The organism is Pseudomonas sp. Root569 (genome assembly GCF_001427465.1).
GTDB lineage: Bacteria > Pseudomonadota > Gammaproteobacteria > Pseudomonadales > Pseudomonadaceae > Aquipseudomonas > Aquipseudomonas synxantha.
This window is the reverse complement of record NZ_LMGQ01000027.1, coordinates 172264-229934: the sequence shown is the minus strand read 5'-3', so window position 1 is coordinate 229934 and position 57671 is coordinate 172264. Positions and strand designations below refer to the sequence as shown.

Annotated in this window: 52 protein-coding genes, 1 tRNA gene and 1 pseudogene (2 of these 54 only partly in view); 29 read left to right on the top strand and 25 right to left on the bottom strand. The window is 59.7% G+C overall.

The genetic code is table 11. The annotated features are described in order from the left end of the window. Positions 1 to 106 carry the 3' end of a TrkH family potassium uptake protein gene (locus ASD70_RS24585; RefSeq protein WP_046069272.1) on the top strand. Its footprint begins 1349 nt before the window's first position, so 106 of the gene's 1455 nt are visible here — the last part of the coding sequence; its start codon lies beyond the left edge, outside the window; it ends in the stop codon at positions 104 to 106. Here ASD70_RS24585 and ASD70_RS24580 read toward each other — a convergent pair. After that, on the bottom strand, positions 63 to 1121 hold the full coding sequence (locus ASD70_RS24580) for an AraC family transcriptional regulator (protein ID WP_046069273.1): 1059 nt from the start codon (positions 1119 to 1121) through the stop codon (positions 63 to 65). The genes ASD70_RS24585 and ASD70_RS24580 overlap by 44 nt on opposite strands. Before the next feature lie 162 nt (positions 1122 to 1283). Here ASD70_RS24580 and ASD70_RS24575 point away from each other — a divergent pair, with 162 nt between their 5' ends. From ASD70_RS24575 to ASD70_RS24565, 4 genes are all read left to right on the top strand, one after another. After that, positions 1284 to 1595: a DUF962 domain-containing protein gene (locus ASD70_RS24575; RefSeq protein WP_056847646.1), complete on the top strand. Its 312-nt coding sequence runs from the start codon at positions 1284 to 1286 to the stop codon at positions 1593 to 1595. A 160-nt stretch (positions 1596 to 1755) separates the two neighbouring features. Then, entirely contained in the window at positions 1756 to 1884 is a 129-nt protein-coding gene (locus tag ASD70_RS29755; RefSeq protein WP_255320444.1) for a hypothetical protein, read from the top strand. Positions 1885 to 1958: 74 nt separating this feature from the next. Beyond that, the gene (locus ASD70_RS24570; RefSeq protein WP_056847645.1) at positions 1959 to 2141 is read left to right on the top strand and encodes a hypothetical protein; all 183 of its coding nucleotides are present in this window, start codon (positions 1959 to 1961) and stop codon (positions 2139 to 2141) included. 103 nt (positions 2142 to 2244) lie between these two features. Next, on the top strand, positions 2245 to 3441 hold the full coding sequence (locus tag ASD70_RS24565; RefSeq protein ID WP_056847644.1) for an MFS transporter: 1197 nt from the start codon (positions 2245 to 2247) through the stop codon (positions 3439 to 3441). On the opposite strand, the gene arfB is transcribed toward ASD70_RS24565, so the two are convergent. Both arfB and ASD70_RS24555 read right to left on the bottom strand, forming a co-directional pair. After that, entirely contained in the window at positions 3438 to 3851 is a 414-nt protein-coding gene (gene arfB, locus ASD70_RS24560) for an alternative ribosome rescue aminoacyl-tRNA hydrolase ArfB (RefSeq protein WP_043049058.1), read from the bottom strand. The two genes, ASD70_RS24565 and arfB, sit on opposite strands and share 4 nt — an antisense overlap. 110 nt (positions 3852 to 3961) lie before the next feature. Then, the gene (locus ASD70_RS24555) at positions 3962 to 5383 is read right to left on the bottom strand and encodes an amino acid permease (RefSeq protein ID WP_056847643.1); all 1422 of its coding nucleotides are present in this window, start codon (positions 5381 to 5383) and stop codon (positions 3962 to 3964) included. 647 nt (positions 5384 to 6030) lie between these two features. Between ASD70_RS24555 and ASD70_RS29170 the strand changes: the two genes are divergently transcribed. Both ASD70_RS29170 and ASD70_RS24540 read left to right on the top strand, forming a co-directional pair. Next, positions 6031 to 6168 (top strand): hypothetical protein, encoded by a 138-nt coding sequence (locus tag ASD70_RS29170; protein WP_003237751.1) that lies wholly within the window; start codon positions 6031 to 6033, stop codon positions 6166 to 6168. Between the two features lie 72 nt (positions 6169 to 6240). Beyond that, positions 6241 to 7200 (top strand): hypothetical protein, encoded by a 960-nt coding sequence (locus tag ASD70_RS24540; protein WP_056847641.1) that lies wholly within the window; start codon positions 6241 to 6243, stop codon positions 7198 to 7200. A gap of 195 nt (positions 7201 to 7395) precedes the next feature. Here the strand turns inward: ASD70_RS24540 and rluB are convergent, their stop codons facing one another. The 6 genes from rluB to ASD70_RS24510 all read right to left on the bottom strand — a co-directional run bounded on the left by rluB (position 7396) and on the right by ASD70_RS24510 (position 12280). Next, positions 7396 to 8616 (bottom strand): 23S rRNA pseudouridine(2605) synthase RluB, encoded by a 1221-nt coding sequence (gene rluB, locus ASD70_RS24535; RefSeq protein ID WP_046069280.1) that lies wholly within the window; start codon positions 8614 to 8616, stop codon positions 7396 to 7398. 144 nt (positions 8617 to 8760) lie between these two features. Beyond that, positions 8761 to 8952, bottom strand: a complete 192-nt coding sequence (locus tag ASD70_RS24530) for a DUF1289 domain-containing protein (protein ID WP_046069281.1) — start codon at positions 8950 to 8952, stop codon at positions 8761 to 8763. Between the two features lie 75 nt (positions 8953 to 9027). Continuing rightward, the gene (gene scpB / locus ASD70_RS24525; RefSeq protein ID WP_056847640.1) at positions 9028 to 9942 is read right to left on the bottom strand and encodes an SMC-Scp complex subunit ScpB; all 915 of its coding nucleotides are present in this window, start codon (positions 9940 to 9942) and stop codon (positions 9028 to 9030) included. Positions 9943 to 9954: 12 nt separating this feature from the next. Beyond that, complete coding sequence (locus tag ASD70_RS24520) at positions 9955 to 10653, bottom strand: segregation and condensation protein A (RefSeq protein ID WP_172833438.1); 699 nt, start codon at positions 10651 to 10653, stop codon at positions 9955 to 9957. Between the two features lie 120 nt (positions 10654 to 10773). Further along, positions 10774 to 11403: an L-threonylcarbamoyladenylate synthase gene (locus ASD70_RS24515; protein ID WP_034115727.1), complete on the bottom strand. Its 630-nt coding sequence runs from the start codon at positions 11401 to 11403 to the stop codon at positions 10774 to 10776. 13 nt (positions 11404 to 11416) lie between these two features. Continuing rightward, positions 11417 to 12280: a PHP domain-containing protein gene (locus ASD70_RS24510; protein WP_046069283.1), complete on the bottom strand. Its 864-nt coding sequence runs from the start codon at positions 12278 to 12280 to the stop codon at positions 11417 to 11419. Positions 12281 to 12367: 87 nt separating this feature from the next. Here ASD70_RS24510 and ASD70_RS24505 point away from each other — a divergent pair, with 87 nt between their 5' ends. The 7 genes from ASD70_RS24505 to ASD70_RS24475 all read left to right on the top strand — a co-directional run bounded on the left by ASD70_RS24505 (position 12368) and on the right by ASD70_RS24475 (position 17831). Continuing rightward, positions 12368 to 12964 carry a septation protein A gene (locus ASD70_RS24505; RefSeq protein WP_005790819.1) on the top strand — a complete coding sequence of 199 codons (597 nt, stop codon included), beginning with the start codon at positions 12368 to 12370 and terminating at the stop codon, positions 12962 to 12964. A gap of 1 nt (position 12965) precedes the next feature. After that, positions 12966 to 13265: a YciI family protein gene (locus tag ASD70_RS24500; RefSeq protein ID WP_046069284.1), complete on the top strand. Its 300-nt coding sequence runs from the start codon at positions 12966 to 12968 to the stop codon at positions 13263 to 13265. A 106-nt stretch (positions 13266 to 13371) separates the two neighbouring features. Continuing rightward, positions 13372 to 13779 (top strand): hypothetical protein, encoded by a 408-nt coding sequence (locus ASD70_RS24495; protein ID WP_056847639.1) that lies wholly within the window; start codon positions 13372 to 13374, stop codon positions 13777 to 13779. Positions 13780 to 13786: 7 nt separating this feature from the next. Beyond that, complete coding sequence (locus tag ASD70_RS24490) at positions 13787 to 14464, top strand: response regulator transcription factor (protein WP_046069286.1); 678 nt, start codon at positions 13787 to 13789, stop codon at positions 14462 to 14464. Between the two features lie 103 nt (positions 14465 to 14567). After that, positions 14568 to 15029: an LTXXQ domain protein gene (locus ASD70_RS24485; RefSeq protein ID WP_046069287.1), complete on the top strand. Its 462-nt coding sequence runs from the start codon at positions 14568 to 14570 to the stop codon at positions 15027 to 15029. Positions 15030 to 15097: 68 nt separating this feature from the next. Beyond that, on the top strand, positions 15098 to 16441 hold the full coding sequence (locus ASD70_RS24480) for a sensor histidine kinase (RefSeq protein WP_046069288.1): 1344 nt from the start codon (positions 15098 to 15100) through the stop codon (positions 16439 to 16441). Between the two features lie 40 nt (positions 16442 to 16481). Further along, the gene (locus tag ASD70_RS24475) at positions 16482 to 17831 is read left to right on the top strand and encodes a CoA transferase (RefSeq protein WP_056847638.1); all 1350 of its coding nucleotides are present in this window, start codon (positions 16482 to 16484) and stop codon (positions 17829 to 17831) included. Positions 17832 to 17935: 104 nt separating this feature from the next. Here ASD70_RS24475 and ASD70_RS24470 read toward each other — a convergent pair whose 3' ends face one another. Both ASD70_RS24470 and arcD (ASD70_RS24465) read right to left on the bottom strand, forming a co-directional pair. Then, a complete protein-coding gene (locus ASD70_RS24470; protein WP_056847637.1) occupies positions 17936 to 18787 on the bottom strand; it encodes a DNA-3-methyladenine glycosylase family protein in 852 nt (283 codons plus the stop codon). Further along, positions 18784 to 20211, bottom strand: a complete 1428-nt coding sequence (arcD, locus tag ASD70_RS24465; RefSeq protein WP_056847636.1) for an arginine-ornithine antiporter — start codon at positions 20209 to 20211, stop codon at positions 18784 to 18786. Before arcD (ASD70_RS24465) ends, ASD70_RS24470 begins: the two co-directional genes overlap by 4 nt. Before the next feature lie 406 nt (positions 20212 to 20617). On the opposite strand from arcD (ASD70_RS24465), the gene arcD (ASD70_RS24460) reads away from it, so the two are divergent. The 11 genes from arcD (ASD70_RS24460) to ASD70_RS24410 all read left to right on the top strand — a co-directional run bounded on the left by arcD (ASD70_RS24460) (position 20618) and on the right by ASD70_RS24410 (position 33442). Beyond that, complete coding sequence (arcD, locus tag ASD70_RS24460; RefSeq protein WP_056847635.1) at positions 20618 to 22045, top strand: arginine-ornithine antiporter; 1428 nt, start codon at positions 20618 to 20620, stop codon at positions 22043 to 22045. Between the two features lie 25 nt (positions 22046 to 22070). Next, entirely contained in the window at positions 22071 to 23327 is a 1257-nt protein-coding gene (arcA, locus tag ASD70_RS24455) for an arginine deiminase (RefSeq protein WP_046069291.1), read from the top strand. A gap of 12 nt (positions 23328 to 23339) precedes the next feature. Next, entirely contained in the window at positions 23340 to 24350 is a 1011-nt protein-coding gene (locus ASD70_RS24450; RefSeq protein WP_027605559.1) for an ornithine carbamoyltransferase, read from the top strand. An 86-nt stretch (positions 24351 to 24436) separates the two neighbouring features. Then, positions 24437 to 25366: a carbamate kinase gene (arcC, locus tag ASD70_RS24445; protein ID WP_046069292.1), complete on the top strand. Its 930-nt coding sequence runs from the start codon at positions 24437 to 24439 to the stop codon at positions 25364 to 25366. An 18-nt stretch (positions 25367 to 25384) separates the two neighbouring features. Next, positions 25385 to 25747: a DUF5064 family protein gene (locus ASD70_RS24440; protein ID WP_056847634.1), complete on the top strand. Its 363-nt coding sequence runs from the start codon at positions 25385 to 25387 to the stop codon at positions 25745 to 25747. Between the two features lie 209 nt (positions 25748 to 25956). Beyond that, positions 25957 to 27465 (top strand): sigma-54-dependent transcriptional regulator, encoded by a 1509-nt coding sequence (locus ASD70_RS24435; RefSeq protein ID WP_046069294.1) that lies wholly within the window; start codon positions 25957 to 25959, stop codon positions 27463 to 27465. A gap of 314 nt (positions 27466 to 27779) precedes the next feature. Beyond that, on the top strand, positions 27780 to 28163 hold the full coding sequence (gene gcvH, locus ASD70_RS24430; protein WP_046069295.1) for a glycine cleavage system protein GcvH: 384 nt from the start codon (positions 27780 to 27782) through the stop codon (positions 28161 to 28163). A 10-nt stretch (positions 28164 to 28173) separates the two neighbouring features. Beyond that, entirely contained in the window at positions 28174 to 31011 is a 2838-nt protein-coding gene (gene gcvP, locus ASD70_RS24425) for an aminomethyl-transferring glycine dehydrogenase (protein WP_056847633.1), read from the top strand. A gap of 115 nt (positions 31012 to 31126) precedes the next feature. Then, a complete protein-coding gene (gene gcvT, locus ASD70_RS24420; protein ID WP_056847632.1) occupies positions 31127 to 32251 on the top strand; it encodes a glycine cleavage system aminomethyltransferase GcvT in 1125 nt (374 codons plus the stop codon). A gap of 391 nt (positions 32252 to 32642) precedes the next feature. Continuing rightward, entirely contained in the window at positions 32643 to 32858 is a 216-nt protein-coding gene (locus ASD70_RS24415; protein WP_056847631.1) for a cold-shock protein, read from the top strand. 95 nt (positions 32859 to 32953) lie between these two features. Further along, on the top strand, positions 32954 to 33442 hold the full coding sequence (locus tag ASD70_RS24410; RefSeq protein WP_046069299.1) for an RDD family protein: 489 nt from the start codon (positions 32954 to 32956) through the stop codon (positions 33440 to 33442). A 136-nt stretch (positions 33443 to 33578) separates the two neighbouring features. Here ASD70_RS24410 and nadA read toward each other — a convergent pair whose 3' ends face one another. Further along, positions 33579 to 34637 carry a quinolinate synthase NadA gene (nadA, locus tag ASD70_RS24405; protein ID WP_056847630.1) on the bottom strand — a complete coding sequence of 353 codons (1059 nt, stop codon included), beginning with the start codon at positions 34635 to 34637 and terminating at the stop codon, positions 33579 to 33581. A 492-nt stretch (positions 34638 to 35129) separates the two neighbouring features. Between nadA and ASD70_RS24400 the strand changes: the two genes are divergently transcribed. Both ASD70_RS24400 and ASD70_RS24395 read left to right on the top strand, forming a co-directional pair. After that, positions 35130 to 36845, top strand: a complete 1716-nt coding sequence (locus tag ASD70_RS24400) for a ShlB/FhaC/HecB family hemolysin secretion/activation protein (protein ID WP_056847629.1) — start codon at positions 35130 to 35132, stop codon at positions 36843 to 36845. Positions 36846 to 36953: 108 nt separating this feature from the next. Continuing rightward, complete coding sequence (locus ASD70_RS24395; protein ID WP_056847628.1) at positions 36954 to 41909, top strand: hemagglutinin repeat-containing protein; 4956 nt, start codon at positions 36954 to 36956, stop codon at positions 41907 to 41909. A 137-nt stretch (positions 41910 to 42046) separates the two neighbouring features. Here the strand turns inward: ASD70_RS24395 and ASD70_RS24390 are convergent, their stop codons facing one another. The 4 genes from ASD70_RS24390 to ASD70_RS24375 all read right to left on the bottom strand — a co-directional run bounded on the left by ASD70_RS24390 (position 42047) and on the right by ASD70_RS24375 (position 47214). Continuing rightward, complete coding sequence (locus ASD70_RS24390) at positions 42047 to 43591, bottom strand: MDR family MFS transporter (RefSeq protein ID WP_056847627.1); 1545 nt, start codon at positions 43589 to 43591, stop codon at positions 42047 to 42049. Continuing rightward, a complete protein-coding gene (locus ASD70_RS24385) occupies positions 43584 to 44735 on the bottom strand; it encodes an HlyD family secretion protein (protein WP_056847626.1) in 1152 nt (383 codons plus the stop codon). The genes ASD70_RS24390 and ASD70_RS24385 overlap by 8 nt, the downstream gene beginning before the upstream one ends. Next, complete coding sequence (locus ASD70_RS24380; RefSeq protein WP_046069305.1) at positions 44732 to 46213, bottom strand: efflux transporter outer membrane subunit; 1482 nt, start codon at positions 46211 to 46213, stop codon at positions 44732 to 44734. The genes ASD70_RS24385 and ASD70_RS24380 overlap by 4 nt, the downstream gene beginning before the upstream one ends. Before the next feature lie 260 nt (positions 46214 to 46473). Then, positions 46474 to 47214 (bottom strand): AraC family transcriptional regulator, encoded by a 741-nt coding sequence (locus tag ASD70_RS24375; protein ID WP_056847625.1) that lies wholly within the window; start codon positions 47212 to 47214, stop codon positions 46474 to 46476. Between the two features lie 331 nt (positions 47215 to 47545). Between ASD70_RS24375 and ASD70_RS24370 the strand changes: the two genes are divergently transcribed. Together ASD70_RS24370 and ASD70_RS24365 are read left to right on the top strand one after the other, a co-directional pair. After that, on the top strand, positions 47546 to 48934 hold the full coding sequence (locus tag ASD70_RS24370; RefSeq protein ID WP_056847624.1) for a lipid II-degrading bacteriocin: 1389 nt from the start codon (positions 47546 to 47548) through the stop codon (positions 48932 to 48934). Positions 48935 to 49014: 80 nt separating this feature from the next. Then, entirely contained in the window at positions 49015 to 49569 is a 555-nt protein-coding gene (locus tag ASD70_RS24365; RefSeq protein ID WP_056847623.1) for a hypothetical protein, read from the top strand. 110 nt (positions 49570 to 49679) lie between these two features. Here the strand turns inward: ASD70_RS24365 and ASD70_RS24360 are convergent, their stop codons facing one another. The 9 genes and pseudogenes from ASD70_RS24360 to ybgF all read right to left on the bottom strand — a co-directional run. Beyond that, positions 49680 to 50558 carry a PoNe immunity protein domain-containing protein gene (locus ASD70_RS24360; protein WP_056847622.1) on the bottom strand — a complete coding sequence of 293 codons (879 nt, stop codon included), beginning with the start codon at positions 50556 to 50558 and terminating at the stop codon, positions 49680 to 49682. Between the two features lie 92 nt (positions 50559 to 50650). Continuing rightward, complete coding sequence (locus ASD70_RS24355; RefSeq protein ID WP_056847621.1) at positions 50651 to 51250, bottom strand: hypothetical protein; 600 nt, start codon at positions 51248 to 51250, stop codon at positions 50651 to 50653. 13 nt (positions 51251 to 51263) lie between these two features. Continuing rightward, on the bottom strand, positions 51264 to 51848 hold the full coding sequence (locus ASD70_RS24350) for a papain-like cysteine protease family protein (RefSeq protein WP_005790869.1): 585 nt from the start codon (positions 51846 to 51848) through the stop codon (positions 51264 to 51266). Positions 51849 to 52136: 288 nt separating this feature from the next. Next, positions 52137 to 53738 (bottom strand): annotated as a pseudogene (locus ASD70_RS24345) (autotransporter outer membrane beta-barrel domain-containing protein); the annotation flags it as partial. A 117-nt stretch (positions 53739 to 53855) separates the two neighbouring features. Then, positions 53856 to 54353 (bottom strand): GNAT family N-acetyltransferase, encoded by a 498-nt coding sequence (locus ASD70_RS24340; protein WP_046069311.1) that lies wholly within the window; start codon positions 54351 to 54353, stop codon positions 53856 to 53858. 73 nt (positions 54354 to 54426) lie between these two features. Further along, the gene (locus ASD70_RS24335; protein ID WP_162252762.1) at positions 54427 to 55554 is read right to left on the bottom strand and encodes a DUF418 domain-containing protein; all 1128 of its coding nucleotides are present in this window, start codon (positions 55552 to 55554) and stop codon (positions 54427 to 54429) included. 322 nt (positions 55555 to 55876) lie between these two features. Continuing rightward, positions 55877 to 55952, bottom strand: a tRNA-Lys gene (locus ASD70_RS24330). 123 nt (positions 55953 to 56075) lie between these two features. After that, positions 56076 to 56723: a 7-carboxy-7-deazaguanine synthase QueE gene (queE, locus tag ASD70_RS24325; RefSeq protein ID WP_046069313.1), complete on the bottom strand. Its 648-nt coding sequence runs from the start codon at positions 56721 to 56723 to the stop codon at positions 56076 to 56078. Positions 56724 to 56888: 165 nt separating this feature from the next. After that, positions 56889 to 57671, bottom strand: partial view of a tol-pal system protein YbgF gene (gene ybgF / locus ASD70_RS24320; RefSeq protein WP_046069314.1) — the 3' portion only. 48 nt of this gene lie beyond the right edge of the window; the window shows 783 of its 831 coding nt (coding positions 49–831); its start codon lies beyond the right edge, outside the window; it ends in the stop codon at positions 56889 to 56891.

Below are 57671 nucleotides of genomic sequence, written 5' to 3'. Positions count from 1 at the left end.
CCTGCCGGATGCGGCCAAGTGGATCCTGTCACTGGGCATGCTGCTGGGCCGACTGGAGATTATTACCGTGTTTGTGCTGTGCATTCCGGCGTTCTGGCGTCACTGACCGCCGACATTGCCAGCAACCGCGCCCGGTATTCGCCGGGGGTGGCATCAAACCAGCGACGAAACGCACGGAAAAAGTTGCTCGGGTCGGCAAAACCCAGCAGGTAGGCAATTTCCAGCAAGGTCATGTTCGGCTGCGCCAGGTATTGCTCGGCCAGTTCGCGACGGGTGTCATCGAGCAAAGTCTGGAAGCTGGTGCCCTCTTCCTGCAGACGCCGCTGCAAGGTGCGCTGGGACAGGTGCAACGTCTGGGCCACCGCTTCGCGCTTGGGTTCACCCTGGGGCAGCAAACGGCACAACACCTGCCGTGCCTTGTGGGTCACGCGACTTTCAGAAAAACGCGCCAGGTATTCACCGGCAAAACGGTCATGCAGCAGTGCCATGGCTTCGTTGGCTGTGGGCAACGGCGCCTCCATGTCGGCTTGCTCGAAGATCAGCGCGTCATAGGGTGCATTGAATTGCAAAGGCGCATGAAAGGCCTGTTTGTACGGCGCCAGGTCCGCGGGTTGATCGCCCTGCAGCAGCACGTTGCGCGGTTGCAGGGTGCGTCCGGTAAGCCAGCCGCACAAGGCCAGGGCGCTGGCCAACGAGGCTTCGGCGCTTTGTCGGGTCGGCGGCAGGTGATCGCCATGCACCGTCAGAATCAACGCATAGCCTTCAGCTAAAAGTCGGAAGCTCAAGTCAGCGCTTTCGGCGATGATGCGCTGGTAGCGCACCAGTCGCATAAAGCCTTGGGCCAGGGTGTTGCTGGACATCAAGGCATAACCGGCGACATGAAACGAGGCAGGACGCACCACCTTGCCCATGTTCAGGCCAATCGCGGGGTTGCCGGACAACTCCACCGCCCGCTGCCACAGGCGAGTCATGGCATCCTGAGGGAAACGCGCGTCGGGGTCATTCAGCGCCGCATAATCCAGGCCCAGCTGCCTGAACAAGGCACGGCAATCCAGGCCGTCCATTTCCAGTGCCTTGACTATCCCCATCGCCCAGCTTGCAGAAGTTGTTCGTTCGCTCATGGCGTCTTCTTATTGGAAAGCAGGCTCAAACGGCAGCCAGGAAGCCAAGGATACTAAAATGGCATCTATTGTCACTGGCCGTTACCTCCAATGACTCTAGACTCAAATAAGCTCCCCGCCGAACATCTGTTGGGCGGTATAACAACCCGAGGGCCGGCAGTCGTGGAAAACGTCAAGAAATTCAACAGTTTTGCCGAGTTCTACCCGTATTACCTGAGCGAGCATGGCAACAGCACCTGTCGGCGCCTGCACTTTATCGGCACTACCTTGGTGATCGGCTTTTTCGCGTATGCCATTGGCAGGGGCTCACTGGTTCTTTTGCTGGCCTTGCCCGTCGCCGGCTACACCTTTGCCTGGGTCGGCCACTTTTTCTTCGAAAAGAACCGCCCGGCGACCTTCCAGCATCCCCTCTACAGCTTGTTGGGGGATTTTGTGATGTACCGCGACATGATCCTGGGCAAAGTGCCGTTCTAAGGGTGTGACCTCATGTCACTTGCGTTTGAACCATGAAAAAATGTGAATTCGCCGAGATAAAAGTCTTTTTGTCATTTACGGTGCTGTATCCTGCCAAGGCTTTTTGAGAGCGCGGAATCACCTGCGATTGAAAAAACAGACCTTGCGAGGAGCGACGACGATGCACGAGATACCTAATCTCCCCTTCCCAAGCCTGCACCCAACTGAGCAGCCAACACCGCAGCAGGCCAGCGACAAGCAGCCTGAGGCCAAAGAAGCAAAACCAGTCGACCGCGAAAGCCAGGACTGACGCCGTACCAGACCGTGTGGAAAGCGCACCTTTGAGCGCTTTCCACACTGCCTGAATCACCCGAGACCTTCATCATGACCACTACCCTTCCCGATACCCCGGACGCCGCCTTGCTCGACGCTGCCTTGCAGATGGTCGAAGTCTGGAACCGCCTCAGTGCAGACAAGCAGGCCGCATTGCTCAAGCGCTTCGGCACCCAGGAAAACGCCCTGGCGGCCCTGGTAACAACTCAACTGTTGGCCCCTGCCCAGGCTTGATGTGTTGTTGATCTGACGTTTTACATTTTTCCCGCCCTGCCCGGCCTGCGCGCCGGTATCATTAGCAGCCTATCTTTGCCTGCTGCGACAGTGGACCTCTCCCATGCCAGATTCCCAGCGACCCATGGCGGTCACGCTGCAAGTTGTCTCCATCGTGCTGTTTACCTTTATCGGCTACCTGAATATCGGCATTCCCCTGGCCGTCTTGCCGGGCTACGTCCATAGCCAGTTGGGCTATGGCGCGGTGATCGCCGGGCTGGTGATCAGCGTGCAATACCTGGCCACCCTATTGAGCCGCCCCTATGCCGGCAAGATTATCGACAACCTGGGCAGCAAGCGCGCCGTGCTGATCGGCCTGGTGGGATGCGGATTGAGCGGGGTGTTCATGCTGCTGGCAGCGTGGTTTTCCAGCCTGCCGGCGCTCAGCCTGGGCAGCCTGCTGATCGGTCGACTGGTGCTGGGCAGCGCTGAAAGCCTGGTGGGCTCGGGCGCGATTGGCTGGGGCATCGGCCGCGTCGGAGCGGCGAATACGGCCAAGGTCATCTCCTGGAACGGCATCGCCAGCTACGGCGCGCTGGCGGTCGGCGCACCGCTGGGGGTGCTGATGGTCAGCCATTTCGGACTGTGGAGCATGGGCGTCAGCATCATTATGCTGGCGGTAGTGGGTGTGCTGCTGGCCTGGAAAAAGCAAGCGGCGCCAATTGTGCCTGGCGTCCGCTTGCCGTTCATGAATGTGCTGGGCCGGGTACTGCCCCATGGTTGCGCGCTGGCGTTGGGCTCAATCGGCTTTGGCACCATCGCCACCTTTATCACCCTGTACTACAGCACCCAGCACTGGGACAACGCGGTGTGGGCCTTGAGCCTGTTCGGCGCCAGCTTTATCGGCGCACGCTTGTTGTTCGGCAACTTGATCAACCGCATTGGCGGCTTTCGGGTCGCGATTGCCTGCCTGTCGGTGGAAGTGCTCGGCCTTCTGCTGCTGTGGCTGGCGCCAGATGCCCAACTGGCGTTGGCAGGTGCGGCGTTGAGTGGCTTCGGCTTTTCCCTGGTTTTCCCGGCACTGGGGGTGGAGGCGGTCAACCTGGTGCCGGCCTCCAGCCGTGGCTCGGCGGTGGGCGCCTATTCGCTGTTTATCGACTTGTCACTGGGCATCACCGGGCCGCTGGCTGGCGCCGTGGCCGCAGGTTTTGGCTTTGCGTCGATCTTCCTGTTCGCCGCCCTCGCCGCTGCAGCGGGCTTGCTGCTGAGCCTCTACCTGTACCGCCAGGCGCCCAAGGCCCGCGAGACACGCGACGCCTAGAAGTCGACCTTGCCGCGCCCGGCCTTGATGCTGCCGCGCTTGGTCTTGGACTCCAGACGGCGTTTCTTCGAGCCCAGGGTGGGCTTGGTCGGACGACGCTTTTTCTCGACCTTGGTGGCGCTCTGGATCAACTCCACCAAGCGCTCCAGCGCATCGGCGCGGTTCTGTTCCTGGGTACGGTATTGCTGGGCCTTGAGCACCAGCACGCCTTCGCTGGTAATACGGCTGTCGCGCAACGCCAGCAGTCGCTCCTTGTAGAACGCCGGCAACGACGACGCGGGAATATCAAAGCGTAGGTGCACCGCACTCGAGACCTTATTGACGTTCTGTCCGCCGGCACCTTGGGCGCGAATGGCGGTCAGCTCGATCTCGGCATCGGGCAAGTGTAGGTTGTTGGAAATCACCAGCATGAGCAACAAGGTCCTCCAGAAGGAGTCCCAGGATACGCGAATGCATCTTGCCCATCCTCTCAAACAACAAACCCGGCGCTAGGCCGGGTCTGCTCAACAGCATTGGAAGATCACTTCACCGCAGGAGCGGCCATATCCAAGGGTTGTTGCACCCTTCGCTTGTTCTTGACCCAGTAGCAAACGCCCATGAACGCCACCCAGACCGGGATCGCGTACACCGACATCTGGATCCCCGGGATCATCAGCATGACCACCAGGATAAACACCACGAATGCCAGGCACACATAGTTGCCGTACGGGTACCATAGCGCCTTGAACAGCGGCACCTGGCCGGTGCGGTTCATGTGCTGGCGGAACTTGAAGTGCGAGAAGCTGATCATCGCCCAGTTGATCACCAACGTGGCCACCACCAGGGACATCAGCAGTTCCAGCGCGTCATGGGGCATCAGGTAGTTCATCAGCACCGCCACCAGGGTGATCGCCGCCGAGGCCAGGATCGAACGCACCGGCACGCCGCGCTTGTCGATTTTCGCCAGGGCCTTGGGCGCATCGCCCTGCTCAGCCATGCCCAGCAGCATGCGGCTGTTGCAGTAGGTGCCGCTGTTGTACACCGACAACGCTGCAGTCAGAACCACGAAGTTGAGGATATGCGCGGCGGTGTTGCTGCCCAACATCGAGAACACCTGCACGAATGGGCTCCCGCTGTAGGCATCGCCGGACGCATTGAGGGTCGCCAGCAGGCTGTCCCATGGTGTGAGCGACAACAGCACCACCAAGGCGCCGATGTAGAAAATCAGGATGCGATAGATCACCTGATTGATCGCCTTGGGGATCACGGTACGAGGCTGGTCGGCTTCGGCCGCGGTAAAGCCGAGCATTTCCAGGCCGCCGAAGGAGAACATGATGATCGCCATGGCCATCACCAAACCGCCGACACCATGGGGGAAGAAGCCGCCGTGGTCCCACAGGTTGCTGACCGAGGCCTGCGGGCCGCCGCTGCCGCTGACCAGCAGGTAGCTGCCCAGGGCGATCATGCCGACGATGGCCACCACCTTGATGATCGCGAACCAGAACTCGGCTTCACCAAAGACTTTGACGTTGGCCAGGTTGATCGCATTGATCAGCACGAAGAAGGCCGCCGCAGACACCCAGGTCGGAATCTCTGGCCACCAGTAGTGCACGTACTTGCCCACGGCCGTCAGCTCCGACATACCCACCAGGATGTACAGGATCCAGCAGTTCCAGCCCGACAAAAAGCCGGCGAAGCCGCCCCAATACTTGTGGGCAAAATGGCTGAAGGAACCGGCGACCGGCTCTTCGACGATCATTTCGCCGAGTTGGCGCATGATCAGGAAGGCGATAAAGCCGCAGATGGCATAGCCCAGGATCATTGACGGGCCGGCGGACTTGAGCACCCCGGCCGAGCCCAGGAACAGGCCGGTGCCGATGGCGCCCCCGAGGGCGATCAACTGGATATGCCGGTTTTTCAGGCCGCGTTTCAGCTCGCCTGAAGAAGAATGGGGTCCACTCATGAAAAGGGTCTCACGCAAGGTTTGAAGATGTTGAATGCAGGTTGCTGTCTTGAATTACCGACTCAAGCAGCGCCGCTCAAACCCCAGCGCAGGCACCAGGAGTACAGCGTCTTTCTAACGGTCATGCGTCACCTGTTTGTTTTTATCTGTGACGAAATCGAACCCGTCCGGCTCGTGGCCGGGCGGAGTGATCAGGGCGAACAAACCCTGGGTCTTGGCCTTTTGCGTGGGTACGCAAGGGGGGTCACAGTAAAACGCGGCGCATTGTACACCGCTCGACGGCTTCGGGCCGAGCCTGCAAAGCGCACGCGACAAACTGGCAGATATTTCTTACGCGTTCGGCACACGCTGAAATAGCAGGGCAAACTCGTAAACTTATCGTTACATCATGGAAAACCTACGTTACAGCCGGCTTTTACCGTCATCCACCAGAAAATTGTCGGTGAGAATTTTCCGCAGAATCGGTTCAGCCAATTCACTGTTTTGCTTGAATAAAAAAATCCGCAAAAAAACAGAAGAAAAAATCCAAATGAGACCGTGTCAATAAATTTTTTGCATTCTGAAACACACTCTTCTAGGTTCTTTGCACTTGCCCGCAAAGCCCGCGGGCAAGCCGTTCTCAAACAACGTCCTCTAGGAGATACACCATGCAAGCACTGGAAAAAGACCTGGAAACCGAACTGCAACTCGACGATTGGTTTGAAGCGCCGACCCATGAGGCCGCCGTTGAAATGATGCAAGCCGATGCCGTTGTGCCTTTCGGCACCGCGATGTGGCCTTTCTAATACCCGGCAGGCATTCGGCAGGTGCTGTGCACGGCACCTGCCCCCTTACCCAGGCACAGAAGGACACACGTCATGGACAAGGCCCGCGCCGTCGAACACTTTCTCTACTACCTCGCACACCACCCGGCCCTCAGCGGCCTGCATCGTCCCACCGTGCTGCTGGGCCATACCGAGCGCTACGACGCCATCGCCCAGGCAATCACCCACGGTAGCGCCGCGCGCTTCAACTTCCAGCTGCAACGCCTGGACCTGGCGCCCAGCGACACTCTGGTCAAGGCCATCGAAGCCTGCGACCTGTACCTGTTTCTCTACGACTCCTCGACCCTGCCCAATCCACGTGCTGAAGGCCCTGATTTTATCCGCGCCCTGCACGGCGTGATGGCCGAGCACTGGAAGAAATCCCTGCTATTCAAGGATTACGGCGATTACTTCTACGACACATTCAGCGTCGAGCCGCAGCGCATCGCCGACCTTAACGCCACGCTGATCCGACGGATGTCCCAGGCCAATGTACTGAGCTTCACCGACAAGCACGGCTCGCGCCTGGAAGCGCCGATGAGCAGCATCAAGAAGTGGACCAATATCAACGGCGTCGGCAACCACGACCTGGCCCCCGGCGAAATCGCCACCCACAGCGAAGCCATCAATGGCCAGGTGCGGTTTGTCGGCACCTTCCTCAGCACTATTCCGTTTGCACGCAAATACGGCGTGCTGCAATCACCGCTGGAACTATGGATCGAGAACTCGACCATCTGCAGCGTAGCCAGCGAGGTGCCGGGGCTGGCGGATGATTTCAACAAATACCTGAATGCCAACCCGTCCAACCGTCGCGTGGAGGAGTTGGGCATTGGCACCAATGAAGGGGTCAAGGATCTGTATGCGCGCAACGCCGGGTTCGAGGAGCGCCATTGCGGGTTGCACCTAGGCCTGGGCGGCGGGCAGAAAGGCAGCCATCACCTGGATTTGATCTTTGCCAGTGGGGTGTTGGCCTTGGACGATAAACCGGTTTTCGATGGAACGTTTGCCTTCTGAACACAAGACTCAAAAACACCGCAGACCAAATGTGGGAGGGGGCTTGCTCCCGATAGCGGTATATCAGCCTAAGTATCTGTTACTGACACACTGCTATCAGGAGCAAGCCCCCTCCCACAGTTGATTGCATTTCAAATTCAGATCGAAAAAAAACGCCAACCCTAGGGTTGGCGTTTTTGTGCAGCGCTTAGCGCATCACTGCGGCTTCTTGCGACCAAAACCCGGACGCTGGCCGGAACCGGCCGGGGCGCCGCGGCGCTTGCCCGATGGCTCATCGGCTACCAGTTTCGGGCCAGGGCGCTTGTTCGCCGCTGGCTTGGCTGGACGCTTGGTACTGGCGCTGTCGGCCGGGCGATCCGCTTCACCACGGTTGCTGCGACCACCGCTTGGCGCTTCGCCACGAGCAGGACGTGGTGTGCGGGGCGCACGCTCACCTTCCTGACGGGACGGTGCGGTAGGGCGACGCTCACCTTCGATCTGCGGCTCACGGGAGATACGACCGCCAGTGGCCGGGGCATTCAGCGCCGGGCGCAGGGTACGGGCCACGCGCTCGGTACGCGCTACCGGGCGCGAGGATTTGCGCTGCATACGCTCAAGCTTGTCCTTGCTCTTGGCATTCATCTGCGGCATCGCGACCGGCGTCAGGCCGACTTCGGCACTGAGGATGTCGACTTCGTACTGGCTCATTTCGCGCCAGCGGCCCATCGGCAGGTCGGAGTTCAGGAACACCGGGCCGAAACGCACGCGTTTCAAGCGGCTGACCACCAGCCCCTGGGATTCCCACAGGCGACGCACTTCACGGTTACGGCCTTCCATCACCACGCAGTGGTACCAATGGTTGAAACCTTCACCGCCTGGGGCCTGCTTGATATCGGTGAACTTGGCCGGGCCGTCTTCCAGCACCACGCCGGCCTTGAGGCGTTCGATCATCTCGTCATCGACTTCACCACGTACACGCACGGCGTATTCACGGTCCATCTCGTAGGACGGGTGCATCAGGCGGTTGGCCAGTTCGCCGTCAGTGGTGAACATCAGCAAGCCGGTGGTGTTGATGTCCAGGCGGCCGATGTTGATCCAGCGGCCTTCCTTGGGCTTGGGCATCTTGTCGAACACGGTCGGACGGCCTTCCGGGTCGTCACGGGTGCAGATTTCGCCATCGGGCTTGTTGTACATGATCACGCGGCGCACCGATTCGGCAGCCTCTTCACGCTTGATCACCTTGCCATCGATGGTGATTGCATCGTGCAGGTCGACACGCTGGCCGAGGGTGGCCTCGACGCCGTTGACCTTGATGCGCTTCTGGGTGATCCAGGCTTCGACGTCGCGGCGCGAGCCCACGCCGATGCGCGCCAGCACTTTTTGCAGCTTTTCGCCTGCTGGGCCGATTTCCTGGTCTTTCTGGTCTTGGTCATTCATCGTAAGCACCTCCCGGTGGGTCGATTCAGGCGTGGCCTGAAGGGTATTGAAAGCGGGGCCTTGGGCGAATAGGTCGCCAAGGGGTCGCGAATCATACGCGCATGGCGCGTGTTGCGCATCACAGACTAGTCGATAAAGCCCAAGTCATTTGCTTTTCCGCCGACCGGTGGCGCCAAGGGCCAGCAAGCGTAGCTCGGCTTCGGCGAGAACCGTGCGCTTGTCGACTTTGTCGAGTTTCTTCCAGGCGCGGATTTCACGCTTGCTGCGTCCGCAGCCGACGCAGACGTCGTCGGTGAACTTGCAGATGCTGATGCACGGGTCTTTGGTTGAACTCATGTTTTCTCCCAGACCATCCAGACAATGGAGATCCAATGTGGGAGGGGGCTTGCTCCCTCCCACACTAAATCAGCATCAGTCTTCGAATTGGCGGCGTTCGTTTTCGATGGCCTCTGCCAGCGCCCGGGCTTCGTCTTCTTCGTCGCTCAGCGGCGGCTGTTCGAGGGCCGCGACGGCGGCCAGCAGTTTTTCCCGGGCTTCGGCGATGCCTAGCGTGTCTTCTTCGACTTCAGGCTCAACTTCAACGTTCACCTGGGTTTCAGGTTCAGCCGCGCCGTCACGCAACAGGTCATCAAAGTCGGTCTTGATCCCCTGTTCCATATCGTCCAGCTCCAACAACAGCGTGTGGAAACTGGTCTCGTCCTTTGGCTCCTCCGGCTCGGCACTGGCGTCGGCCAGTTCCTGCAGGCTGGCCGGCACCGGCGCGTCGTCGAAGTCGAGCACCGGCTCGGCTTCCATTTCGCGCAGTTCGGCCAGGGGCGGCAGGTCGTCGAGGTTTTTCAGGTTGAAGTGGTCGAGGAACACCTTGGTGGTGGCGAACATCGCCGGTTTACCCGGCACATCACGGTAGCCGACGATGCGGATCCACTCGCGCTCCAGCAGGGTCTTGACGATATGGCTGTTGACCGCCACGCCACGCACGTCTTCGATTTCGCCGCGGGTGATCGGCTGGCGATAGGCGATCAGCGCCATGGTCTCCAACATTGCCCGGGAATAACGCTGGGGGCGCTCTTCCCACAAACGGCCCACCCACGGCGAAAATTGCTCGCGGATCTGCAGGCGATAACCCGACGCCACTTCGCGCAGTTCAAAGGCACGGCCGTCGCAGGACTTGCGCAGGATCTCCAGGGCTTTCTTGAAGACCGGCGGCTCCGGGCGTTCGGCTTCTTCAAAGAGTTCGAACAGGCGCTCCAGGGATTGCGGTTTGCCCGAGGCCAGGAGAAAGGCCTCCAGCAAGGGTGCCAGTTCGCGGGGTTCAGTCAGATTCATCGATTCAGCTCGTTATTCGGCTCGCGCCCGCACGTGGATAGCCGCAAAAGGCTCATTCTGGACCAGCTCCACCAAGGACTCCTTGACCAGTTCGAGGATGGCCATAAAGGTCACCACCACCCCCAGTCGGCCTTCTTCGGCAGTGAACAGCTCGACAAACGGCACAAACCCACCGCCCTTGAGACGTTCCAGTACATCGCTCATACGCTCGCGAGTGGACAGGGCTTCACGGCTGACCTGATGGCTTTCGAACATATCGCCACGGCGCAACACCTCGGCCATGGACATCAGCAGTTCTTCCAGGCTCACATCCGGCAGCAATTTACGCGCACGCGCTTCGGGCGCATCGAGTTTGGGCACCACCACATCGCGGCCCACACGGCTCAGGTTGTCGATGCCTTCGGCAGCGGCCTTGAAGCGCTCGTATTCCTGCAGGCGGCGGATCAGCTCGGCGCGCGGGTCATCCTCTTCGGCTTCCACCGTTTCCGAGCGCGGCAGCAGCATGCGCGACTTGATCTCGGCGAGCATGGCGGCCATCACCAGGTACTCGGCAGCCAACTCCAGGCGCACCGACTGCATCAGCTCGACATAACCCATGTACTGGCGGGTGATTTCCGCCACCGGGATGTCGAGGATATTGATGTTCTGCTTGCGGATCAGGTACAGCAGCAAGTCCAGCGGGCCTTCGAAGGCTTCGAGGAACACCTCCAGGGCATCCGGCGGGATATACAGGTCCAGGGGCATTTCCATGACCGCCTGGCCATACACCATGGCAAACGGCAGTTCCTGCTGGGCGCCGGCCTGGGGGTCAGCGGTTTCCACGGCCGACACTCAGGCCTCGACCATGAACGGGGTCGGGTCGCCGCAACCCACGCGCACCACCTCCGGTTCGCCATCGGCGAGGTTGATCACCGTGGAAGCCTTGTTGCCGCCATAACCGCCGTCGATGATCAGGTCGACATGTTTTTCCAGCAGGCGGCGCATTTCGTAAGGGTCATACAGCGGCTCGGTTTCACCCGGCAGAATCAACGACACGCTCATCAGCGGTTCACCCAGCTCGGCCAACAAAGCCAGGGCTATCGGATGCTCCGGCACACGCAGGCCGATGGTGCGTTTCTTCGGGTGCAGCAACAACCGCGGCACTTCGCGGGTGGCGTTGAGAATAAAGGTGTAGGGCCCCGGCGTGTGGGCCTTGAGCAGGCGAAAGGTGCCGGTATCGACCTTGGCAAACAGCCCCAGTTGGGACAAGTCGCTGCAGATCAGCGCAAAGTTGTGCTTGTCATCCAGTTGACGCAGGCGCCTTACGCGTTCGACCGCGCCCTTGTCGCCGATCTGGCAACCAATGGCATAGGACGAATCAGTCGGGTAGATCACCACGCCACCAGCGCGGATGATCTCTACGGCCTGCTTGATCAGGCGCGCTTGCGGGTTTTCCGGATGAATCTGGAAGAATTGACTCACGTGTTCTACCTGTTCAGACGGTGGCAATAATGGGGTCATGCTTGAATCGCCCCCACAACAGCGGCAGATCTTCCGGGACTTGGCGATACTCGCCAATCTCGGACCAGCCGCCTGGGCCATGGAAATCACTGCCGGCACTGACCAGCAGACCAAATTCGCGGGCAAGAATCGCCAGGCTGCCAACCTGTTCGGCAGGTTGATGCCCGTTGACCACTTCGATCGCGTGGCCGCCCGCTCCAATATAGTCGCTGATCAGCTTGCGACGCTTGCTGCGGGTGAAATCGTAATGCCAGGGATGCGCCAGGCTGACCCAGGCCCCGGAGGCCCGCAGGGTCTCGACGGTGTCTTCAAGGGTCGGCCAATGCAGCTTCACATCGCCCAACTTGCCGGCGCCCAGCCATTTGCGAAAGGCCTCGGCGCGATCCTTGACATAGCCTTCACGCACCATCCAGTCGGCAAAGTGCGGACGGGCCGGTGCGTTGCCACTGTCACCCAGCTCCTGCTGGATGGCGCGGGCACCGTCCAGGGCACCGGGCATGCCTTTAAGGCTGAGCTTGCGGCTTATTTCTTCGGACCGCAGCCAGCGGCCATCGTGCAATTGGGCGATGGCGGCCACCAGGGGTGGGGCGTTCTGGTCGAAGCCGTAGCCGAGCACATGGATGGTGGCACCGCCCCAGGTGCACGACAACTCCACGCCGTTGACCAACTGCATGCCCAGGGAATGGGCGGCGTCACGGGCTTCATCGAGGCCCTCGAGGGTGTCATGGTCGGTCAACGACAGGACTCGCACGCCTTTTTCAAACGCCCGCGCAACCAGTACCGCGGGCGCCAGGGCGCCGTCGGAGGCCGTGCTGTGGCAGTGCAAATCAACATTCACGTGGGTATGTAACCTCAAGTCAGCTGGCGCTATCGCAACCAAGGATGTTTGTTATTATGCCGCCACATCCAGCTTCTGGCTCTTACTGTGAAACAATTCATCGACTTCATCCCGCTGTTGCTGTTTTTCATCGTTACCAAACTCGACCCCAGGGTCATCGAAATCGCCGGTCACGAGCTGTCGTTCGGCGGCATCTACAGCGCCACCGCGGTACTGATCATCAGCTCCATCGTAGTCTACGGCGCCATCTTCATCTCCCAGCGCAAGCTGGAAAAAAGCCAATGGCTCACGCTCATCGCCTGCCTGGTCTTCGGCGGCCTGACCCTGGCGTTCCACAGCGAAACCTTCCTTAAATGGAAAGCCCCGGTGGTCAACTGGCTGTTCGCGCTGGTGTTTATCGGCAGTCACTTTATCGGTGACCGCCTGCTGATCAAGCGCATCATGGGCCATGCGCTGACTTTGCCGGAACCGGTATGGGTGCGCCTGAACGTGGCCTGGATCGTGTTTTTCCTGTTCTGCGGTGCCGCCAACCTGTTCGTGGCATTCACCTTCCAGGACTACTGGGTCGACTTCAAAGTGTTCGGCAGCCTCGGCATGACCGTATTGTTCCTGATCGGCCAGGGTATCTACCTGTCGCGTCACCTGCATGACACCGCCCCTACCACGCCCAAAACCGAGGACTGACATGCTCTACGCCATCATCGCCACTGACGTTGCCAACTCGCTGGAAAAACGCCTGAGCGTGCGCCCGGCCCATGTCGAGCGCCTCAAACAACTGCAGGCCGAAGGCCGGATCGTACTGGCTGGGCCACATCCTGCGGTAGACAGCAATGACCCGGGCGAAGCCGGTTTCACCGGTAGCTTGATCGTCGCCGAGTTCGCCTCCCTGGCCGACGCCCAGGCCTGGGCCAAGGCTGATCCTTATGTCGCGGCCGGCGTGTACGCCGAAGTCGTGATCAAGCCGTTCAAGCAAGTCCTGCCTTGAGCCCGGCGGCGCCGAAGCAAATCGGTTCGGCGCACTGCCAATGGCTCATTATTCCCGGTGACCTGCCGACAACGTTCTGAATATTCGTGTGGAATCAGGAGTTCCGATGCGCTTACGTCAGTTGTGTCTGTTGGCAGTGTTAACGATCGGGGCTACGGCCCACGCTGAAGAGCCCTCGTACAGCGGCGGTTCCGCGCCCTTGTCCTTGAGTGCCGACGCCCAGGTCACCGAGTTGCAGCAACGTTTGAAAGAAAGCGAACGCCAGCGTGAAGCACTGGGCAAGCAACTGCAAAGCGCAGACGCTGCCCGCGAAAGCGTCCAACTGAATCGTTTGCGCCAAGAGAACCAACGCCTGGCCCAGCAACTCAAAGAGATACAGGGCGGCGCCTTGACCCGCTGGCTGACCGAACAGCAGCAGTGGTTCGTCATCGGCGCGGCCGTCGCGCTGATCGCCCTATTGTGTGGGATCTTCGCCAGCGGTGGGCACCGTCGCCGTCGACAATGGCTAAATTGAGTGAGTCATGAGCGAGCTGTTACTGATAGATGATGACCAAGAGCTTTGTGAGCTGCTGACCAGTTGGTTGAGCCAGGAAGGCTTCCAGGTGCGCGCCTGCCACGACGGCTTGAGCGCCCGCAGAGCCTTGGCCGAAGCCGCCCCGGCGGCGGTGGTGCTCGATGTGATGCTACCCGACGGCAGCGGCCTGGAGCTGCTCAAGCAATTGCGCAACGACCACCCGGAGTTGCCGGTGCTGATGCTCTCGGCCCGGGGCGAACCCTTGGACCGCATCCTCGGCCTGGAGCTGGGAGCCGACGACTACCTGGCCAAGCCCTGCGATCCCCGCGAATTGACGGCGCGCCTGCGCGCGGTATTGCGCCGCAGCCACCCGGCCGCGGTGTCGACCCAACTGGAACTGGGCGACCTGTGCTTCAGCCCGGTGCGCGGCGTGGTCAGTATCGATGAGCAGGAATTCACCCTCACTGTTTCCGAAAGTCGCCTGCTCGAAGCCCTGTTGCGCCAACCCGGCGAGCCTTTGGACAAACAGGAACTGGCGCAGATCGCCCTGGGCCGCAAGCTGACCCTCTACGATCGCAGCCTGGACATGCACGTCAGCAACCTGCGCAAGAAAATCGGCCCGCACCCGGATGGTCGGCCACGGATCGTCGCGTTGCGCAGTCGCGGGTACTACTACAGCCTCTAGAGGCAGCCTTACCAAATCTTTACCCTCTCCTGACGGCGGCTGACCTTGATCTCCCTAATCTACTCACATCCGGACTCACCGGAATAGAGACAGGAGAATCACCATGCGCAAGACCCTTATCGCTTTGATGCTCGCCGCTGCCCTGCCTACCGTTGCCATGGCCATGCCAGAAGGCCCAGGCCCAATGGGCGAACCCTCCGGCCACATGATGGGTGGCCCGGGCCACGGCGGTGAACATGGTCCGCGTGGCAAAGGTGGACCGTTCAGCCAACTGGACCTGAGCAAGGAACAACGCGAACAGATCCGCAAGCTCATGGGTGACCAATGGCACGCTCGCAAAGACCTGGTCAAGAAGTACCTGGACAAACTGCCGGCCGCCGACCAGAAAGCCATGCAGGATGAAATCGCCGCCGGCAAGCAGAAAACCCAGGCCGATATCCGTGCCGTGCTCAAGCCCGACCAACAGAAGAAGTACGACGAGATCGTCAAGAAGCAAGCCGAGCGTCGCGCCGAGTGGAAGGAATTCCAGGCCTGGAAAGCCCAGCAGGCGCAAAAAGCGCAATAATGCGCGAGGCGTAATGCCTACAGCCCAGTGGTTCACGCCGCTGGGCTTTTCCTGTTTGAGGGTTTCCTGTGCGTTCATTGTTCTGGCGTATCCTGGCAAGTTTCTGGCTGGCCATCGCCCTGGTTGCCGGCTTGTCGATCCTGCTCGGGCATATGCTCAACCAGGACGCCTGGATTCTCAGCCGCCATCCCGGCCTCAACAACCTGGCGCAGGAATGGACCCAACTCTACGAAGCCCAGGGCGAGGACGCTGCCCAGGACTTGCTGCAACAACGCAAACGCCAGTACCACATCGACGTGCAAGTGCTCAACGAAAGCGGCGAGCCAGTGGTGCGCGGCACTTTCCCGCGCCGCGCCGCGGCCTTCGAGGCCCGGCAGAATGACAGCCAGGACGGCCACCTGCCCTGGCGGCGCCTGACGGCCGAGTACACCAGCGACAAAACCGGCGACACCTACCTGTTGATCTACCGCATTCCTCACCCGGAGCTGGATGCCTGGCACCGCAGCAGCCTGTTGTGGCCGTTCAGCGCCCTGGCGATTGCCCTGGTGGTGCTGACCCTGTTCAGCTTGCTGGTGACGCTGTCCATCACCCGCCCACTCAGCCGCCTGCGCGGCGCAGTGCATGACCTGGGGCAAGCCACCTATCAGCAAAACAGCCTGGCGCAATTGGCCAACCGCCGTGATGAATTCGGCGTGCTGGCCACCGATTTCAACCGCATGGGTGCGCGCCTGCAAAGCCTGATCGGCAGCCAGCGCCAGTTGCTGCGTGACGTGTCCCACGAACTGCGCTCGCCGCTGGCGCGCTTGCGGATCGCCCTGGCCCTGGCCGAACGTGCGAGCCCCGAGGAGCGGGAGAAACTCTGGCCGCGCCTGACCCGCGAATGCGACCGCCTGGAAGCCTTGATCAGCGAGATCCTGGTACTGGCTCGGGTCGATGCCGACAACGCCAGCGCCGAAGACATCGACCTCAACCCGCTGCTCAGGACCCTGCAAAAGGACGCCCAACTCGGCGCGCCGGAGCAGGTGGTACAGCTCACCGCTGACGCCGACCTACACCTCAAGGGCTGGCCGACCATGATCGAACGCGCTGTGGATAACCTGCTGCGCAATGCCCAGCGCTTCAACCCGCCCGATCAGCCAATCGAGATGCACGCGCATCTTCACGGCGAGCATATTGTGATCAGCGTGCGCGACCATGGCCCCGGCGTTGACCCCGAACACCTGAGTCAACTGGGCGAGCCGTTCTACCGCGCCCCAGGCCAGGCTGCACAAGGCCACGGCCTGGGCCTGGCAATTGCGCGGCGCGCGGCGGAGCGTCATGGCGGCAGCCTGTTCCTGGCCAATCATGCCCAGGGCGGTTTTATCGCCAGTATCGACCTGCCATTGGAACCTGGGGTTGTCACACCGGTGTGAGGATCTTCTATAGTGGCCCTTCTCTTACGGAGGGCCTTTGATGACTGACCTGCTGACTCCCATCCAAGCCGCACTCGATTTACCACACGCAGCAATAGCCATGACCGAAACCGGGGCCCTGCCCTCGGCCTTCGCCGTCACCGACCTGGCCGCTGCCAGCATCGGCGCCGCCGGCCAGGCCGTCGCCCAGTTGCTCCAGCAGCAGACCGGGCGTTTGCCCAATGTCAGCGTGGACCGGCGCCTGGCCTCCTTGTGGCTCTCCTCCTCGATTCGCCCAGTGGGTTGGCAAGTGCCACCGCTGTGGGACCCAGTGGCCGGCGACTATGCCTGCGCCGATGGCTGGATTCGCTTGCACACCAACGCCCCCCATCACCGTGCCGCGGCCGAGCGGGTGCTGGGGCCTGTGGCCGACCGCGCCGAGATGGCGGCCAAAGTCGCGGCATGGAACGCCGCCGAACTGGAACAGGCCATTGTCGACGTCGGCGGTTGCGCCGCGCAGATGCGTGGGTGGCAAGCCTGGCAACAGCATCCGCAAGGCTTGGCGGTGAACAGTGAAGAGCTGATACAGCGCCAGGTTTTCGAAAGCGGCACCGACAAACCCTGGCTCGGTTCGCCTGCGCGCCCGCTGGCCGGTATCAAGGTGCTGGACTTGACCCGCGTATTGGCCGGCCCCGTGGCCAGTCGTTTTCTCGCCGGGTTGGGTGCGGATGTGTTGCGCATCGATGCGCCGACCTGGAACGAGCCCGGCGTGGTGCCGGAAATGACCCTGGGCAAGCGCTGCGCTCGCCTTGACTTGAAAAGCCCCGAAGGCCGGCAGGTATTCGAAGCCTTGCTCAAAGATGCTGACGTGCTGTTCCACGGTTACCGCGCCGATGCACTGGAGCAACTGGGTTACACCATCGGCGAACGGCAAGACCTCGCCCCCGGGCTGATCGACGTCAGCCTCAACGCTTACGGCTGGAGCGGCCCGTGGCGTAACCGTCGCGGCTTCGACAGCCTGGTGCAGATGAGCAGTGGGATCGCCGAGTCGGGCATGGCCTGGAAGCAGGCGGAAACCCCCGTGCCGCTGCCAGTGCAGGCGCTGGATCACGCCACCGGCTACCTGATGGCTGCCAGTGCGATCCGGGCCTTGGGCGAACGCCTGGTATCCGGCCGCGGTGGCTCGGCGCGCTTGTCATTGGCGCGTACGGCGAAATTGCTGGTGGAGGCAGGGCAAGTGCCGGAACAAGCGGCGTTGCGTGCCGAAGAGCCAGGCGATCAGGGTTTGGTGGTGGAGCAGACGGCGTGGGGGCAGGCCCATCGGTTGCTGGCGCCGCTGAGCATCAGTGGCACGCCGTTGCAGTGGGATTTGCCAGCGGGAGAATTGGGCGCGCACCGGCCTCAATGGTGATTAATACACTGTAGGAGCGAGCTTGCTCGCGAAGGTCGCCAACGATAACGCGGGAAACCTGACACCCAGCGGCAATCTAAGGTTTTTCGCGAGCAAGCTCGCTCCTACAGGGTTGTCCACAGATGCTGCGCCGCATACGCCCTCAACGGCCGCCACGCCTCGGCCCGGGCCAGCAGCTGTCGCGCCGACACCGGCCTCCCCTCCAGCGCCGCCAGCGCATTGATCAGGCCGATATCCCCTGATGCAAACGCATCCGCCTCGCGCAACTGGCGCATGGCAATGTACTGCGCGGTCCAGTCGCCAATCCCCGGCAACGCCACCAACCGTGCAACGCCGTCCTTGAGGCTGGCCTTGGGTTGGAACACCTGCGGGTCATCCAACACTGCCTGGGCCACGGCAGACAAGGTACGGCCTCGCGCCTTGGGCATGCCCAGGGTTGCGAGGTCTGCCGCCGCCAGCACTTGGGGTGTCGGAAACACATGGGTGATACCGGCGTATGGGGTGTGCAGCGGCTGGCCATACTGCGCCACCAGCTTGCCCGCCAGGCGAATGGCCGCCACCACAGTAATCTGCTGGCCCAGCACCGCACGAATCGCCAGCTCCAGCCCGTCCCAGGCCCCGGGCACGCGCAGGCCAGGACGGTCCGCAACCAGTTGCGCCATCAACGGGTCGCCAGCCAACTGGGCATTGATCACCTCGGGCCGGGCATCCAGATCGAACATCGCCCGCAGGCGTCGCTCGATCTCGGGCAAGGCCGCCGCGTCAGGAAACGCGATGCCCACCTCCAGCCAATCGCCGGCGCCCGGCGCCACGCTTAGCCAACCCTGTTGCCCGTTCACGCTGATGCTGCGACGGTACGCGCCAGCCTCAACGATTTCTAATCCATTGATGGCTCGAGCTGACAAAAACGCCAACATTGCCGCCCAATCGTAGGGCGGCTGATACGCCAGTCTCACAACGACAATACCCCGCTGTATAACCCGTATGCCGCCAACCCGGCGCCCGCGATCACGCAGCTGAAAATGCCTTTTTCCACGTGGGTGAACAAGGGTTGGCCTTGCTCGCGCTTGGCCTGGGCGAACAGGATCACACCCGGGGCATACAGCAGCGCCGATAGCAGCAAATACTTCAAGCCCCCGGCGTACAACAGCCACACCGCATAGCCGAGGGCAATCAGCCCCACTGCCAAGTCTTTCATGCGCTGGCGCTGAGCGCCGGCATAGGTCTCGCCGCGCCCGCTCAACAACACCGCATAGGCCGCCGACCACAGGTAGGGCACCAGGATCATCGACGACGCCAGGTAGATCAGGGTGGTGTAGGTGCTGGCCGAAAACAGCGTGATCACCAGGAACGCCTGGATCATCACATTGGTCAGCCACAACGCGTTAACCGGCACCTGATTGGCATTTTCCTTTTTCAGGAACGCCGGCATGGTCTTGTCCTGGGCAGTGGCATAGAGGATTTCCGCGCAGAGCAGCGCCCATGAAAGCAACGCTCCGAGCAGCGAAACCGCCAGGCCGATGCTGATCAATACCGCGCCCCAGGGCCCGACGATGTGTTCCAGCACGCCCGCCAGGGATGGGTTCTGCAACTGCGCTAATTGCGGCTGGCTCATGATGCCCAGGGACAGCACATTCACCAGCACCAACAGCGCCAGCACGCCCAGGAAACCAATCACCGTGGCGCGACCTACATCCGAGCGTTTCTCGGCCCGCGCCGAGTACACGCTGGCGCCTTCGATGCCGATAAACACAAACACCGTGACCAGCATCATGTGGCGCACCTGCTCGACCACGCTGCCCATCTGCGGGTTACCCAGGCCCCAGATGTCGCGGGTGAAGATATCCGCCTTGAATGCCACCGCGGCGATCACGATAAACATCAACAACGGCACAATCTTCGCCACCGTGGTGACTTGGTTGATAAACGCCGCCTCCTTGATCCCGCGCATCACCAGGAAATGCACCGCCCACAGCAACAGCGACGCACAACCAATGGCCAGCGGGGTATTGCCCTGGCCGAACGCCGGGAAAAAGTAACCCAGGGTGCTGAACAGCAACACGAAATAACCGACGTTGCCCATCCACGCGCTGATCCAGTAACCCCAGGCGGATGAGAACCCCATGTAATCGCCAAAACCGGCCTTGGCGTAGGCGTACACCCCGGAATCCAGTTCCGGTTTGCGGTTGGCCAGGGTCTGGAACACAAAGGCCAAGGTCAACATCCCGACCGCCGTGATTGCCCAGCCAATCAGCACGGCGCCCACTTCTGCACGGGCCGCCATGTTTTGCGGGAGCGAGAAGATCCCGCCGCCAATCATCGAACCCACGACCAGGGCGATCAGGGCACTGAGCCTAAGTTTTTGGGCTGGTTGGGACATGCAGGTTCCTCGCAATAAAAGTTTGAGCCGACCACTGCGAACTCAACTAATTCAATTTAATCACGCTAGCGCTTCATAACATAAGTGCATGTAAACGCGAGAAGTTTAGGCTTATTTAGAATTTAAATAAGTCAATTATGAAGCGTTCGTCAGACGCCGTACAAAAAGTTTGCACATCCGCAAATACGAACTAGCGTCAACCTCCATGTCCCGGACGAAATGATTAACCACATCGGAGGAGCCCGCTCTAGCAAGCGCCCCCCCGCGGACTGTGTCGCCCAGCAACTTCTGCTCCCTAAGTCGTTAATTCACAATGGAATGTGCCAATGAAGTGATCTGAGTCAGCTGTTTGATTAGCGCACGGAATTATTCTGTGATCTCTCTTCTCCTGCATTGGAGTCACGCAATGTCTGAATCTCCCGGAAAACTTAGGCTTGGTGCGCTGGTTGCACTTGTCGTGGGCTCAATGATTGGCGGCGGGATCTTCTCACTGCCGCAAAACATGGCCGCCAGTGCCGACGTAGGCGCAGTATTGATTGGCTGGGTAATTACCGCCATCGGCATGCTGACCCTCGCATTCGTCTTCCAGACCCTCGCCAACCGCAAGCCTGACCTTGACGGCGGTGTGTACGCCTACGCCAAGGCCGGTTTCGGCGACTACATGGGGTTCTCGTCCGCCTGGGGTTACTGGATCAGTGCCTGGCTGGGCAACGTCGGGTACTTCGTACTCTTGTTCAGCACCCTCGGCTACTTCTTCCCGATCTTTGGCGAAGGCAATACTCCGGCGGCGGTGATCGGTGCGTCGGTGCTGCTGTGGGCCGTGCATTTCCTGGTGCTGCGCGGGATCAAGGAAGCGGCGTTCATCAACCTGGTCACCACCGTGGCCAAGGTGGTGCCGTTGCTGCTGTTCGTACTGATTGCGCTGTTCGCGTTCAAGCTGGACATCTTCACCGCAGACATCTGGGGCGTAAAAAACCCTGACCTGGGCAGCGTGATGAACCAGGTGCGCAACATGATGCTGGTCACCGTGTGGGTCTTCATCGGCATCGAAGGCGCGAGCATCTTTTCCTCCCGTGCCGAGAAACGCAGCGACGTGGGCAAGGCCACCGTGATCGGTTTTATCACCGTGCTGCTGTTCCTGATGCTGGTGAACGTGCTGTCCCTGGGGATCATGACCCAACCGGAACTGGCCAAGCTGCAGAACCCGTCGATGGCCGCCGTGCTCGAGCACGTGGTGGGCCACTGGGGTGCGGTGCTGATCAGCGTCGGCTTGATCATCTCGCTGTTGGGCGCATTGCTGTCGTGGGTGCTGCTGTGTGCGGAGATCATGTTCGCCGCCGCCAAGGACCACACCATGCCGGAGTTCCTGCGTAAGGAAAACGCCAACCACGTGCCGGTCAATGCGCTGTGGCTGACCAACGCGATGGTGCAGATCTTCCTGGTGATCACGCTGTTTTCCGCCAGCACCTACCTGTCGCTGATCTACCTCGCCACCTCGATGATCCTGGTGCCTTACCTGTGGTCGGCGGCCTACGCCCTGCTGCTGGCGGTGCGTGGCGAAACCTACGAAAACGCCCTCAAGGAGCGCAAGAAAGACCTGTTCATCGGCGCCGTCGCGCTGATCTACGCGATCTGGCTGCTCTATGCCGGCGGCACCAAGTACCTGCTGCTCTCCGCCCTGCTCTATGCCCCCGGCGCGATCCTGTTCGCCAAGGCCAAGCGTGAACTGGGCAAACCGATTTTCACCAACGTCGAGAAGCTGATTTTCGCCGCAGTGGTCATTGGCGCCCTGGTGGCGGCCTATGGGCTCTACGACGGCTTCCTGACTCTGTAATTGTATGTTCACTGGAGGATTTGTAATGACCACGGAAAAAGTTAAGTACGGCGTACATTCCGAAGCCGGCAAACTGCGCAAAGTCATGGTGTGCTCCCCAGGTTTGGCCCACCAGCGGCTGACCCCCAACAATTGCGACGAACTGCTGTTCGATGACGTGCTGTGGGTGGCCCAGGCCAAGCGCGACCATTTCGACTTCGTGACCAAGATGCGCGAGCGGGATATTGATGTGCTGGAAATGCACAACCTGCTCACCGACATCGTCGCCATCCCCGAAGCCCTGGACTGGATCCTGGAGCGCAAGATCACCGCCAATACCGTAGGCCTGGGCCTGGTCGATGAAGTCGGCTCGTGGCTGCGCAGCCTGGAGCCGCGCAAGATCACCGAGTTCCTGATTGGTGGTGTGTCGGCCGATGACCTGCCGAGCAGCTTTGGTGGCAAGACCATCGAGATGTTCCGCGACTTCCTCGGCCACGCCAGCTTCATCTTGCCGCCGCTGCCCAACACCCAGTTCACCCGCGACACCACCTGCTGGATCTACGGCGGTGTAACGCTCAACCCGATGTACTGGCCGGCGCGACGCCAGGAAACCCTGCTGGCCTCCGCCATCTACAAGTTCCACCCGGAATTCACCAACGCCGACTTCCAGATCTGGTACGGCGACCCCGACCAGGAGCACGGCGCTGCCACACTGGAAGGCGGCGACGTGATGCCGATTGGCAATGGCGTGGTGTTGATCGGCATGGGCGAGCGCTCGTCCCACCAGGCCATCGGCCAACTGGCGCGCAACCTGTTCAAGAACAACGCCGTTGAGCGGGTGATCGTTGCCGGTCTGCCCAAATCCCGCGCAGCCATGCACCTGGACACCGTGTTCAGCTTCTGCGACCGCGACCTGGTCACCATCTTCCCCGAAGTGGTCAACCAGATCGTGCCTTTTACCCTGCGCCCTGACGACAGCAAGCCTCATGGTATCGATATCCAACGCGAGACCACCAACTTCCTCGATACCGTTGCCGCGGCCCTCAACCTCAAGGCCCTGCGCGTGGTCGAGACCGGCGGCAACAGCTTCGCCGCCGAACGCGAGCAGTGGGATGACGGCAATAACGTGGTGGCTGTAGAGCCTGGCGTGGTGATCGGCTACGACCGCAACACCTACACCAACACCTTGCTGCGCAAGGCCGGTGTGGAAGTCATCACCATCAGCGCCGGTGAACTCGGCCGTGGCCGTGGCGGCGGCCACTGCATGACCTGCCCGATCATCCGCGACCCTATCGACTATTAAGGAGATTCCATCATGGCTTTCAATATGCGCAACCGCAGCCTGCTGTCGCTGATGCACCACACCACCCGCGAGCTGCATTACCTGCTGGACCTGTCCCGCGACCTCAAGCGCGCCAAATACACCGGCACCGAGCGTCCGCACCTGCAAGGCAAGAACATCGCACTGATCTTCGAAAAAACCTCGACCCGCACCCGTTGCGCCTTCGAAGTCGCGGCCCATGACCAGGGCGCCCACGTCACCTACATCGACCCGGTGTCGTCGCAGATCGGCCACAAAGAAAGTATGAAAGACACCGCCCGCGTCTTGGGCCGGATGTTCGATGCCATTGAGTACCGTGGCTTCGAACAGGAAATCGTCGAAGAACTGGCCAAGTTCGCCGGTGTGCCGGTGTTCAACGGCCTTACCGCTGAATTCCACCCGACCCAGATGATCGCCGACACCCTGACCATGCGCGAGCACAGCGACAAGCCGCTGCATGACATCAGCTACGCGTACCTGGGTGATGCGCGCTACAACATGGGCAACTCGTTGCTGATGATCGGCGCCAAGCTCGGCATGGACGTGCGCATCGGCGCGCCGAAAGCGCTGTGGCCACACGAGGATTTCATCAAGCAATGCCAGGCGTTTGCCGAGGAAAGCGGCGCACGCATCACCATCACCGAAGACCCGAAAGAAGCAGTGAAGGGCGTGGACTTTATCCACACCGATATCTGGGTGTCCATGGGTGAGCCGGTGGAAGCCTGGGACGAGCGTATCGAGCAACTGCTGCCCTACCAGGTCAACGCCAAGATGATGAAAGCCTCGGGCAACCCCCGGGTGAAATTCATGCACTGTTTGCCGGCGTTCCATAACAGCGAAACCAAGGTCGGCAAGGACATCGCTGCGCGGTACCCGAACCTGGCCAATGGTGTGGAAGTGACCGAAGAAGTCTTCGAGTCGCCGGCCAACATCGCGTTTGAACAGGCGGAAAACCGCATGCATACCATCAAGGCGATTCTGGTGTCGGCGTTGGCGGATATCTAACTCTCACTGTCGGAACAGGGTTCAAAAATGTGGGAGGGGGCTTGCTCCCACATTGGGCTCTGCTCACACCCTAAAAGGATTGCATTATGCGCATCGTCGTAGCCCTGGGCGGCAACGCCCTCCTGCGCCGTGGTGAACCCATGACCGCAGACAACCAACGCGCCAATATCCGCATCGCTACCGAACAGATCGCCAAGATCCACGCCGGCAAYGAGCTGGTGATCGCCCACGGCAATGGCCCGCAAGTCGGCCTGCTGTCGTTGCAGGCGGCGGCCTACACCAGCGTCTCGCCCTACCCGCTGGACGTGCTGGGCGCCGAGACCGAGGGGATGATCGGCTACATCATCGAACAGGAACTGGGCAACCTGCTGGACTTCGAAGTGCCGTTCGCCACCCTGCTCACCCAGGTTGAAGTCGATGCCAAGGACCCGGCGTTCCAGAACCCGACCAAACCCATCGGCCCAGTGTATTCCAAGGCCGAAGCAGAAAAACTCGCCGCCGAAAAAGGCTGGGCCATCGCCCCCGACGGCGACAAATACCGCCGTGTGGTTGCCAGCCCGCGCCCCAAACGCATCTTTGAAATCCGCCCGATCAAATGGCTGCTGGAGAAAAAAGCCATCGTGATCTGCGCCGGCGGCGGCGGCATCCCGACGATGTATGGCGAAGACGGCAAGCTGCGCGGCATTGAAGCGGTGATCGACAAAGACCTGTGCTCGTCGCTGCTGGCCGCGCAACTGGACGCCGACCTGTTGGTAATCGCCACCGACGTCAATGCCGCTTTTATCGACTTCGGCAAGCCAACCCAGAAGGCCATCGGCCAGGCTCACCCGGATGACATGGAAAAACTCGGATTCGCCGCCGGCTCCATGGGCCCCAAGGTGCAAGCGGCCTGCGAGTTCGCCCGCCAGACTGGCAAAACCGCGGTGATCGGTTCACTCTCCGACATCGAAGCCATCGTCCAGGGCAGCGCCGGCACCCGCATCAGCACGGCGAAACCTGGCATCACCTATCTGTGAAGTAGAGGAGATACGCCTATGGCTACCTTTGAACCCGGCCACTTGCACGTTGAACGCCACGCGCTCAACAAGGACGACTACAGCTACAACCTGTGCATCGACTATGAAGTCAGCCAGGACCCAAAGGAAGGCAAGGGAATGCTCTTCAAGCTGCACGGTTCGGTGCAGGGCAAGGACCTCAAGGAAGAGTTCTTCCTGGCCAAGGACCAGGCCTTCGATTTTGCGCGGCATGCGATGAACATTGCGCAGAAATACGGCATGCCGAAAGTCGCAGTGTTGAATGGGTCGATGCACAAGCAGTACGACCTGATGTTTGAGGATGTGCGGCATCAGCTGGATGTGAAATCAGGTGATCCAGTCAAGCCCGAACATCTGGAATAACACGCCTGCACTGACACAGTGCAGTTCAAAATGTGGGAGGGGGCTTGCTCCCGATAGCAGTGTGCCAGCCACAGGTTGATTGGCTGATCCACCGCAATCGGGAGCAAGCCCCCTCCCACATTTTGATCTCCATCATTTGTCAGATTTCACCTACGCCCCGCTCCAAGGCATACTTGCCGCCTCTGCTCTCCAGAATTACCAACCGCCCCATGCGTATCCACGTCAGCTTCATCGACCGCGTCGGCATCACCCAGGAAGTCCTGGCCTTGCTCGGTGGGCGCAATCTCAACCTGGATGCGGTGGAGATGGTGCCGCCCAACGTCTATATCGATGCGCCGACCCTCAGCGCCGAGGTACTCGAGGAACTGCGTGACGCCTTGTTCAGCGTGCACGGCGTGCAAGCGGTAAAGGTGGTCGACATCCTGCCGGGCCAACGCCGCCACCTGCAACTCGACGCCCTGCTGGCGGCCATGACCGACCCGGTACTGGCCCTGGACAGCGCGGGCAAGATCCTGTTGGCCAACCCGGCGTTGATCGCCCTGTACGGGCGCGAGCCTGCCGGGGAAAGCATTGCCGAGCTGTTCAATGACCCAACGCTGCTGGACACCTTGCTGGAACATGGCTTTCGCTTACCGTTGCGCGAGATCAGCGTCAACGGCCAGACCCTGTTGCTGGACGCCACGCCAATCACTGACGCAGGCGCCCTGCTCACCCTCTACCAACCCAATCGCATCGGCGAGCAACTGTCGGCACTGCACCACGACCATGCCGAAGGTTTTGATGCGCTGCTGGGCGAATCCCCGGCCATCCGCACCCTCAAGGCGCGAGCGCAACGGGTGGCGGCGTTGGATGCACCGCTGCTGATCCAGGGCGAAACCGGCACCGGCAAAGAGCTGGTGGCCCGCGCCTGTCACGCCACCAGCGCACGCCACAGTGCGCCGTTTTTGGCCTTGAACTGCGCGGCACTCCCGGAAAACCTCGCGGAGAGCGAGTTGTTCGGTTACGCCCCGGGCGCCTTTACCGGCGCCCAACGCGGCGGCAAGCCGGGGCTGATGGAACTGGCCAACCAGGGCACGGTATTTCTGGATGAAATCGGCGAGATGTCGCCGTACCTGCAAGCCAAGTTGCTGCGCTTTCTCAATGACGGCAGCTTTCGCCGTGTGGGCGGTGACCGCGAAGTGAAGGTCAATGTGCGTATCCTCAGCGCCACCCACCGCAACCTGGAAAAGATGGTCAGCGAAGGCACTTTTCGCGAAGATCTGTTTTACCGCCTCAACGTGCTCAACGTCGAAGTACCGCCCCTGCGCGAACGCGGCCAGGACATCCTGCTGCTGGCCCGCTACTTCATGCAGCAGGCTTGTGCGCAGATCCAGCGCCCGGTCTGCCGCCTGGCGCCCGGCACTTATCCGGCACTGCTGGACAATCGCTGGCCGGGCAATGTGCGGCAACTGCAAAACGTGATCTTCCGCGCCGCTGCCATCTGCGAAAGCAGCCTGGTGGACATCGGCGACCTGGACATCGCCGGCACCTCCGTAGCACGCCAGAACGATGGCGAAATCGACAGCCTGGAACAGGCCGTGGAGGATTTCGAGCGCGACCTGCTGGAAAAGCTCTACACCAGCTACCCCTCGACCCGCCAACTGGCCAGCCGCCTACAGACCTCACACACGGCAATTGCCCATCGCTTGCGCAAATACGGCATCCCCAACAAGCCTTGAGCCATGCGCTCCTACAGTGGGGCGCATTACAGATTTGGTCTGAGAACGACATTGCGTGTACTGAAAGCGCTACAGCGTAACGATATCGCTACAACCCTGTTTTTTACGCGCCATGCAAGGCTTTGATCCACATAGGCTTTTTTTAACGCACTCGACTGTAGCGAAATCGCTACACCCAAACACGCCAATGTTATAGCTATTTTCATCAAGTAACTGATTTATAAAGACTTAATAACCTTGGCCGCAATATTGCTAAGCAACTCCCCATTATTCCAATCCCGTCCACCAGACGATTCTGGCCCTGAGGAGTTTCCATGAGCGAGTTGCGTTTCACTGAAGATCACGAATGGCTGCGCGCCGAAGCCGATGGCAGCGTCACCGTGGGTATCACCGCTTTTGCGCAGAATGCGCTGGGTGATGTGGTTTTCGTGCAACTGCCGGAGTTGCAGGCTTACGACAAAGGCGCTGAAGCCTCCACCGTGGAATCGGTAAAAGCCGCCAGCGGCGTGTATATGCCGTTGAAGGGTGAAGTGCTGGAAGTGAACGAAAAGCTGAGTGACAGCCCGGAACTGGTCAACGAAGACCCGATGGGTGAAGGCTGGTTCTTCCGCTTTAAACCGACCGACGCCGAGGCAGTGGCTAAGCTGTTGGATCAGGATGCGTACGACCGCCTGATCAAAGCCAACGCAGAAGCCTGAGGAGCGCGCCATGACCGTTAATCTGACCACCGCCAACGAATTCATCGCCCGCCACATCGGCCCGCGCCAGGCAGATGAGCAGCAGATGCTCGCCACCCTGGGCTTTGACTCCCTCGAAGGCCTGAGCGCCAGCGTGATCCCGGAAAGCATCAAGGGCACCAGCGTGCTCGGCCTGGAAGACGGCTTGAGCGAAGCCGAGGCCCTGGCCAAAATCAAGGCCATCGCCGGCCAGAACCAACTGTTCAAGACCTACATCGGCCAGGGCTACTACAACTGCCACACGCCGTCGCCGATCCTGCGCAACCTGCTGGAAAACCCGGCCTGGTACACCGCCTACACCCCGTACCAGCCAGAGATTTCCCAAGGCCGCCTGGAAGCGCTGCTGAACTTCCAGACCCTGATCAGTGACCTCACCGGCCTGCCGATTGCCAACGCCTCATTGCTCGACGAAGCCACCGCCGCCGCCGAAGCCATGACCTTCTGCAAGCGCCTGAGCAAGAACAAGGGCAGCAACGCCTTCTTCGCCTCGGTGCACAGCCACCCGCAAACTCTCGACGTACTGCGCACCCGTGCCGAACCACTGGGCATCGACGTGGTGGTGGGCGATGAGCGCGAACTGACCGACGTCAGCCCGTTCTTCGGTGCCCTGCTGCAATACCCGGCCAGCAACGGCGATGTATTTGATTACCGCGAGCTGACCGAACGCTTCCACGCCGCCAACGCCCTGGTGGCCGTGGCCGCCGACCTGCTGGCCCTGACCCTGCTGACCCCACCGGGTGAGTTCGGTGCCGACGTCGCCATCGGCAGTGCGCAACGCTTCGGCGTGCCGCTGGGCTTTGGTGGCCCGCACGCGGCGTACTTCTCCACCAAGGATGCGTTCAAGCGTGATATGCCAGGGCGCCTGGTCGGTGTTTCCGTCGACCGCTTCGGCAAGCCGGCATTGCGCCTGGCCATGCAGACCCGCGAACAACATATCCGTCGCGAGAAAGCCACCAGCAACATCTGCACCGCCCAAGTGCTGCTCGCCAACATCGCCAGCATGTACGCCGTGTACCACGGTCCCAAGGGACTGACCCAGATCGCCCAGCGCATACACCAGTTGACCGCGATCCTGGCCAAGGGTTTGACCGCCCTGGGTCTTGAGGTCGAGCAGAAAAACTTCTTCGACACGATCACACTCAACACCGGCGCCAACACCAAAGCCCTGCATGACAAGGCTCACGCCCAGCGCATCAACCTGCGCGTAGTGGACGCCCAGCACGTTGGCCTGTCGGTCGACGAAACCACCACCCAGGCCGATATCCAGGCCTTGTGGGCGATCTTCGCCGACGGCAAGGCCCTGCCCGCCTTCGCGGCCACCGACAGCGCGCTGCCTGCCGCCTTGCTGCGCCAGTCACCAATCCTCAGCCACCCGGTATTCAACCGCTATCATTCGGAAACCGAACTGATGCGCTACCTGCGCAAGCTGGCCGACAAGGACCTGGCCCTAGACCGCACCATGATCCCGCTGGGCTCGTGCACCATGAAGCTCAACGCCGCCAGCGAAATGATCCCGGTGACCTGGGCCGAGTTCGGCGCCCTGCACCCGTTCGCCCCGGCTGAGCAAAGCGCCGGTTACCAGCAACTGACCACCGAACTGGAAGCCATGCTCTGCGCGGCCACCGGTTACGACGCGATCTCCCTGCAGCCAAACGCAGGCTCCCAAGGTGAATACGCAGGCCTCTTGGCTATCCGCGCCTATCACCAGAGCCGTGGCGAAGCACGTCGCGACATCTGCCTGATCCCGTCATCAGCCCACGGCACCAACCCGGCCACCGCCAACATGGCCGGCATGCGCGTGGTGGTGACCGCCTGCGATGCGCGTGGCAACGTCGATATCGAAGACCTGCGCGCCAAGGCCATCGAGCACCGCGAGCACCTCGCCGCACTGATGATCACCTACCCGTCCACCCACGGCGTGTTCGAGGAAGGCATCCGCGACATCTGCGCGATCATCCACGACAACGGCGGCCAGGTGTACATCGACGGCGCCAACATGAACGCCATGGTTGGCCTGTGCGCACCGGGCAAGTTCGGCGGCGACGTGTCCCACCTGAACCTGCACAAGACCTTCTGCATCCCCCACGGCGGTGGTGGCCCGGGTGTCGGCCCGATTGGCGTCAAGTCGCACCTCACGCCATTCCTGCCCGGCCACGCGGCCATGGAACGCAAGGAAGGCGCGGTGTGTGCCGCACCGTTCGGCAGCGCGAGCATTTTGCCGATCACCTGGATGTACATCAGCATGATGGGCGGCGCCGGCCTCAAGCGCGCCTCGCAGCTGGCGATCCTGAATGCCAACTACATTTCCCGTCGCCTGGAAGAGCACTACCCCGTGCTCTACACCGGCAGCAACGGCCTGGTGGCCCATGAATGCATCCTCGACCTGCGCCCCTTGAAAGACAGCAGCGGCATCAGCGTGGACGACGTGGCCAAGCGCCTGATCGATTTTGGTTTCCATGCGCCGACCATGTCGTTCCCGGTGGCTGGCACCTTGATGATCGAGCCGACCGAAAGTGAATCCAAGGAAGAACTGGACCGCTTCTGCGACGCCATGATCGCCATCCGCGAAGAGATCCGTGCGGTGGAAAACGGCACGTTGGACAAGGACGACAACCCGCTGAAAAACGCACCACACACCGCGGCTGAATTGGTGAGTGAGTGGACGCATCCATACACCCGCGAACAAGCGGTGTACCCGGTGCCGTCATTGATCGAAGGCAAATACTGGCCACCGGTTGGCCGGGTCGACAACGTGTTTGGCGATCGCAACCTCGTCTGCGCATGCCCCTCGATCGAGAGCTACGCATAACCTGAAGGTCAACTCGATCAAATGTGGGAGCGAGCAAGCCTGCTCCCACATTTTTGACAACATTATCGAGTGCTGGCGCCTACCAGCGCGCCAGCACGTTGTTCAGGAGCTGAATATGTCCACCGAAACCCTGTTGAAAACCCCATTGCACGCCCTGCACCTCGAACTGGGCGCGCGCATGGTGCCTTTCGCCGGCTACGACATGCCGGTGCAATACCCGCTGGGCGTGATGAAGGAACACCTGCACACCCGTGAACAGGCCGGCTTGTTCGACGTGTCCCACATGGGCCAGATCCGTCTGACCGGCGCCAATGCCGCCAAGGCCCTGGAAACCCTGGTACCGGTGGATATCATCGACCTGCCGGTGGGCATGCAGCGCTACGCGATGTTCACCAACGAGCAAGGCGGCATCCTCGACGACCTGATGGTCGCCAACCTAGGCAACGACGAACTGTTCCTGGTGGTCAACGCCGCCTGCAAGGACCAGGACCTGGCGCATCTGCGCAACCATATCGGCGACCAATGCACCATCGAGCCGCTGTTTGAAGAGCGTGCCCTGCTGGCCCTGCAGGGCCCGGCGGCGGTGAAGGTACTGGCGCGCCTGGCGCCGGAGGTCACTCAGATGACCTTCATGCAATTTGCCACCTTGCGTCTGCTGGGCGTCGACTGCTACGTCAGCCGCTCCGGCTACACCGGTGAAGACGGTTTTGAAATCTCCGTACCGGCGGCCAACGCAGAAAGCCTCGCCCGCAGCCTGCTGGCCGAAACCGAAGTACAGGCCATCGGCCTGGGCGCCCGCGACTCCCTGCGCCTGGAAGCCGGCCTGTGCCTCTATGGACATGACATGAACACCGACACTACGCCAATCGAAGCCAGCCTGTTGTGGGCGATCTCCAAGGCTCGTCGCGCTGACGGCGCACGCGCAGGTGGCTTCCCGGGTGCCGACCGGATTTTCACCCAGCAGCAAGCTGGCGTCAGCCGCAAGCGCGTAGGCTTATTGCCCCAGGAACGCACCCCGGTGCGTGAAGGTGCCGAGATCGTCGACGAACACGGCACCGTGATCGGCAGCGTGTGCAGCGGTGGCTTTGGCCCAACTCTGGGCGGCCCGCTCGCCATGGGTTACCTGGACAACGCCTTTACTGCACTGGATACCGAAGTCTCTGCACTGGTACGTGGGAAAAAGGTGCCATTACGTGTAAGTAAAATGCCATTCGTGCCACAGCGTTACTATCGCGGCTGAATAAATGTTTCAATAAGTAACGCGGCTGCGTTAACGCGCACTAAACTGTAACGCAGCCGCCATAAAACAGTGCATATCCGATAGTCTTTTCTATAGGAAATCTCCTATAACAAGTGAATAACTCTATCGAATAACTCATCACTCCTACGTTCAACAAAGTGTCATATGCCCGAGCAAAAACATGGCCTTTCGCAGGGCTTGTTTTTTTCATATTAGTTGGCGTAGAGTTCGTTCACTGTGTTTGCATGGGTCGCTTGGAACCTGGACCTGGGCAGTAGCTAAAAGTTTTGCTACAACCCGTTCGACGTCTCTTACTTTCCTGCAACCCAGCCCAGTACTCTTTCATGTGAAAGGGGCTGTCATTAATTTTAGCGTCAAAGGAAAGAAGAAAATGGCTGAACGTCAGAGCGGTCTCGTCAAGTGGTTCAATGACGAAAAAGGGTTTGGTTTTATCACTCCAGAAAGCGGCCCGGATCTGTTTGTGCATTTCCGCGCTATCCAGGGCAATGGCTTCAAGAGCCTGAAAGAAGGCCAAAAAGTGACCTTCGTAGCTGTACAAGGCCAGAAAGGCATGCAGGCTGACGAAGTACAAGCAGAGAACACCTGATCCTTCCTGCGACAAAAAGCCCCTGATATGACATCAGGGGCTTTTTTATGGGCGTTTGTCCGTAAAATGCTGCTTTTCCTTCTGAGAGCCCTGCCATGTCGAAGCACCTGCTAAGCCCCCAAGGCCAATTCCCCGCCGTTGGCCTGGGCCGTCGCCTGGCAGCGATGTTCTACGATTTCCTGTTGTGCACGGCGCTGCTGATCGTCACTGCATTTGTCTACAAGCTGGTGTGGATCGCCTTTGTGGGCGAAGCGAAAATGCGCACCCTCACCGAGTCCGGCGCCCTGGACGGTGATCCGTTGCTGTCGACAATCCTGTTGTTTGTGCTGTTTGGATTCTTCGCCAAGTTCTGGACCCATTCCGGGCAAACCCTGGGCATGCAGGTGTGGGGCGTGCGTGTACAAAATGCCGACGGTTCGCGGATCAGCCTATGGCAGGCGTTGTTGCGTTTTGTGGTGTCGATTGCGTCGTGGTTATGCGTGGGGCTGGGGTTTGTCTGGTCGTTGTTCGATAAACACAAACGCAGCTGGCATGACATCTATTCGGATACGCAGCTGGTGCGGATCCCCAAGCAAAAGAAGTAATCGCACAATAGCGTAGATCCAAATGTGGGAGGGGGCTTGCTCCCGATGGCGGTGTGACAGTCACCAGATATCTTGACTGATCCACCGCTATCAAGAGCAAGCCCCCTCCCACATTTGGAAAGTGTTCACACCTGGGCTATGCGTTACCTGCCAGCTTGAGGCGTGCAGCCTGGGTGAAGTCGAGCATGCGCTTGAGCGGTCGCACCGCCTGTGGAATCACCGACGGCTCGACGAAAATCTCATTACTGCCCTCTCGTAGACACTGCAACGTGCGCTCCAGCGTATTCATCGCCATCCACGGGCAGTGCGCGCAACTGCGACATGCCGCGCCGTTACCCGCAGTCGGCGCCTCGATGAAGACTTTGTCCGGGCACAGCTGCTGCATCTTGTAGAAAATGCCGCGATCAGTTGCCACGATAAAGATCTTGTTCGGCAGGCGCTGCGCCGCAGCAATCAGTTGGCTCGTCGAGCCTACGGCATCCGCCAACTCGATCACCGAGGTCGGCGATTCCGGGTGCACCAGGATCGCCGCGTCCGGGTACAACGCCTTCATGTCCTCCAACTGCTTGGACTTGAACTCTTCATGGACGATGCAGGCACCGTCCCACAGCAGCATGTCGGCACCGGTCTGGCGCTGGATGTAGGTGCCCAGGTGTTTGTCCGGGCCCCAGATAATGGTCTCGCCGTTGTCCATCAGGCTTTCGACGATTTCCAGCGCGCAGCTGGAGGTCACGACCCAATCGGCACGGGCTTTGACCGCCGCCGAGGTGTTGGCATACACCACCACGGTGCGCTCCGGATGCTGGTCGCAGAACGCTGAAAACTCATCCACCGGGCAACCAAGGTCCAGGGAGCAAGTGGCTTCCAGGGTCGGCATGAGGATGCGTTTTTCAGGGGTGAGAATTTTGGCGGTCTCGCCCATGAACCGCACACCGGCCACCAGCACGGTCTTGGCCGGATGGGCGGCGCCAAATCGCGCCATTTCCAGGGAGTCGGAAACACAGCCACCGGTTTCTTCGGCCAGGGCCTGGATCACCGGGTCGCAATAGAAGTGGGCAACCAGCACCGCATCCTGAGCCTTGAGCTCGGCGGCGATGGCGGCGCGCAGGCTCGCCTCTTGCGCGGCGCTGAGCACCTTGGGCTGCTTGGCGTCGAGGTGGGCTTGAACCAGTAGGCGTTCGGAAATGTGCGTCATGTTCGCAAGACCTGCAGGCGCAGTAGCGCGAAAGTCGAGTGTACCACCGGCTCTGGAGCCCTTCGGGCGCCGCCGGACGAAGTGTTTGTGTTCATCAAGCACGGGTAAAGATGAAGCCGCGCAAGGCTACAGAATATCGAATGGATTCAAAAGCCTAATCTGGTATGCCGGTACGCGGCTGTTGGGCGCACCGCCGCCTGCCATAAACACAATGATTAAGCGCAATAACTGCAACAATCCAAAAAACCTCCACCCCCTCCATCGCCACCAACCCCCTTGAAACACTGAAACCTCAGGTTACCACTCGCCCATTACGCACTATTTTTGTGCGTTTTTTCCCTAAATAACGTGGTATTCCTCACGTTTTGTGCAATAAATCCCCCACTCATGTAACGAACCGTTTAATGATGACTCCAGTGTGGCAACTCCCCTGAGTTAACGGTTTGGCTCAGGAGGCATAGATCGTGTGTATTTCTACGTTAAGGATGTCGAGTGCCAATTCAGCCCACAACCGGACACTGGTGTCGTATTCAAAAGTGGGGCATCACCCTGCTCTGCCTGTGCGCGCTGCCTGCGGCTGCCGCCGATGCGCCGCAGCCAGGCCAGGAAGCCCTTCGCTTGCAGCAGCAACAGCAGCGCGACCTGCAGCAGTTACAACTGGAGCAGCGCCAGCGCCAGATGCAGCGCGGCCGTTTCGGTACACCGCCGAGCACACCGACCGCGCCCAAAGACATCGCCCAGGATGAACGCTGCTGGCCCCTGCGCGGTACACGCCTGGCCGGGGTCACATTGTTCAGCCGCACCGAGCTGGACAACCACATTGAGCCCTACGTTGCCCCCTGCATGGGCGTCACCCAGATCAACCGCCTGCTGGCCGAGATCACGCGGCTGTATGTCGAGGCCGGCTATATCGCCAGCCGCCCCTACTTGATCAGTGCGCCGAGCGCCGGGCACCCACTGGATATTCACGTCGAGGAAGGTTATCTCGAAGCCATCGAACTAGCCGACCAGAGCCTGCCCGTGTCGTTAGGCGCAGCGTTTCCCGGGATGCTCGGCAAGCCGCTGAACCTGCGCGACCTGGAACAGGGCCTGGACCAGCTCAACCGCCTGCGCTCGGTCGACCTCACCGCCGATATCGCCCCTGGCAGCCAGGCGGGCGCCTCGCGCATCATCCTGCGCTCGCGCAGCAGTGCCTCGCGCTGGGCCCTGGGGCTTGGGTTGGATAACCTCGGCAGCGCCGGCACCGGGCGTGATCGCAATGCCCTCAGCCTGAGCCTGGACAGCCCGCTGCAATTGGGCGATTCGCTCAACCTGAGTTTCAGCGACACGCTCAACCATGGGCCACGCTACAGCCGCAGCCACAGCCTGTTCTACTCAATCCCCTATGGCTACTGGACCTACAGCCTGTTCGCCAGCCATGCCGAATACCGCTCGCCGTTCAAACTCAGCCGCACGACGCTCTACAACAGCGGCCGCACCGATCAGGTCAGCCTGCGCAGCGACCGGGTGCTGTGGCGCGACCAGGGTCATCAACTGAGCGCCAACCTGCAACTGGCCTACAAGGACGTCGACAGCTACCTGCAGAAAGCCCACCTGGACATCCAGAGCCCGACGCTGACGGTGGCCGAGGCCGGCCTGAACCTGTTCTGGCTCAACAGCGCGGTGTGGAACCTGGACGTCAATTACGCCCAGGGCCTGACTTGGTTCGGCGCCGATCGCGATGCCGATCAGGTGCAGAAAAACCGGCCAAAGGCCCAGTTCCACAAGTACCGCGCCAACCTCAGCCAATGGCGCAATGGCCAATGGTCGGCGCAACCCTGGCAGTGGCAGAGCCAGCTGTCGTTGCAATACAGCCCGGACGCGCTGCCTGCCATCGAACAACTGCTGGTCACCGACGACTCGGCCGTGCGCGGCTACCGCGACAACAGCAGCTCCGGCGCGATTGGCGCGGTGTGGCGCAACACTTTGCGCCTGCCGCTGAACAGCGATTTGCCGGTGAAGATCACCCCGCGCCTGGGCCTCGACAACGGCTGGGTCAAGCGCGAACACGGTGCCCAAAGCCAACGCCTGAGCGGCGCCAGCGCGGGGCTCAACCTGAGCTGGAAAAACGTGCAGCTCGACTTCGATTACCAACGCAACCTCAACACCCCAACAGGTTTTCGCCAGGAGCCGGAGGTCTGGCTGACACGCCTGAGCCTACAGATTTGAGCCATGAGCTGTTTTTTAGCCTGAGTCAACCGCCGTACCTGATCACCCCAATAGCGTTGCAACGAACAACGCACGTCGTGGATCAGCCAACACAGAGCGAGATCATTTATGCCGACTACTTCCCACAGCTTTCACCTTTCGCCCCAGGGCAAACTGCGCTGGGCCATTGCCAGCCTGTTCCTGCTGCCCCAGCTTGTGCTCGCCGCGGGCGTGACCGTGGTCGAAGGCCCTGGCGGCACGCCGCAACTGCAAAACCAGGGCGGCGTGCCCATCGTCAATATCGTTGCGCCGAATGCCGGCGGCCTGTCTCATAACCAGTTTCTGGATTATAACGTCGACCGCCAGGGCCTGGTGCTGAACAATGCCTTGCAGGCCGACGTGTCCAAGCTCGCCGGGCAACTGGCGGCCAACCCGCAGTTCCACGGCCAGGCGGCGAGCGTGATCCTCAACGAAGTGATCAGTCGCAATGCCTCGGCCCTCAACGGCGCCCAGGAGATTTTCGGCCAGGCCGCCGATTATGTGCTGGCCAACCCCAACGGCATTTCTGTGAATGGCGGCAGTTTCATCAACACCCCGAATGCCAACCTGGTGGTCGGCCGCCCTGAACTCGACAACGGCAAACTGCAAGCCTTGAGCACCCGGGATGCCACCGGCCAACTGACGGTGCAAGGCCAGGGCCTGCACAACCGCGAAGGCTCCATCAACCTGATCGCGCCACGTATCGACAGCGACGGCAGCATCAGTGCCCATGATCAATTGAACCTCACGGTCGGGCGCAATCAGGTCGACTTCGCCAGCGGGCAAGTCAGCCACGTGGACCCGGCCAGCAAGACCCAGGACCAGCGCATCGACGCACGCCTGTTCGGGGCGATGCTGGCCGGGCGCATCAATATCATCAGCACTGCCGAAGGAGCCGGAGTGCGCGTGGGCGGCGTGCAGGTGGACGGCCGTGACGGCGTGAAAATCAGCTCGGCCGGCGACCTCGTTATCAGCGGCCAGGTTCACGCCAACAGCCTCGACGCCGCCCGCGCCGGTGTGCAGAGCCGCCAGGGCGATGTCGACTTGCACAGTGCCAGGGACTTGAACCTGGCGGCCACCGACATCAGCGGGCGTAACGTCAAGCTTGCTGCCAGCCGCAACCTGACCCTCAGCAGCCTGGAAAGCCGCAAGCTCCAGGAAAAGCGTGAACAGTGGGACAACAGCAACTTCCTGTTCACCTACGAAACCTATGACCGCACCACCACCGACAAGGACTCGCGCCAGCACGGCAACAAGGTTGTCGCGCAACAAGATGCCGCGCTGTCGTCCGGCACCAAGACCGAGATCAAAGCCAGTCACGTGGAAGCGGGCAACGCCTTGCGCGTCAACAGCGGCGCCGACTTGCAGGTGAACGCCGCCACCGAAACCCATGAAACCCGCGACCAGGGCAACCATCGCAAGCACCTGTGGAAAGCCAACTGGGACAAATCCAGCAGCGAACAACGCAGCATCACCAGCAGCCTCAAGGCAGGCAACACGCTGGAGCTGACCAGCAAGCAAAAACTGCAATTGCAAGGCGCCGAACTGCAAACCCCAGGCGATATCCAGTTGGCTGGCCGCCAAGTGGAAATTGCCAGCGCCAGCCGTACCCAGAGCAGCAGCGACAACGCCTACTCCGGTGACCTGACAGGTGGCAGCTTCTTCGGCAAGAATGGCGACGGCAATCAGGGCAAGACCTTGAACATTGCCAGCAAGGTCAACGCCGATGGCAAGCTGATCGTCAAGGCCGACGCCGTACGTATCAGCGGCAGCCAGGCCCGTGGCGGCAAGCAGGCCAGTGTCATCAGCGACAAGGGCTCGCTGGTGATCGACGGCGTACAGGACAGCTCCCACGACAACCGCTACAGCAACGACAGCAAATTCTTCGGCATCTCCAAGGATGAAAGCCGCAAGAACCTCAAGGACAGCACCGTTGTCGCCAGCAACCTGCGCTCGGACAGCAACCTCAAGCTGCAAAGCGCCAAGGACATCACCGTCAGCGGCTCGCAGGTGTCTGCCGCCGGCGAACTGCAGGCGGATGCCAAAGGCGATATCAAGGTGGTTGCGGCTGAAAATACCCGCCACGACACCACCAGCACGCACACCCGTGGCTTCGATGGCTACGCCAAGGAAACCGCCGACGGCAGCCGTCAGTATCGTGCGGGGGTGAGCTATGAAGACCAGCAGCAAACCCGCAAGACCGACACCACCCGGCAACAGGCGTCCAGCCTTGAAGGCGACAGTGTGGCAGTCAGCGCTGGCGGCGATGTGAGCATCAAGGGTTCCAACGTCAAGGCGACCCAGGGTGATGCAAGCCTGAGCGGTAAAAACGTCGAGCTGTTGGCAGCTGACGACAGCCGCACCCAAGCCGTCGACAAGACCACCACCGGCGGTAGCTTCTACTACACCGGCGGCCTTGATCGGGCTGGCAGTGGTGCGCAATTCAGCCACCAGAGCAGCGAGGACACCAGCAGCAAAACTACCGCGCACACCAGCACCGTGGCAGCAGCCAGCAAGCTGACCATCAACGCCGGCAACACCCTCACCAGCCAGGGCGCACAGGTAAAGGCTGGCTCCGAGTTGCTGGTCAATGCAGGCCAGATCGACAACCAGGCAGCCCATTCCACCGAGACCAGCACCCATAAGCAAAACGGCTGGACCGCCGATGTCGGCGCCAACGTGGAGTACAAAGGCATCACCCGCCCGATCGAAAAAGCCGTCGAAGGCGTGGCCCAGGTCAAATTTCATCAGCCCGGTTTGCTGGACGCGTTTGAGCAGCCGAATGTCGGCCTGGACGTTGAAGTCGGACATACCAACAAAACCCGCACACAGCAGGACAGCACGGCGGTGGTCAGCCAGTTCAGTGGCGCCACGGTGCAGGTCGATACCGCTGGGAAACTGCAGGATACAGGCACTCAATATCGGGCCACCGATGGCGGGCTGACGATCAAGGCCGGCGAACATGTCGCCACGGCAGCGGCCAATACCCACGACAGCGGCGAGCAAGGCGTTGACGCCAAGGCGGGCGTGCGGATCTACACCACCACCGGTGAAGACCTGAATCTGCGCGGCAGCGGTTTGGGTGGCAGTAGCGATGTGCGTGAAACCAGCAGCACGGCGGTGGTCGGCAGCTATGCCGGCACCCAGGGGGTGAGCATCGAGGCCAAGGGAGATGCACGCTATGAAGGCAGCAAGTTCAACGGCGGCCAGGCAGGCGTCAACCTCAAGACCGGCGGTGAGTTGGCGCTCAACCAGGCCAACGACACCCAGAGCAAAAACAGCAGCACCTTGCGCGGCAACGGTTCATTGACCGTGGGCACCGCGCCGGGCGCCAATGGCAACAACGTCAACCTCGGTGCCGGTGTGCAACTGGACAACAAACGCCTGGACACCCAGGACAGCCAGGCCCGCGTCGCGTCGGTCCAGGGCAGCGGGCCGATCCAGCTCAGCAGCGGCGGCGACATGACCCTGCAAGGCACGCAGATCGGCACCGCTACCGCCAAGACCGGCGATATCAGCCTCAATGCCGGGGGCAAGCTCGACCTGCAAGCCGCCACCAACAGCCACATCAGCAAAGGCAGCAACCTGGGCGGCGGCCTGACTGCCGGCGCCGGCAAGACCAGCACTGCCGAAAGCAGCAGCAAGACCGGCAGCCTCAGTGCCAATTTCAACATCGGTAAGGTGGCGGAAAATGACCAGGGCATCGTCGTCGGGCAGTTGCACAGCAACGGCAAGGTCAGCCTCGCCAGTGGTGCCGAGGCGGCTGATGCCCTGCACTTGCAGGGTGCTCAGATCAACGCGGCCAGAGTCGACCTCGTCGCGCAGAACGGCGGCATCCTGCAAGAGTCTGCACAGTCAACCCAGGCCCATGACAACTGGGGCGTGACCCTGGGCGCGGGTGGCAGCGTTGCCAAGACCACCTTGGCCGATGCCGGTGAGCACGCCACACCCAAGACCCAGCGCGGCATCAATGCGCGAGCCAAGGTCGACGTGGATCACCTGCAAAGCACCACCCAGCACGACAGCCTGATCAAGGCCGACAACGTGGTCATCAACAGTGCCGGCGACACCCACCTGGCCGGGGCACGCATCGAAGCCGACCAGGTGAACGGCAAGGTAGGTGGCGATCTCATCGTCGAAAGTCGCAAGGACCAGGTCAACAGCACCCAGGTGAATGTCGATGCCAGGCTGGATGTGGAAAAAAACCAGCCCGGCGTGGTGGATAAACTCGCCACTGCCACCGGACCGCTCAAGGACAAAGTGCAAGCCAAGGCCGAAGGTGCGTTCGACAAGCATCGCGACAAACTGGAGAACGTTGTAGACAAAAGCACCGGGCACCTGGCTTCGGCCAAGGACAAAGTGGTCAACGGCGTCGTCAACGTCAAGGAACGCCTGGAGGAAAAATTCACCCGCAGCGGCAGCTACGACGTGAACCCCGAGCCCCGTGGCGCTTTCGGCACCCGTGTGGACAAGGCCAAGGCTTACCTGGCGGACAAGAAGGAGGCCCTGGGCACACGCCTGTCGGGCTTCAAGGATAAGGTCTGGCCGAAAAACAGCGACAGCTACGTCGTCAGCGGCAAGAACACCACCGGCAGCTCGGTAGCCAATACCGCCGAAAGCGTGTTGTTCGGTGACAAGAGTGGCAACACCAACTACACCCCGACCCTGTATCTGGACGTCAGCCATGTGGTCAAGGACAGCGTCACCCAGGCGTCAGGCATTCACGCAAGCCAGGGCGTCAATCTGCAGGTGAGCGGTGATACGCACCTCACGGGTGCGCGGATCGGCGCCGAGCATGGCAAGGTCGAGCTGGGCGGTTCCAAAGTCACCGCTACGGCATTGGCCGGCAGCGACTACCGTGCTGATGTCGGCCTGAACGTCTCGAAATCACCGGTCAACCTCGCACTGGGGGCCAAGGATGAATTGACTCAGAAGCAGGACGACGCCACGCGCAAGGATCAAGCCTTCAACCTGGGACCACTGCGAGCGGGTGGGCACAGTGAAAGCCAGGCCTTGCAGGCGGGGATTGATCAAGGCATCAACTAAAAGGTTAAGCACCCGATTTACTAAACGAAACAGATCCAAATGTGGAGGGGGCTTGCTCCCGATTGCAGTGTGTCAGTCAGCTTATCTGTATCTGACCCACCGCTATCGGGAGCAAGCCCCCTCCCACATTTGTAGACCTAATTCCTGGCTTGTTGCCGCAAGGCAAGGGCCGCCACACCACATAGCACCAACGCTATACAGGACACGTAGAACGCATCGCTGTAAGCCATCAGGTACGCCTCCCGCCGCACGGTATGGATCAGCCCCTCAAGAACCTGCTGTTGAGCGGGTAACAGTTGATTGAAGATGAAACCCTCGCTGTCGGCCATGCTGACGCGCAAACGCTCCTGCAAGGACGGCGAAAACAAGGTGATCGACTCCCCTACCCGCTCGGAGTGAAAGCGCTCGCGCATGGCGACGATCTGCGTCAACCCCGCAGTACCTACAGCCCCACCCAGGTTACGCAGCATGGAGAACAAGGCAGAGGCAGAACCAGCTTCCTCCTTGGCCAGGCCGGATACCGCCAGCACCGACAGCGCCACCATGATCAGCGGTTGTCCGATACCGCGCACCACCGTGGAAGGAATGATCACGTTGGCAGCGCTATCCACATCCAGATGCGCCCCCAGATAACACCCCAGCGCCATGATGAAAAAGCCGCTGGCGACCATCAGTTTCGGGTTGAGCCACTTCATCAGGCGTGGCATGAACGGCGCCAGCACCAGTTGCACCATGCCGTAGGCGATCAGGCTGATGCCGATTTCCCGGGCGTTGTAGCCCTGCAACTGGGACAGGTAGTTGGGCACCAGGAACACCAGGCCGAAGGTCGCTCCGCCGAAAATGAACATCGCCGCACTGGCCACCCCGAAGTTATAGCTCTTGAGCAGGCGCAGGTTGATGAAGGAGCGACTGCCATACAGCTGCGACAGCACGAAGTACACCAGGGCAACGCCTGCGACCAGTGACATCCACACAATGAAATCGGAGCCGAACCAATCCTTGCGCCCGCCTTCTTCCAGCACGATCTGCAAGCCACCCAGGCCGACGATCATGGCGATGATGCCGCCCCAGTCGCCGCGTTTGAGCAGGCTCAACTGCATGGGCTTGGCGTCGATGGACCACGCCACCGCCAGCAGCAAGAGAATACCCGGGGCCAGTTGCAGGTAGAAAATCCAGCGCCAGGAATAAGCATCCGTCAGCCAGCCACCGATGGACGGCCCGGCGGCCTGGGCAACGCTGTTGGACAGGGCGAACAAGGCCATGCCCATGGCAATCTTGCTTGGCGGCAGCTCGGTGATGATCAACTGGAATGACAAGGGGATAAGTACCGCGCCGGCCGCACCCTGGATCACCCGAATGATGATCATCACTTCCAGGTTGGGCGCCCAGGAGCAGGCAATGGACGCCACCAGGAATACAAACGAACCCACCAGCATCACCCGGCGCAGGGAGAACACCTGCACCAGCCAGGCGGTCAGCGGGATCATCACGATCTCCGCGACCAAATAGGCGGTGGAGATCCACGAGCCCTCCTCGAACGTCGCCCCCAGGGAGCCTTCGATTTCCGGCAATGCGGCGCTGGTCACGTGCACGTTCATGCCGGCCATGAAACAGCCGAACAGCCCACCGATCACCGCCACCCAGGCGCGAAAGGACACGCTCTTTTCAGCGGCTTCAGTCATGTGCAACGCCCTGGTTGGCTGGCCGGGTATCGACCGTAGTGATCACCGACATGCCTGGCAGGATAGGCCCGCCCTGATCATGCTCATCGATGACAATCTTCACCGGGAAGCGCTGCACGATCTTGGTGAAGTTGCCGGTGGCGTTATCCGACGGCAACAGTGCGAACACCGCCCCCGAACCTGGCGAAAAACTCACCACGTGGCCCTTGAGCTTGCGTCCTGAATAGCTGTCGATGCTGATGTCGACGGGTTGGCCGGCGCGCATGTCGCGCAATTGGGTTTCCTTGTAGTTGGCCACCACGTAGGCCTGCTGCAAGGGCACCACCGCCAGCAGCGGCAAGCCTGGCGCGACGTACTGGCGGGTGCGCACTTTGCGCTGCCCTACCACGCCGTCGATGGGCGAGCGGATCAAGGTGTCTTCCTGCGCATGGGTCGCCAGGTTCAACTGCGCCTGGGCTTGGCTGCGTCGGGCTATCTGTTGTTGGAGCGAGGCTTGGGCCAATTGGCGGCGACTGATGGCAACGGTCAGCCGGGTTTCCTGTTGACGTTGCATGGCCTTGGCAATTTCCACCGCGGCGCTGGCCTGGGTGTAGCTGGCGGCCGCCGTTTCCAGGCGCTGGGTACTGGCGGCGTGGTCGCGCACCAACCCTTCGTAGCGACGCTGGTCGAGGCGTGCGCGGTGCAACTCGGCCGCCACGCTGCGGGCGTGGGCCTGAGCCTGGGCAACGCCGGCCTGTTGCTGGGCGATCAGGCTGTCGGTGACGTTGAGGTTGGCCTGTTGCGCCGCCACCGAGGCTTGGGTTTCGGCCAGTTGTGCACGGGCCTGTTCCAAACGTGCCTGGTAGTCATGGTCCTCGATGCGCACCAGCACATCCCCGGCCTTGACGGGCTGGTCGTCCGCAACCAACACCTCGGCCACATACCCGGAGACCTTGGGGCTGATGGGAATCCAGTCGGCACGCACATAGGCATCATCGGTCTGTTCCAGATACCGGCCGACCGTCATCCAGTACACGCCGAACACCACCGCTGCGATCAACAGCGCCGCGCCGCCCAGCAGGATCAGGTGCCGTTTGCGACGTTGCTTGCGCGTATGCGCCGATTCATCCTGGACAGCAGTTTTTTCATCAACGGCGATATTCATGGTTGGGTACCGGAAAAAGTGGTGTAAGCGTGGGTGGGAGCTGAAGGTTGCCAACCACCGCCGAGCGCCCGAAACAGGCTGATCTGGCGTTGCAGCAACTGGCCATCGGCGTCGGCGCGAGTGGCCTGTAGGCGGATCAGTTCACGCTCGCTGTCCAGCACGTCCAGGAAATCGATAGACCCGGCGTCGTAGTTGAATTGGGCCAACCTGTAAGCGTGGCGGCTGCTGTCCAGTGCCTGGCTCAAGGCCGCGTGGCGCTGGCGCTCGCCGTCATACAAGGCCAGGGCCTGGCGCACCTCCTTGAGGGCCTTGAGTACGCTGGCCTCGAATTGCGCCACCTCCACCTGCTCAAGCGCCCGCGCCTGGTTGACCCGTGCGCGGTTGGCGCGCCAATTGGGGAACTGCCAGGTGATCAGCGGGCCGATGCCGAACATCACCGCGCTGCTGTCGCCCAGCTCATGGGGCCTGTTGGCCGATGAAGACACCGAGGCGCCGAAGGTAACCTTCGGGTACAGGTCGGCCTGGACGATATCCACTTGCAGCGTGGCCGCCTGCAACGCTCGCTCGGCCTGACGGATATCGGGGCGGCGCGCCAATAATTGCCAGCCATCGCCCACCGGCAGTTCGGCATTGAGTTGTGGCACCACTTCACAGCTCGCAGCGCCAGCGCTTTGTTCCAGATCAGCCACGCCGGTCAGCATCGCCAGCTCGTACAGCGCCGCTTGCCGACGCGCCTCAAGCATCGGCAGCAAGGCCTGGGTTTCGCCCTGCAGGGCTTGCATGCGCGTGTATTCAAGGTCCGTCACCACACCGGCCTGGCGCTGGCGATCGATCAACGCCAGGCTGCGCCCGACCACGTCCAACGAATGACGCTGGACCTTGGCACGTGCACCGAGGGCGCAGGCATTCACATAGGCGCGGGTGGTTTGCGCCACGACGGTAATGCGCAACAAGTCTTCGGCGTCCTGCGCCGCCGCGGCTTGCACCTGGGCCCGCTCGATACTGCGCTGGACCTTGCCCCAGACGTCCACTTGATAAGCCAGTTCAAAGCCCGGGTTGAACGCCCACTCTGACGGCGCATGACTATCGGTGGCCTTGGCCAGGGTCTGGTCATCGGCCGTCTTGCCGTACTCGGCGCCCACTGACGCCTGGGTGGCCGGCCAGCGCTCGGCATCGGCCTGCATGATCCCGGCCAGCATCGCTTGCACATGGGCCTGGGCCGCCGCCAGGTCGCGGTTGTGCAGCAATGCCTGCAGCACCAGCCCATCGAGCTGCGGGTCGTTGTACAACTGCCACCAGCGCTCGGGTAACGCCTGGGCCGATACGCCTTGTGGCAAGTGGCTCAGGGCATTGATGCGCTGCGGATGTGGCTGTGCGGGCGCATGGGCAACCCAGGACGAACACCCCGCCGACAACACCAGCGCAATGCCAAGCAGCGCAAGACGGCCATGCCGTGGGGGGAAAGAAGGCGAACCCATCGAAGAAATCCAGAAGGCCAAGTAGAGACCCAGGGTAAGAGCGCAACGAGGTACGAATCTCCCGAGTTCCGGACAACCATCGTTTTGATTGGGACAAGGTGCGGGGTGGCTTGGCAGTACTTAGTCCAAATGTGGGAGGGGGCTTGCCCTCGATGAGGGAGTATCAGTTAGCAAATCTGTAACTGACCCACCGCCATCGGGGGCAAGCCCCCTCCCACATTTGAACCGAGGGTGACAGGGAAGCCTGTCGCCGAGTCAAATCACACCAATCGACAGTTACGCGGGGTGTAACCCATGGTGCGCTTGAACATCGCAGTAAACGCACTCGGGCTCTGATAACCATGCTCCAGCGCCACTTCCAGGATCGACACGCCACAGGCCAGGCGCTGCATGCTGAGCAACAACCGCGTGCGCTTGCGCCATTCGCCATAACTCATGCCCAACTCTTTCTGGAACAGCCGCGCCAAGGTACGCGAACTCATATTGAGCTGCAGCGCCCAACTCTCCAGTGTCGACTCCTGGGAAGGGTTGTCGATAAAGCCCGCACACAGCGACTTGAGCCTCGGCTCATCCGGAATCGGCACATGCGCCAGCACCCGTTGTGCCCGGTCGAGCTCCGAGAAAATCAACTCGACAATTTGCGCATGGCGCAACAACGCCGGCTCACTGTCGACTTCATCGCCCGCAGCGACAATCAGCTCGCGCAACAGCGGCGAAACCCTGATGACCTCGCAATCCGCCGTCAAGCCACGATGCGCCCCCGGCGAGATCAACAAGGTGCGCATACGCACCTCACCGGTCATGCGGATCTGATGCTCCCTCCCTGAAGGCACCCACAATGCATGCCCGGAAGGCACCACCCAGGCCGTCGCCTCCACCGACACCAGCATCACGCCGTTGATGGCATAGACGAGCTGGCCCTCGTCATGCCGATGGGGCGCCACGATGTGGCCGTGTTCATAGTTAGCGGCGAGCGCGGCTAATGGGGTAGGCGCGTTCATTTCAGCAGGCCATCGCGGCGTTTGCTCGTCTTGAGAGAAGCGAGCTATGTCGGCAATTGCAGGAAGAGGCTGTGAGCATCATATCGTTTCTCCTTTTTAGGGCAGACCGCCAGGAGCCTCCGGCGCGTCTTGAGTGCAGAAACAACCCGCACATCAGAAAAATGCACAAATGCATATTTTCGCCTTGAAAATTTCACTGTATGGATACACAGTACCAACAGGCCTCATCTTATGCCGATTCATCGCTAGCGACGAGCAGCGCGGCGAGGCCGAGCCAGAGGGGTAATTCCCAACAATTGACCGAAATATATATCGATAAGGATATCGACTCATGACTATCGTTCTTCCACCCATCGTCGTCACTGCCACAGAGCCCGGTTACCCGGCAAATCCTGGAGGCCTGCCGTTTCCCGCGCCGAACCCGGCAGTTGTGTTCCAAGGGCAGATGCTGGAACGCTTTGCTTATTATCGCCAGGGGTTGTGGCGCGAGATGCTAATCAAAATCGCCAACGAACAGGTCACCTGGGGAATGACAGGTGGGCCAGCGCCAGGGATCGTCCATGATTTGCAATCGGTGCCGTTTGCAGATAGCTACCTTTACTTTAATCCGGGCCTGACTTCTGGCCATGGTTTGAATTACGCCCAGCAATATTTCCAATCAGGTGGCGTAACCTCCTCTCCAGGCCTCTCGGGCGGCGACCTGACTCCGGTCGCAGCCGTTGGGCACTTCCTTTACGGCAAAGGTACTCCAACCGAAACCTCAATCAACCTATTCGGGCTGAACTCACCGAGTATCTCAAGCGCTGTGTTCAATGATGTTCTAGCCTCAGCGCCAATTGGAACGTCGCCGATTTCCATTGGCAACATTCCTTTTACGCCAGATGCCACGTCCTGGCAGCTTGCAACGTGGATAGACAATCTTTCCCTGACCTTGCAAGGCACCCTCAATAAGGCTCAGGACGGTAGTTATCAATTTAACGGCTCCGTATCCGCCGCCAACCACACCTACGATTCGATGCCTGCCGGTTTCAAAGCAGCCATCGGCGAAGCGGCTGCAAATACGCTTCAAAGCGTATTTGACGCTCATGGCGCTATGCCCTTTGAGGTCGTGATCAAAGGCGAAACCGCAGTTACCGTTACCAAAGAGCTCACACCCGATGAAAAGGCTGCCTATACAGACGCTGTCAGCTTCGTATCGACCGCCAATGAACAAATGCTTCAAAAATATGGTGCCAACTTGAGCAAAGTTGCCCAAGACATGCAAGCTGAGATCTCTGGCAAGAAAATCAGAAGTTATGCAGAAGCAATGGCGACCTTTGAGAAAATCAGCGCTAACCCCGCTATGAAACTGAATGCGTTGGACACCCAAGCAGTGGTCGATGCGCTGAATGCACTGGATAAGGCGAGCTTTGCGGATAACATCACCCGTTTGGGCAAAGCATTCGGTGTGGTCGGTAAAGTCGTACAAGCAGAAGCCATCCGCGAGAAAACCGTCTCCGGTTTTCAAACCGGCGACTGGAAGCCTCTGATGCTTGAACTTGAAGCGATGGCAGTCGGCACAGGTGCTGGAATTTTGCTCGCCACCAGCATGGCGTTCTTCTTTCCTGTTTTTGCGTCGGCTGCCGCTGGAGTCGTCGTGGTGGCCTTGATGATGGCAGCCACCGCTGCGTATTTTGATGCAGCCAAAGTCGATGAGATCAACAACCTGATTCTTAACTAAAACAAAGGATCCGGGCGAGCCGAGTCTCGTCCGGACCCAGCGTGTTAGCATTAAAAATCGTACAACAGGATTTCCGAGCAATGAACAAGTCAATCAAACAGTGCATACCTCTGCCCTATTTATTCATTGCAATGACCATGGCACCTATATTTTTCATAGCTTTTTTATTTCCTGCAAAGGCCACATCCGCGCCCTATACAAATATTGAAAGCTTCATAAACACCTACCTGCTCGGCGTGGTAGGGTTTTGGTCGTCTAACTTCCCTTTCAGCTCCACAGTCATAACAAACTACATTGGCTTGCTCGGACCGATATTTGCGGTGATCTTTTTCTTGAAGGTCCGCAAGGGGATGATCATCGATGCTGATCAATATGCAAACATGACCATCAGCAAATATCTGTTCGGCTTGATAGTTTTATCGAGCTTTATCTATATGATCGTGTCCGTGAGCTATTTTTACCCGCATGATCTGGCGGCTCACAACTTGAAATGGCGATTGTTTGGCACACACATATTCACATATGCAACATTCTCTTCGGGCGTGCTATTTATCATTTACTTTATTACCTTGATTTCATACTTCTCTTTATTATACATACCGAGACTTTTAATAAAAAAGAATAAACAGCACTAGCTTCACGCCATATAGCAAGATGACGGATAAAAGGATATTTAGTCCCGAAACAGGTGTAAGCCTATTTCGGATTGGAGACCATATCCCCTTCTCCCACTGCCACACCAATACTAGTGCCCTTTGCTGTCTTTACGGCTTTTCAGCCCCAGCAACCGCCCCCACCATCCAGACTCGGCACTTGAATTAGGTGTTGGTATCACTTTCTCATTGGGATGTAGCAAATCACCCGGATAGTGCTCGTGCCCAATGCAATCGCTGTCCTCAAGCCCAAATACTTTCACGGCGGCGACCGCCTCAAAACACCAGCGGCCGAAGTAGCTTCCCATCTCAAGTGGGTGCATTACCGGATCACCATAAATGTACCACCACGGTTGCTGTTTACCGCGCCGGTTCAGCTCTGGATACCAATGCTCCACGAACGCCAGCAGTAGAGTTGCTTGCTGCGCCTGTTGCGCATCAATTGCCTTGAGCAGTCTCGCATATGGCTTGGCGTGTAGCAGCTTCTCCCCAATTTCCCACTCTGGTTGGCGGTACGCAATGATCCGATCCAGCAGAATGTCCTGCCCCCCATCACCTATTAACGCAACCAATCGAAGCCACTGCTCATCGGGAATTTCCAGAGCAAGCGCTAGCCCCACCAACCAGAAACAATAGATGTAATGGTTTAAATCGGTCAGTTCGAAGGTCCAGTCTCGGCAAGTCTTAAGATCATTTTCAGCGCATATTTTGTCGGACTCTCGGTTGGAAATTTCCCATGCATCCAGGACGCCGGGGAAGAATGTTGCAATCGTCGTAATATTTCCACCACTCGAGTAGCACCGTATAGCCGCGCGCAAATTATCTTTGGCAAAGTCGAACGTAAATTGCGCTCTATATACGGGATTAGCCGAAGGCTCCGACAGAATCTTGCCGGCACGCTCAATCCATTGCAGATCTTTTGCCTCATGATCATCCCAATACTGCTTATTTCCCCAAGGTGCACGAATCATGGAAAAACTCCATTCAACGCCGCCTTTTTACAGGCGGCGCCTTTATTTACAAGGCAAACCCGGACAGTGTCCGGTGATTACCTAAGGGTTGATCAACTGCCCAACAGTCCACTGGTGTCCGCGTCGAAGCGCTTGCGGGCCTGATCAGCCGCCGGTTTGAGCTGCATGAGCAGCGCCGCCTCACTGTACAACTGAGTGACCGCCAGTTCCTTGGGGGTCGGCTCAATCGGGATCAGCACATCTTCGCTGTCTGCGTGCAGCCAGATTGCCACAACGTGCAATGCCGAGATGAACAGCACTCGCAGCTCAACGGTTTTACCTTGCAATTGCGCGGACTGTTCCGCCATTTTCAGCGCATCCACCGTCGCCGCAGCCAGGGGCCCATGGTTGAGCGAAGCGAACTCGACATGCCCGCCTAGGTCGGCCAATTGCGCATCCGCAATCGTCACACCATCGGCAAACACCAAGTAATGCCAATCGCCGACCTCAGCGTCTTTCAGGCCTTTACCGTGAGTCAAATCCTCGAGGGTGAGCGAGTACCCACGATAGGCCTCGCTCAGCCTGATGTTGCCCGGTGCGGCGGCCGCGAATGAGTGATTACGTCCCAGGCCCTGGGTTTGCAGCGCGGCTTGCAACGCCGGACGCAGTGTCTGTACGCCGTTTGAGGGCGCCTTTGGATAAATCAGTTGCATGATGCTGCCCTCCTCAGTTTTTTACGGTGAAGTAAGTGTTGGTCCAATTGCCGCCGCCGTTGTACGAACCGGGGAACGCGTTCAACGCACGGGTCGAGTAACCGTAGATCGAATCTGCGATCAACAGGTAGTTGCCGTTGGTTCCATAGATCACCAAAAAGTGCGCACCGCCACCGTACCAGGCACAACGCAAACCGATGGGGCGGCCCCTGTTAATCTGGTTCTGGATGGCCGACATCTGCAACGAGCCTTGATTCATGCCGTTGTAGCTGCGCGTGGTTCGTAAGGCGGAATCCAGATAGCCGTAGACGTTGCACGGTCCAGGTTGGTTGCAGCAGTTGCGGTCAAGCTCGCTGCTGGCTACACCGCACTGGGTCCAGGACCCGGTGCCATAGTAGTTGCCGACCGAGGCAGAGAGCGCCGCCCAGCACCAATTGCTCTGGGTTTGTCTCTGCATGCTGAAATTGAGACTGGCGGCAGCCATTGCTTGGGGCTGTGCAGCCGCTTTGACTTCGACCAGTTGCGGATCGAGCAGATGGCCGACCAGGCAATTGGGCGGTGTGTCGCCGGTGAGTCGGGTTGTTTCAGTGGATAACATTTTTCAATCCTCCATGAATGAATACCAGCGTCCTGCTGGTAAGCGCGTAGCGGTGTTGCTGAGCTTTCGACGTTCAAGGTGGCCCATATTTGATGGGGGCGTTGCGATCTGGCTCGGGGTAACCCTAGGCGTTAATATGCATATACGCAAATATTCAAATGCATTGGCGCATATTTTTGATGAATGCGTGTGGTTTGTCTGGCGGGGTGAGCCTCAAAAATGGGGAACCAAATAAATCCGTCCCCTTTTCTTCTGGGGCTCGCAAAGAGCCCCTGTTTGCGTTTAACCCTAAAACGCGTAACGCGCCTTGACCATCACGCCATCAGCATCAAACCCGCTACGCGCCTGGCGGGTATAGCTGGCGCCCACCGTCAGCGCCGACACCTGATAATTCAGGCCCAGGCTGGCTTCGTAACTGTCACGTGCGACCGAAGCGCCAGTGACGGTAAACGCCGAACCACCCAGCATAAAACTGGAGGTTTGCGCCACGCGGTCGCCCATCAGGTCGTGATAAGCCATCAAGGTCGCTTCCGGTTGCAGGCTGCCAGTGGCCAACGGGAAGTTGCCAGCCAAGCGCACACCCGCACCCAACTCGCCCACTTCATAGCGTTGCGAGCCGGTGCTCAGCGCCGCTGAAGAGCCCTTCTCGGTAAAGCTGTCCATGCGCACGTTGGAATAACGCGCCGCCACTCTCGGCTCTATCACGGCAGCATCCGACAGCTTGAAGCTGTAGCCGCCCAATACGCTGGCCGACAACACATTGCTGTCGTAGCTGCCCTTGGCGGTAGTGCCCGCCACACGACGCTTGCTGTCATTGTCGTTATGGCCATAGCTCAGGCTGCCGTCGACGAACCAGTTCTGCAGCGACCAGTTGCCGTACAACGACAGCGCATGGCCCTGCACGTCGGTCTTGGTGCCCAGGTCCGAATGGATGTTGGAATTGAGGTAGCTGTAAGCCACACCCACCGTGGTGCTGTCGTTCAACCGACCATCCACCCCCACCGCCATGCCGCTGCTGTTGGCCGAATAGCCGTTATCGCCGCTGTGGCCATCCTGATCCATGTTGCTGCTCAAGCCTTGCAACCACACACCCACGGCTTCACGATTATCACGCTGGCCCGAGAGGCGATCGGCCGAGTAACTGAGCAGATCCAGCAACGAAGAGGTACTGGACAGGCCGTTGTTCTGCACACTGCTGGCTTGCAACAAGGTGTACTCCGTGCCGCTTGGCACGGCGGTGAAATCACCTGGGTTGGCGCTCAAGGTCACTTTCGATGCCTGGGCAAAATTTGCCGCACCATTGACAGTCAGGTACGGCGTGGTCGGTACCACGCTATTGGCCAGGCGCATATCAATGCCTGCACCGCTGGCGACGTTGAGGTCGCCCGTAAGCACGGTGCCTGGGGCCGTCAGGTTCAAGGAACCCGAGTTGATAGACACCGGCGCGATGATGCGATTACCGGAAAAATCAGCCTGGCCCGCGATGTTCATCGCGCTGACATCGAGCACATCACCGACGATTTTGCCGCCGGTCCAGTTCAGGACGGCGCGGCTGGCTGCGTCGATGGCGATACCGGCGTTGCTGCGAATCTCACCGGCTTGCTGGTTGATTTCGAAGACGGAGGTTTGCTCAGCCGCGTCGACAGAAATCGCCGTGCCATCGGCGGTGATCGTGCCGCGGTTGATGATGCCACGGGAGCCGGTGGCTGTTTTGGGTGAAGGTGGCGCTCAGGAGATCGACCGCTTTGGCGTTGGTGCCTTTGGCTTTGAGGGTGCCGGTGTTGAGGATGGAGTCGACGGTGCCTGCATAAAAAACAATACGGAAGCATCTGTGCCGTTCACAGACAGCAGGCCACTGTTTTCGATGCGAAGTGCGCCCGTGGTGGTTTCAAAAATGGACAAATTAAGGCTGCTCTTGAACGTCAATCAGCATCTGATCGCAGCTGGCACCGCGTCGGTGGGGCAGGCCAGACTCCAGGCAAAAAAACCCGGCCTCATGTTCAGGGATCAACTTGCGAACTTGAGTACCGCCTCAAGTTCATCTTCATCGTCACCATAGGTGCCCCCGGTCAGTTCAAAGCCCATGCGCTTATAAAAAGGTTCTGGGCTGCCCTCTCCTACTCCGTATCCTACGCGAATCTCCTTAAAGCCCCGATAGCTCAACTCATAGGTAAGAAGCTCGATTGCCTTCTTGCCATATCCCATTTTCTGATAGGGACCAGCGATCATAAAACGCCAAAGAAATACGCCAGGGTAATAAATGCCCTCATCGTGATCGGCGCCAATATGCAGCATGATAAAACCAATCAAGGTTTCATCTGCGTAGATTGCTCGAAACCAAGCGTTCTCAGAGAAGTGTGCTTCTGCAATCGAAGCGCCGTTGTCTGCAATCATACTTCTCTGAGCCGCTGAAAGCGTCTCACTGAGCATGCATACATCCCACACTGTCGCAGAAGTTATTCGGCGAAAGGAAACACTTGAATCTCGGGTAGGTAGATCATTCATGATGTACTCCAGTATTTAAATATTTGAATATTGCTCAGCGAAATCAAAGAAAACTTATATTTGTAAAGATCGGTCAGGCCCTCTGCTCTTTACCCCCGTTACGCTGAGGGCCATAGGTGATTAACCGCAAAATTTTTTCTAAAGGGGCCTGGCCCGCATACTTGGCTATCAAGCCAGTGAGGGTCATCGAGATGAGCGCTATGCCTACAGCAAGTGGTATCAACGCGAGATTGCCAAGCTCACCGAAGAAGCCAAGCCCATACCCACCGAAAACCACACCTGCAATGAGCCCTTGAAGGACATAGGCAGTGAGAGAGTTTCGGCCTGCTGCAATCAGAACATCTGGCAAGTTTATCCATGTGCTGTATCGCAATAGCACGTTGATGTAGACAGCTGACATTAAAGGAGCGCCTACTGCGAAAGATAAAAGCCCCATTAGCTCTACAAGATCACCTTCTTTAGGCGCTAGCGCGAAAGCGAGATTTGTCAGGACTGCTTGTAACAGCAATAAAGGGGTAATACGCGTGAGTTGTTTTTGCCCTCGACTCCCAGGCTCAAAAAAACCTGCTTTCGCAGCCGCCAGGCCCAAGAGGATTGCACCAAAGGCTAATGGCCCTTGAAATAGAATTAGAAAACCGAACGTTCCTGGCCATTCGGAAATCCTTGTAAGCGTGGATCCTACAAAGTTGTAATCCAACGCATGATTAACAGGTGTAGTCGGGTAGATCGAAAGAAGAACCGCCAGGACAACTAAGGTTATAAGCTCTAAACCGACCATGGACATCGCCGTTCTTATAAGCGTGCGAGGTGCACAGTTCCGAAATGGCCAAAGTAAACATCCAAGAAATGCATAGAGCAACAATATATCACCGGGAAAAACCAGAACCGCATGCAGGCAGCCAAAGATCGCTAAACCGATGAGCCTTCTGAAATAGCGCCCTTTGAATTGCACACCGGCCCTCGCCGCAGATTGGATTTGAATATGCACGCCCCAGCCAAAAATGAATGAGAAAATCAGGAAAAACTTCCCTTGGAACAAGAACTCGATCAAGAACGCCGCGACGCGGTCACCGTGGGCATCGGGAATGCCGATTGCCTGCGCCGGCGGCAGCGCAAGAAACGGCAGGTTAACTACGCAGATACCGATCAGGGCGGCGGTACGGATCAGGTCAACTGACGTGTTCCTGAGTGGCTTGTTCATCGTCGTCATCGTCTTGTGAATTTATTGAGCGACTGCTCAAAACAATGATATTGAGCAGTCGCTCAATTCGTCAAGCGATTTATGGTGAGATCGGAGAGAGGGGTAAGGGGCTACACGCGGCGACAGCTAGAATGGTCACCGAGCGCGCAGGAATGGAAACCGGTGGGCTTTAAAAAAATGATGTGAAGCGCTGACGGCTGCATATCAGACATGCGCGGCGATTTTTCTGCAAACTTGCAGCTTCGCCCTCAATTCACAGGCAAAAAAAAACCCGGAAATCCTCACTTACGTGGGCCTTCCGGATTTTCTAAACCGCCAAAAATGGTGGGTCGTGTGGGATTCGAACCTACGACCAATTGGTTAAAAGCCAACTGCTCTACCAACTGAGCTAACGACCCGCTGTGTTGTGGCGCGTATAATACTGATTTCTAAGGATTATTCAACACCTTATTTGAAATAAATCAGAAAAAACGCATTTGAACGGTAATTCGGCCGGTAGAACGCCTCTCGCAGCCGCCTGATCAACGTCCCGGCTCGTCGTTCCACAGGTACTTATGCAGCTGCAATTGCAGGCGCACCGGCAGGTTGTCTGCCACGACCCAGTCAGCCAGGTCGCGAGCGTTGAGGTCGTGGTGGCTGGGCGAGAACAGCACCTCGCCCGCACGACGATCCAGGCCGTATTGGATCAGCTTGGAGCTGGCCCAGTCATAATCGTCACGGGAACAGATCACGAACTTGACCTGATCATTGGCCGTCAGCAGGTCCATGTTTGCGTACAGGTTGCGATGCGCTTCCTTGGAGCCTGGCGTCTTGAGGTCGACCACCCGGCTTACACGCGGATCAACAGCGGAAATGTCCAGGGCGCCACTGGTTTCCAGTGAGACCTCGTAACCGGCGTCACACAACTGCTTGAGCAAGGGAATGGCATTGGGTTGCGCCAGCGGCTCACCGCCCGTCACACAGACGTAGCGCGGCCGGTAACTGGCAACCTGTTCCAGGATGTCGTCGAGGGTGCGCACAGTGCCGCCACTGAAGGCGTAGGCGCTGTCACAGTATTGGCAACGCAATGGGCAGCCGGTCAACCGCACAAATACAGTGGGCAGGCCGGCAGTGCGCGTTTCACCCTGCAACGAGTAAAAGACTTCGGTAATACGTAATGTGTCTTGCATAGTCGCCACGGGCGTAACAGCTAAACAGGCTGTCCGCCTCCGTCAGGCACTTCAAGGGATTGCGCCAACGCGCCAACCCCAGGAAGCGTATTTCATAAAAGGGCGTGGATTCTAACGAAAAAACCCGCGCCAGGCGCGGGTTTCTTCTCAACGGGAAAGATGCGCTTACAAGCGCTGCAGATCCCGCTGGGCCAACTGGGCGGCGGACGTCCCCGGATATTGGGCAACCACCTGTTGCAGAATGCCTTTGACCTTGTCGGTATGACCCAGGCGGCGTTCTACGTCAGCAAGCTTGTACAGCGAATCCGGCACCTTGGCGTGCTTGGGGTACAACTGGCTGACCTTGGCAAAAGCCTGGCCTGCCCCCTGCAAATCGCCCTTTGCCAGGTTGACCTCGCCCAACCAGTACTGGGCATTGCCCGCGTACTGGCTGTTGGGGTACTTGCGCAGGAATGCGGTAAAGGCCTGGCTGGCCTTATCGAAATCCTTGGCCTTGATCAGGTCGAAGGCTGCATCGTAATACAGCTTTTCCTTCGCTGGATCACCCGGTTCGCTGCTGGCGGCAGGGGCAGCCGCGGCGGCCCCAGCTGCTGCGCCACCGGCGGCAGCGCTTGGCGCGCCACCGGTAGAAGAATTATCAGGAGTAGCGGCAGGTGCAACACCGGCTCCAATACGACGATCAAGATCCTGGTATCGCTCCAGGCCTTCTTGCTTGAGCTGGTTCACCTGATTCTGCAGCACTTCAATGGCGCCTTGTTGCTGCGACAATTGATCCTGCATGCGTTGCAGTTGGTTGAACAGCTCGCCCTGTGCCGAGGGAGCGGACGTAGCCGCTCCCCCAGCATAGGCGCCGTTCGTGCCATAACCCGCTGGCGGATAACTGCTCCCGCTATTGTTATAGCCTGAGTTGCTATCCGTTACAGGAACCGCAGCCCACACCGCAAGCGG

What these genes read in the sequence shown, in the direction of transcription:
- ASD70_RS24395 (WP_056847628.1), top strand. Translation starts at nt 36,954, where the DNA reads ATGCCGACTACTTCCCACAGCTTTCACCTTTCGCCCCAGGGCAAACTG.
- ASD70_RS24335 (WP_162252762.1), bottom strand. Translation starts at nt 55,554, where the DNA reads ATGAACAAGCCACTCAGGAACACGTCAGTTGACCTGATCCGTACCGCC.
- ASD70_RS24415 (WP_056847631.1), top strand. Translation starts at nt 32,643, where the DNA reads ATGGCTGAACGTCAGAGCGGTCTCGTCAAGTGGTTCAATGACGAAAAA.
- ASD70_RS24530 (WP_046069281.1), bottom strand. Translation starts at nt 8,952, where the DNA reads ATGAGTTCAACCAAAGACCCGTGCATCAGCATCTGCAAGTTCACCGAC.
- queE (WP_046069313.1), bottom strand. Translation starts at nt 56,723, where the DNA reads ATGCAAGACACATTACGTATTACCGAAGTCTTTTACTCGTTGCAGGGT.
- scpB (WP_056847640.1), bottom strand. Translation starts at nt 9,942, where the DNA reads ATGAATCTGACTGAACCCCGCGAACTGGCACCCTTGCTGGAGGCCTTT.
- ASD70_RS24500 (WP_046069284.1), top strand. Translation starts at nt 12,966, where the DNA reads ATGCTCTACGCCATCATCGCCACTGACGTTGCCAACTCGCTGGAAAAA.
- ASD70_RS24340 (WP_046069311.1), bottom strand. Translation starts at nt 54,353, where the DNA reads ATGAATGATCTACCTACCCGAGATTCAAGTGTTTCCTTTCGCCGAATA.
- ASD70_RS24580 (WP_046069273.1), bottom strand. Translation starts at nt 1,121, where the DNA reads ATGAGCGAACGAACAACTTCTGCAAGCTGGGCGATGGGGATAGTCAAG.
- ASD70_RS24385 (WP_056847626.1), bottom strand. Translation starts at nt 44,735, where the DNA reads ATGAATATCGCCGTTGATGAAAAAACTGCTGTCCAGGATGAATCGGCG.
- ASD70_RS24440 (WP_056847634.1), top strand. Translation starts at nt 25,385, where the DNA reads ATGGCTACCTTTGAACCCGGCCACTTGCACGTTGAACGCCACGCGCTC.
- rluB (WP_046069280.1), bottom strand. Translation starts at nt 8,616, where the DNA reads ATGAATGACCAAGACCAGAAAGACCAGGAAATCGGCCCAGCAGGCGAA.
- arcD (WP_056847636.1), bottom strand. Translation starts at nt 20,211, where the DNA reads ATGTCCCAACCAGCCCAAAAACTTAGGCTCAGTGCCCTGATCGCCCTG.
- ASD70_RS24350 (WP_005790869.1), bottom strand. Translation starts at nt 51,848, where the DNA reads ATGTTATCCACTGAAACAACCCGACTCACCGGCGACACACCGCCCAAT.
- arcD (WP_056847635.1), top strand. Translation starts at nt 20,618, where the DNA reads ATGTCTGAATCTCCCGGAAAACTTAGGCTTGGTGCGCTGGTTGCACTT.
- ASD70_RS24435 (WP_046069294.1), top strand. Translation starts at nt 25,957, where the DNA reads ATGCGTATCCACGTCAGCTTCATCGACCGCGTCGGCATCACCCAGGAA.
- ASD70_RS24485 (WP_046069287.1), top strand. Translation starts at nt 14,568, where the DNA reads ATGCGCAAGACCCTTATCGCTTTGATGCTCGCCGCTGCCCTGCCTACC.
- gcvH (WP_046069295.1), top strand. Translation starts at nt 27,780, where the DNA reads ATGAGCGAGTTGCGTTTCACTGAAGATCACGAATGGCTGCGCGCCGAA.
- ASD70_RS24540 (WP_056847641.1), top strand. Translation starts at nt 6,241, where the DNA reads ATGGACAAGGCCCGCGCCGTCGAACACTTTCTCTACTACCTCGCACAC.
- ASD70_RS24565 (WP_056847644.1), top strand. Translation starts at nt 2,245, where the DNA reads ATGCCAGATTCCCAGCGACCCATGGCGGTCACGCTGCAAGTTGTCTCC.
- gcvT (WP_056847632.1), top strand. Translation starts at nt 31,127, where the DNA reads ATGTCCACCGAAACCCTGTTGAAAACCCCATTGCACGCCCTGCACCTC.
- nadA (WP_056847630.1), bottom strand. Translation starts at nt 34,637, where the DNA reads ATGACGCACATTTCCGAACGCCTACTGGTTCAAGCCCACCTCGACGCC.
- ASD70_RS24380 (WP_046069305.1), bottom strand. Translation starts at nt 46,213, where the DNA reads ATGGGTTCGCCTTCTTTCCCCCCACGGCATGGCCGTCTTGCGCTGCTT.
- ASD70_RS29170 (WP_003237751.1), top strand. Translation starts at nt 6,031, where the DNA reads ATGCAAGCACTGGAAAAAGACCTGGAAACCGAACTGCAACTCGACGAT.
- ASD70_RS24450 (WP_027605559.1), top strand. Translation starts at nt 23,340, where the DNA reads ATGGCTTTCAATATGCGCAACCGCAGCCTGCTGTCGCTGATGCACCAC.
- arcA (WP_046069291.1), top strand. Translation starts at nt 22,071, where the DNA reads ATGACCACGGAAAAAGTTAAGTACGGCGTACATTCCGAAGCCGGCAAA.
- ASD70_RS24365 (WP_056847623.1), top strand. Translation starts at nt 49,015, where the DNA reads ATGAACAAGTCAATCAAACAGTGCATACCTCTGCCCTATTTATTCATT.
- ASD70_RS24370 (WP_056847624.1), top strand. Translation starts at nt 47,546, where the DNA reads ATGACTATCGTTCTTCCACCCATCGTCGTCACTGCCACAGAGCCCGGT.
- arfB (WP_043049058.1), bottom strand. Translation starts at nt 3,851, where the DNA reads ATGCTGGTGATTTCCAACAACCTACACTTGCCCGATGCCGAGATCGAG.
- ASD70_RS24390 (WP_056847627.1), bottom strand. Translation starts at nt 43,591, where the DNA reads ATGACTGAAGCCGCTGAAAAGAGCGTGTCCTTTCGCGCCTGGGTGGCG.
- ASD70_RS29755 (WP_255320444.1), top strand. Translation starts at nt 1,756, where the DNA reads ATGCACGAGATACCTAATCTCCCCTTCCCAAGCCTGCACCCAACTGAG.
- ASD70_RS24475 (WP_056847638.1), top strand. Translation starts at nt 16,482, where the DNA reads ATGACTGACCTGCTGACTCCCATCCAAGCCGCACTCGATTTACCACAC.
- ASD70_RS24570 (WP_056847645.1), top strand. Translation starts at nt 1,959, where the DNA reads ATGACCACTACCCTTCCCGATACCCCGGACGCCGCCTTGCTCGACGCT.
- ASD70_RS24490 (WP_046069286.1), top strand. Translation starts at nt 13,787, where the DNA reads ATGAGCGAGCTGTTACTGATAGATGATGACCAAGAGCTTTGTGAGCTG.
- gcvP (WP_056847633.1), top strand. Translation starts at nt 28,174, where the DNA reads ATGACCGTTAATCTGACCACCGCCAACGAATTCATCGCCCGCCACATC.
- ASD70_RS24375 (WP_056847625.1), bottom strand. Translation starts at nt 47,214, where the DNA reads ATGAACGCGCCTACCCCATTAGCCGCGCTCGCCGCTAACTATGAACAC.
- ASD70_RS24410 (WP_046069299.1), top strand. Translation starts at nt 32,954, where the DNA reads ATGTCGAAGCACCTGCTAAGCCCCCAAGGCCAATTCCCCGCCGTTGGC.
- ASD70_RS24495 (WP_056847639.1), top strand. Translation starts at nt 13,372, where the DNA reads ATGCGCTTACGTCAGTTGTGTCTGTTGGCAGTGTTAACGATCGGGGCT.
- ASD70_RS24355 (WP_056847621.1), bottom strand. Translation starts at nt 51,250, where the DNA reads ATGCAACTGATTTATCCAAAGGCGCCCTCAAACGGCGTACAGACACTG.
- ASD70_RS24555 (WP_056847643.1), bottom strand. Translation starts at nt 5,383, where the DNA reads ATGAGTGGACCCCATTCTTCTTCAGGCGAGCTGAAACGCGGCCTGAAA.
- ASD70_RS24360 (WP_056847622.1), bottom strand. Translation starts at nt 50,558, where the DNA reads ATGATTCGTGCACCTTGGGGAAATAAGCAGTATTGGGATGATCATGAG.